General features: G+C 60.3%; 55 protein-coding genes and 2 pseudogenes (2 of these 57 running past the window's edge). 20 read left to right on the top strand and 37 right to left on the bottom strand.

Translation table 11 applies throughout. The annotated features are described in order from the left end of the window. Positions 1-8, top strand: a pseudogene (locus tag BT204_RS28155) (outer membrane lipoprotein carrier protein LolA) (its annotated part extends 100 nt beyond the left edge of the window); the annotation flags it as partial. Positions 9-15: 7 nt separating this feature from the next. On the opposite strand, the gene queC reads toward BT204_RS28155, so the two are convergent. The 8 genes from queC to hmpA all read right to left on the bottom strand — a co-directional run bounded on the left by queC (position 16) and on the right by hmpA (position 8,412). After that, positions 16-714, bottom strand: coding sequence for a 7-cyano-7-deazaguanine synthase QueC (gene queC, locus BT204_RS14600; RefSeq protein ID WP_072447243.1), 699 nt, complete (start codon positions 712-714; stop codon positions 16-18). A 152-nt stretch (positions 715-866) separates the two neighbouring features. After that, positions 867-1,754: a heme o synthase gene (gene cyoE / locus BT204_RS14605; protein WP_003194050.1), complete on the bottom strand. Its 888-nt coding sequence runs from the start codon at positions 1,752-1,754 to the stop codon at positions 867-869. An 11-nt stretch (positions 1,755-1,765) separates the two neighbouring features. Continuing rightward, complete coding sequence (gene cyoD / locus BT204_RS14610) at positions 1,766-2,101, bottom strand: cytochrome o ubiquinol oxidase subunit IV (protein ID WP_003194051.1); 336 nt, start codon at positions 2,099-2,101, stop codon at positions 1,766-1,768. Continuing rightward, positions 2,101-2,727: a cytochrome o ubiquinol oxidase subunit III gene (locus BT204_RS14615; protein WP_003194052.1), complete on the bottom strand. Its 627-nt coding sequence runs from the start codon at positions 2,725-2,727 to the stop codon at positions 2,101-2,103. The genes cyoD and BT204_RS14615 overlap by 1 nt, the downstream gene beginning before the upstream one ends. A 3-nt stretch (positions 2,728-2,730) precedes the next feature. Further along, positions 2,731-4,749: a cytochrome o ubiquinol oxidase subunit I gene (cyoB, locus tag BT204_RS14620; RefSeq protein ID WP_003194053.1), complete on the bottom strand. Its 2,019-nt coding sequence runs from the start codon at positions 4,747-4,749 to the stop codon at positions 2,731-2,733. Between the two features lie 3 nt (positions 4,750-4,752). After that, entirely contained in the window at positions 4,753-5,694 is a 942-nt protein-coding gene (gene cyoA, locus BT204_RS14625; RefSeq protein WP_054896962.1) for a ubiquinol oxidase subunit II, read from the bottom strand. 793 nt (positions 5,695-6,487) lie between these two features. Further along, positions 6,488-6,994: a disulfide bond formation protein B gene (locus BT204_RS14640; protein WP_047711744.1), complete on the bottom strand. Its 507-nt coding sequence runs from the start codon at positions 6,992-6,994 to the stop codon at positions 6,488-6,490. A gap of 236 nt (positions 6,995-7,230) precedes the next feature. Then, the gene (gene hmpA / locus BT204_RS14645; RefSeq protein WP_054896963.1) at positions 7,231-8,412 is read right to left on the bottom strand and encodes an NO-inducible flavohemoprotein; all 1,182 of its coding nucleotides are present in this window, start codon (positions 8,410-8,412) and stop codon (positions 7,231-7,233) included. Between the two features lie 147 nt (positions 8,413-8,559). Between hmpA and norR the strand changes: the two genes are divergently transcribed. Then, positions 8,560-10,107: a nitric oxide reductase transcriptional regulator NorR gene (gene norR / locus BT204_RS14650; RefSeq protein ID WP_072447245.1), complete on the top strand. Its 1,548-nt coding sequence runs from the start codon at positions 8,560-8,562 to the stop codon at positions 10,105-10,107. A gap of 52 nt (positions 10,108-10,159) precedes the next feature. On the opposite strand, the gene BT204_RS14655 is transcribed toward norR, so the two are convergent. Then, on the bottom strand, positions 10,160-11,098 hold the full coding sequence (locus BT204_RS14655) for a DMT family transporter (protein ID WP_072447247.1): 939 nt from the start codon (positions 11,096-11,098) through the stop codon (positions 10,160-10,162). 136 nt (positions 11,099-11,234) lie between these two features. On the opposite strand from BT204_RS14655, the gene BT204_RS14660 reads away from it, so the two are divergent. Then, complete coding sequence (locus BT204_RS14660; protein ID WP_057975162.1) at positions 11,235-12,110, top strand: helix-turn-helix domain-containing protein; 876 nt, start codon at positions 11,235-11,237, stop codon at positions 12,108-12,110. Here BT204_RS14660 and BT204_RS14665 read toward each other — a convergent pair. The 3 genes and pseudogenes from BT204_RS14665 to BT204_RS14675 form a co-directional block, all read right to left on the bottom strand. Continuing rightward, positions 12,107-14,601, bottom strand: a pseudogene (locus BT204_RS14665) (LuxR C-terminal-related transcriptional regulator). The gene BT204_RS14660 and the pseudogene BT204_RS14665 overlap by 4 nt on opposite strands. A gap of 687 nt (positions 14,602-15,288) precedes the next feature. Further along, complete coding sequence (locus BT204_RS14670; protein WP_054896968.1) at positions 15,289-16,647, bottom strand: DUF1329 domain-containing protein; 1,359 nt, start codon at positions 16,645-16,647, stop codon at positions 15,289-15,291. 27 nt (positions 16,648-16,674) lie between these two features. After that, positions 16,675-18,465, bottom strand: a complete 1,791-nt coding sequence (locus BT204_RS14675) for a DUF1302 domain-containing protein (protein WP_014719872.1) — start codon at positions 18,463-18,465, stop codon at positions 16,675-16,677. 79 nt (positions 18,466-18,544) lie between these two features. Here BT204_RS14675 and BT204_RS27455 point away from each other — a divergent pair, with 79 nt between their 5' ends. Beyond that, entirely contained in the window at positions 18,545-18,769 is a 225-nt protein-coding gene (locus tag BT204_RS27455) for a hypothetical protein (RefSeq protein ID WP_125919831.1), read from the top strand. A gap of 176 nt (positions 18,770-18,945) precedes the next feature. Here BT204_RS27455 and BT204_RS14680 read toward each other — a convergent pair whose 3' ends face one another. The 4 genes from BT204_RS14680 to BT204_RS14695 all read right to left on the bottom strand — a co-directional run bounded on the left by BT204_RS14680 (position 18,946) and on the right by BT204_RS14695 (position 22,291). Then, positions 18,946-19,857 carry an SDR family oxidoreductase gene (locus BT204_RS14680; RefSeq protein WP_034128734.1) on the bottom strand — a complete coding sequence of 304 codons (912 nt, stop codon included), beginning with the start codon at positions 19,855-19,857 and terminating at the stop codon, positions 18,946-18,948. A 118-nt stretch (positions 19,858-19,975) separates the two neighbouring features. Further along, on the bottom strand, positions 19,976-20,878 hold the full coding sequence (locus tag BT204_RS14685) for an alpha/beta fold hydrolase (RefSeq protein WP_054921550.1): 903 nt from the start codon (positions 20,876-20,878) through the stop codon (positions 19,976-19,978). After that, positions 20,878-21,660, bottom strand: coding sequence for a class II aldolase/adducin family protein (locus tag BT204_RS14690; RefSeq protein WP_054896970.1), 783 nt, complete (start codon positions 21,658-21,660; stop codon positions 20,878-20,880). Before BT204_RS14690 ends, BT204_RS14685 begins: the two co-directional genes overlap by 1 nt. 175 nt (positions 21,661-21,835) lie before the next feature. Then, positions 21,836-22,291, bottom strand: a complete 456-nt coding sequence (locus tag BT204_RS14695; protein ID WP_014719876.1) for a flavodoxin — start codon at positions 22,289-22,291, stop codon at positions 21,836-21,838. A gap of 129 nt (positions 22,292-22,420) precedes the next feature. Here BT204_RS14695 and BT204_RS14700 point away from each other — a divergent pair, with 129 nt between their 5' ends. Together BT204_RS14700 and BT204_RS14705 are read left to right on the top strand one after the other, a co-directional pair. Beyond that, the gene (locus BT204_RS14700) at positions 22,421-22,888 is read left to right on the top strand and encodes a PAS domain-containing protein (RefSeq protein WP_057975048.1); all 468 of its coding nucleotides are present in this window, start codon (positions 22,421-22,423) and stop codon (positions 22,886-22,888) included. A 58-nt stretch (positions 22,889-22,946) separates the two neighbouring features. Continuing rightward, positions 22,947-23,552: a hypothetical protein gene (locus BT204_RS14705; protein ID WP_034128738.1), complete on the top strand. Its 606-nt coding sequence runs from the start codon at positions 22,947-22,949 to the stop codon at positions 23,550-23,552. Here the strand turns inward: BT204_RS14705 and BT204_RS14710 are convergent. Continuing rightward, complete coding sequence (locus tag BT204_RS14710; protein ID WP_054896972.1) at positions 23,543-24,505, bottom strand: MerR family transcriptional regulator; 963 nt, start codon at positions 24,503-24,505, stop codon at positions 23,543-23,545. The genes BT204_RS14705 and BT204_RS14710 overlap by 10 nt on opposite strands. Positions 24,506-24,718: 213 nt before the next feature. On the opposite strand from BT204_RS14710, the gene BT204_RS14715 reads away from it, so the two are divergent. Genes BT204_RS14715 through BT204_RS14740 form a run of 6 tightly spaced genes read left to right on the top strand, consistent with a single transcriptional unit; the run spans position 24,719 to position 27,642 of the window. Next, positions 24,719-25,276, top strand: coding sequence for a putative antibiotic biosynthesis monooxygenase (locus tag BT204_RS14715; protein WP_054896973.1), 558 nt, complete (start codon positions 24,719-24,721; stop codon positions 25,274-25,276). A 57-nt stretch (positions 25,277-25,333) separates the two neighbouring features. Then, positions 25,334-26,044 carry a dihydromonapterin reductase gene (gene folM, locus BT204_RS14720; protein ID WP_054921547.1) on the top strand — a complete coding sequence of 237 codons (711 nt, stop codon included), beginning with the start codon at positions 25,334-25,336 and terminating at the stop codon, positions 26,042-26,044. Between the two features lie 20 nt (positions 26,045-26,064). Beyond that, the gene (gene folE / locus BT204_RS14725) at positions 26,065-26,625 is read left to right on the top strand and encodes a GTP cyclohydrolase I FolE (RefSeq protein WP_003194072.1); all 561 of its coding nucleotides are present in this window, start codon (positions 26,065-26,067) and stop codon (positions 26,623-26,625) included. Positions 26,626-26,627: 2 nt separating this feature from the next. Further along, positions 26,628-26,999 (top strand): dihydroneopterin triphosphate 2'-epimerase, encoded by a 372-nt coding sequence (gene folX / locus BT204_RS14730; RefSeq protein WP_003194073.1) that lies wholly within the window; start codon positions 26,628-26,630, stop codon positions 26,997-26,999. Positions 27,000-27,014: 15 nt separating this feature from the next. Beyond that, positions 27,015-27,311 carry a DUF1244 domain-containing protein gene (locus BT204_RS14735; RefSeq protein WP_032879544.1) on the top strand — a complete coding sequence of 99 codons (297 nt, stop codon included), beginning with the start codon at positions 27,015-27,017 and terminating at the stop codon, positions 27,309-27,311. Then, positions 27,304-27,642 carry a HopJ type III effector protein gene (locus tag BT204_RS14740; protein ID WP_054921544.1) on the top strand — a complete coding sequence of 113 codons (339 nt, stop codon included), beginning with the start codon at positions 27,304-27,306 and terminating at the stop codon, positions 27,640-27,642. The genes BT204_RS14735 and BT204_RS14740 overlap by 8 nt, the downstream gene beginning before the upstream one ends. A 168-nt stretch (positions 27,643-27,810) precedes the next feature. Here BT204_RS14740 and trxB read toward each other — a convergent pair whose 3' ends face one another. Further along, positions 27,811-28,773, bottom strand: a complete 963-nt coding sequence (trxB, locus tag BT204_RS14745) for a thioredoxin-disulfide reductase (protein ID WP_010206474.1) — start codon at positions 28,771-28,773, stop codon at positions 27,811-27,813. A 293-nt stretch (positions 28,774-29,066) separates the two neighbouring features. Here trxB and cysZ point away from each other — a divergent pair, with 293 nt between their 5' ends. Both cysZ and BT204_RS14755 read left to right on the top strand, forming a co-directional pair. Continuing rightward, positions 29,067-29,831 carry a sulfate transporter CysZ gene (gene cysZ, locus BT204_RS14750; RefSeq protein WP_054896976.1) on the top strand — a complete coding sequence of 255 codons (765 nt, stop codon included), beginning with the start codon at positions 29,067-29,069 and terminating at the stop codon, positions 29,829-29,831. A 54-nt stretch (positions 29,832-29,885) separates the two neighbouring features. Continuing rightward, positions 29,886-31,088, top strand: coding sequence for a glycosyltransferase family 4 protein (locus BT204_RS14755; RefSeq protein WP_034128746.1), 1,203 nt, complete (start codon positions 29,886-29,888; stop codon positions 31,086-31,088). Here BT204_RS14755 and BT204_RS14760 read toward each other — a convergent pair. The 7 genes from BT204_RS14760 to rplU form a co-directional block, all read right to left on the bottom strand. Next, positions 31,057-32,160, bottom strand: coding sequence for an NADH:flavin oxidoreductase (locus BT204_RS14760; protein WP_072447249.1), 1,104 nt, complete (start codon positions 32,158-32,160; stop codon positions 31,057-31,059). The genes BT204_RS14755 and BT204_RS14760 overlap by 32 nt on opposite strands. Before the next feature lie 193 nt (positions 32,161-32,353). Next, positions 32,354-32,836 carry a glutathione peroxidase gene (locus BT204_RS14765; protein WP_054896977.1) on the bottom strand — a complete coding sequence of 161 codons (483 nt, stop codon included), beginning with the start codon at positions 32,834-32,836 and terminating at the stop codon, positions 32,354-32,356. Between the two features lie 102 nt (positions 32,837-32,938). Further along, the gene (locus BT204_RS14770) at positions 32,939-33,403 is read right to left on the bottom strand and encodes a CreA family protein (protein ID WP_003194082.1); all 465 of its coding nucleotides are present in this window, start codon (positions 33,401-33,403) and stop codon (positions 32,939-32,941) included. Positions 33,404-33,419: 16 nt separating this feature from the next. Continuing rightward, the gene (gene proB, locus BT204_RS14775; RefSeq protein WP_019817476.1) at positions 33,420-34,538 is read right to left on the bottom strand and encodes a glutamate 5-kinase; all 1,119 of its coding nucleotides are present in this window, start codon (positions 34,536-34,538) and stop codon (positions 33,420-33,422) included. Between the two features lie 109 nt (positions 34,539-34,647). Continuing rightward, positions 34,648-35,871: an Obg family GTPase CgtA gene (gene cgtA, locus BT204_RS14780; RefSeq protein ID WP_003194084.1), complete on the bottom strand. Its 1,224-nt coding sequence runs from the start codon at positions 35,869-35,871 to the stop codon at positions 34,648-34,650. 192 nt (positions 35,872-36,063) lie between these two features. Beyond that, the gene (gene rpmA / locus BT204_RS14785; RefSeq protein WP_003176049.1) at positions 36,064-36,321 is read right to left on the bottom strand and encodes a 50S ribosomal protein L27; all 258 of its coding nucleotides are present in this window, start codon (positions 36,319-36,321) and stop codon (positions 36,064-36,066) included. Between the two features lie 34 nt (positions 36,322-36,355). Beyond that, positions 36,356-36,670 carry a 50S ribosomal protein L21 gene (gene rplU, locus BT204_RS14790; RefSeq protein WP_007950961.1) on the bottom strand — a complete coding sequence of 105 codons (315 nt, stop codon included), beginning with the start codon at positions 36,668-36,670 and terminating at the stop codon, positions 36,356-36,358. 239 nt (positions 36,671-36,909) lie between these two features. Between rplU and BT204_RS14795 the strand changes: the two genes are divergently transcribed. The 3 genes from BT204_RS14795 to BT204_RS14805 all read left to right on the top strand — a co-directional run bounded on the left by BT204_RS14795 (position 36,910) and on the right by BT204_RS14805 (position 38,808). Next, on the top strand, positions 36,910-37,878 hold the full coding sequence (locus tag BT204_RS14795) for a polyprenyl synthetase family protein (protein ID WP_003194086.1): 969 nt from the start codon (positions 36,910-36,912) through the stop codon (positions 37,876-37,878). A gap of 170 nt (positions 37,879-38,048) precedes the next feature. Then, positions 38,049-38,390 (top strand): zinc ribbon domain-containing protein YjdM, encoded by a 342-nt coding sequence (locus BT204_RS14800; RefSeq protein ID WP_034128750.1) that lies wholly within the window; start codon positions 38,049-38,051, stop codon positions 38,388-38,390. Positions 38,391-38,550: 160 nt separating this feature from the next. Further along, positions 38,551-38,808: a PA4570 family protein gene (locus BT204_RS14805; protein WP_005791321.1), complete on the top strand. Its 258-nt coding sequence runs from the start codon at positions 38,551-38,553 to the stop codon at positions 38,806-38,808. Between the two features lie 60 nt (positions 38,809-38,868). On the opposite strand, the gene BT204_RS14810 is transcribed toward BT204_RS14805, so the two are convergent. Next, on the bottom strand, positions 38,869-39,486 hold the full coding sequence (locus BT204_RS14810; protein ID WP_034128752.1) for a BamJ family beta-barrel-assembly machinery protein: 618 nt from the start codon (positions 39,484-39,486) through the stop codon (positions 38,869-38,871). Positions 39,487-39,741: 255 nt separating this feature from the next. On the opposite strand from BT204_RS14810, the gene BT204_RS14820 reads away from it, so the two are divergent. After that, positions 39,742-41,661, top strand: coding sequence for a HAMP domain-containing methyl-accepting chemotaxis protein (locus BT204_RS14820; RefSeq protein WP_072447251.1), 1,920 nt, complete (start codon positions 39,742-39,744; stop codon positions 41,659-41,661). 74 nt (positions 41,662-41,735) lie between these two features. Here the strand turns inward: BT204_RS14820 and BT204_RS14825 are convergent, their stop codons facing one another. The 5 genes from BT204_RS14825 to BT204_RS14845 all read right to left on the bottom strand — a co-directional run bounded on the left by BT204_RS14825 (position 41,736) and on the right by BT204_RS14845 (position 48,506). Continuing rightward, the gene (locus BT204_RS14825) at positions 41,736-42,104 is read right to left on the bottom strand and encodes a glyoxalase superfamily protein (protein ID WP_054896979.1); all 369 of its coding nucleotides are present in this window, start codon (positions 42,102-42,104) and stop codon (positions 41,736-41,738) included. A gap of 76 nt (positions 42,105-42,180) precedes the next feature. Next, entirely contained in the window at positions 42,181-44,628 is a 2,448-nt protein-coding gene (locus tag BT204_RS14830; RefSeq protein ID WP_072447253.1) for a dermonecrotic toxin domain-containing protein, read from the bottom strand. Positions 44,629-44,741: 113 nt separating this feature from the next. Next, positions 44,742-46,220, bottom strand: a complete 1,479-nt coding sequence (locus BT204_RS14835) for an N-acyl-D-amino-acid deacylase family protein (protein ID WP_054921533.1) — start codon at positions 46,218-46,220, stop codon at positions 44,742-44,744. A 1-nt stretch (position 46,221) separates the two neighbouring features. Next, a complete protein-coding gene (locus BT204_RS14840) occupies positions 46,222-47,082 on the bottom strand; it encodes a MurR/RpiR family transcriptional regulator (RefSeq protein ID WP_034128758.1) in 861 nt (286 codons plus the stop codon). Positions 47,083-47,102: 20 nt separating this feature from the next. After that, positions 47,103-48,506 carry a GntT/GntP/DsdX family permease gene (locus tag BT204_RS14845; protein ID WP_057975041.1) on the bottom strand — a complete coding sequence of 468 codons (1,404 nt, stop codon included), beginning with the start codon at positions 48,504-48,506 and terminating at the stop codon, positions 47,103-47,105. A gap of 189 nt (positions 48,507-48,695) precedes the next feature. On the opposite strand from BT204_RS14845, the gene BT204_RS14850 reads away from it, so the two are divergent. Beyond that, on the top strand, positions 48,696-49,070 hold the full coding sequence (locus BT204_RS14850; protein WP_054896984.1) for a lysozyme inhibitor LprI family protein: 375 nt from the start codon (positions 48,696-48,698) through the stop codon (positions 49,068-49,070). Between the two features lie 121 nt (positions 49,071-49,191). Here BT204_RS14850 and BT204_RS14855 read toward each other — a convergent pair whose 3' ends face one another. The 4 genes from BT204_RS14855 to BT204_RS14870 all read right to left on the bottom strand — a co-directional run bounded on the left by BT204_RS14855 (position 49,192) and on the right by BT204_RS14870 (position 53,535). After that, positions 49,192-50,637, bottom strand: coding sequence for a SulP family inorganic anion transporter (locus tag BT204_RS14855; protein ID WP_072447255.1), 1,446 nt, complete (start codon positions 50,635-50,637; stop codon positions 49,192-49,194). Positions 50,638-50,834: 197 nt separating this feature from the next. Further along, positions 50,835-51,728: an NAD-dependent epimerase/dehydratase family protein gene (locus BT204_RS14860; RefSeq protein ID WP_072447257.1), complete on the bottom strand. Its 894-nt coding sequence runs from the start codon at positions 51,726-51,728 to the stop codon at positions 50,835-50,837. Between the two features lie 103 nt (positions 51,729-51,831). Next, positions 51,832-52,728, bottom strand: coding sequence for a LysR family transcriptional regulator (locus BT204_RS14865; protein WP_072447259.1), 897 nt, complete (start codon positions 52,726-52,728; stop codon positions 51,832-51,834). Positions 52,729-52,770: 42 nt separating this feature from the next. Further along, positions 52,771-53,535, bottom strand: coding sequence for a sulfite exporter TauE/SafE family protein (locus tag BT204_RS14870; RefSeq protein ID WP_054896987.1), 765 nt, complete (start codon positions 53,533-53,535; stop codon positions 52,771-52,773). Positions 53,536-53,720: 185 nt separating this feature from the next. On the opposite strand from BT204_RS14870, the gene BT204_RS14875 reads away from it, so the two are divergent. Next, positions 53,721-54,635, top strand: coding sequence for a LysR substrate-binding domain-containing protein (locus BT204_RS14875; protein ID WP_072447261.1), 915 nt, complete (start codon positions 53,721-53,723; stop codon positions 54,633-54,635). A gap of 15 nt (positions 54,636-54,650) precedes the next feature. Here BT204_RS14875 and BT204_RS14880 read toward each other — a convergent pair whose 3' ends face one another. Further along, positions 54,651-56,078 (bottom strand): amino acid permease, encoded by a 1,428-nt coding sequence (locus BT204_RS14880; RefSeq protein ID WP_034128766.1) that lies wholly within the window; start codon positions 56,076-56,078, stop codon positions 54,651-54,653. A gap of 161 nt (positions 56,079-56,239) precedes the next feature. Continuing rightward, a protein-coding gene (kynU, locus tag BT204_RS14885) for a kynureninase (protein WP_072447263.1) crosses the window boundary here: on the bottom strand, positions 56,240-56,414 show its final stretch. The gene runs 1,076 nt beyond the window's last position; the window shows 175 of its 1,251 coding nt (coding positions 1,077-1,251); its start codon lies off the right edge, out of view; the stop codon is at positions 56,240-56,242.

A 56,414-nucleotide genomic window follows, 5' to 3' on the forward strand; every position in this document is an offset into this window, starting at 1 on the left:
TCGCTCCTGCAAGGGTTATTTCAGTTTCAACTTGTGCTTGAGGCTCTGCATGACAGGTGTGTTGTTCTGCAGGTAGTCATTCAAGCCCCGAGCGCGCAGGTTGCACGCGTCACACTCGCCACAGCCGGTACCGATGATGCCGTTGTAGCAAGTCAGCGTCTGCTCGCGCACCAGCTCCAGTTGCCCGTGGTAATCGGCCAGGGCCCAGGTCTCGGCCTTGTTCAGCCACATCAACGGCGTGTCCAGGCGCACGTCGTATTCCATGCCCAGCTTGAGGGCCTGGTTGAGTGCTTTGACAAACTCATCCCGGCAATCGGGGTAGCCTGAGAAGTCGGTTTCGCACACACCGGTGATGACGGTCTCGGCCTTCACTTGATAGGCGTAGATCGCAGCCAGGGTCAGAAACAGGATGTTGCGCCCCGGCACAAAGGTGCTCGGCAGGCTTTCACCCGAGCTGTTCACGGTCGGCACCGGGATGTTGTCGCGCGTCAGGCTACTGATCGCCAGCTCATTGAGCAGGGACACATCCATCACTTTGTGCACAGTGGCACCCAACTGCTTGGCCAATTTCTGGGCCACTTCGATTTCTGCCACATGGCGCTGGCCGTAATCAAAGGTAATGCAGTGCACTTCGTCATACAGCGGCAGGGCCTGGATCAGACAGGTGGTCGAATCCTGCCCGCCACTGAAGACCATCACGGCTTTTTTACTCATTGCATTGCTTCCTGCATTTGTAGAATGGGGGGTAGGAGCGAGCTCGCTCGCGAAAAACGTCAACGATAACGCAGCGTATCCGGTTTAGCGCAGCGCTCAATAAAAAACCCCGCGCGACTTTCGAAGGCGGGGCTTTTTTACTGCAAGACCACTCAGTGGGCGTAGGTCAGCAACAGCTCTTTCGGCACTTGGAAATCCAGGGACATCATCACGCTGAGCGCGGTGATGGTGAAAATCGAGAACACGAACAGCTTGCGCGCCCAGACGGTGTCATCCACCGCCTTGTAGCCGGTCCAGGCCATGTACAACCAGTACATACCCATCGCGGCGGCGACGGCGAGGTAGCTCATGCCGGCGTAGCCACTGAAGGTCAACATCAAGGTCGCCACGAGGAAGGCCAGGATGTAGAGCAGGATGTGTTTCTTGGCCACCTGGATGCCACGCTTGACCGGCAATACCGGAATCGACGCAGCCAGGTAGTCATTGAAGCGGAAAATCGCGATGGCGTAGGAATGCGGCATCTGCCACAGGCTGAACATCACCAGCAGCGTCAGCGCGGCCATGTCGAAGCTATTGGTCACAGCTACATAACCAATCACCGGCGGCATTGCCCCCGACAGACTGCCCACTAGCGTGCCGTGAACCGACTTGCGCTTGAGGTACAGGCTGTAGAGGCCGACGTAGATGACAAAACCGATCACGGCAAACAGCGCCGCCAACGGGTTGGCCACCTTGTACAACAGGGCCACACCGGCAACACCCAGGACGGTCGCATAGATCAGTGCCAGCTTCAGGGAGATGAGGCCCTGGACCAGCACGCGATTCTTGGTGCGCTCCATCTTGATGTCGATGTCACGGTCGATGCAGTTGTTGAATACGCAACCGGAAGCAACCACCAGGGACGTACCGATCATTGCAGCCAGGAAGATGGCCAGATCGACATGTCCCTTGGAGGCCAGGAAGAAACCGCCCGCCACAGAAAGCACGTTACCGAAAATGATCCCCGGTTTGGTGATTTGGATAAAGTGCTTAAGCGACATCGGGTCTTACCTCACTTCGCCATCATGTAGGTGTGGATGCTGAACATGATCCACAGCGACAGACCAACCAGCAGAACGATCACCAGGCCTGCGAACACAAACGCGATCACGTTCTCGCGCTGCTCTTTGGAGCGGTCCAGATGCAGGAAGTACACCAGGTGAACCAGAACCTGAATCACCGCGAACGCCAGGACGATCATCAAGGTGATCGACTTCGGCAAGGTTGGGTACATCACCAGGCCGAACGGGATCAGGGTCAGGATGACCGACAGGATGAAGCCGATGGCGTAAGACTTTACGCTGCCGTGGCTTGAATCGTGGCTGTCATGGGAGTGTGCATTAGCCATTACAGAGTCCCCATCAAGTAAACGACGGTGAATACGCAGATCCAGACCACGTCCAGGAAGTGCCAGAACAGGCTCAGGCAGCTAAGGCGGGTCTTGTTGGTGTTGGTCAGGCCGTGCTTATTGACCTGATACATCATCACTGCCATCCACAGCAGGCCAGCGGATACGTGCAGACCGTGGGTGCCGACCAGCGTGAAGAACGCCGACAGGAAACCGGAACGGTGCGGGCCGTAGCCTTCGGAGATCAGCAGGTGGAACTCGTTGATCTCCATGCCGATGAAGCCCAGGCCGAACAGGAAGGTCAGGCCCAGCCAGCTCAGTACGCCCTTCTTGTTGCCCTTGTAGAAGGCCAACATGGCGAAGCCGTAGGTGATCGAACTGAACAACAGCAAGGCGGTTTCGCCGAGCACGTAAGGCAGTTCGAAGATGTCGTGGCCCGACGGGCCACCCGCTACGTTGTTTACCAGTACCGCGTACACCGCGAAGATCGACGCAAACAAGATGCAGTCGGTCATCAGGTAGAGCCAGAAACCGTAGACGGTTATCGGCCCCGAGTCGTGGTGGTGGTCATCGTGCCCATGGTCATCGACATGGGCGTGTCCAGCATTGGTCACTAAGTTCGACATGGTTTAAGCCTGTTCCAACGAGGTTTCTACACGGTTGGCCGGGATCTTCTTCTCGGCTACCAGGCGAGCGTGCTGCTCGGCTTCGATGCGTTCGATCGTTTCGACCGGCACCATGTAGCCTTGATCATCACGGGCAGCGTGAATGATGAAGTAACCGATAGTGCCCACCAGGCTCGCGATTGCCAGCCACCAGATGTGCCAGATCATCGCGAAACCGAACACGGTCAACAGCGCACCCATCACCACGCCAGTGGCGGTGTTGTTTGGCATGTGGATCGGCTCGTAGTGCTTGGGCTTCTGGTACGCAGTACCGTCTTCCTTGGCTTCGGTGAACGCATCAATGGTGTTCGCAGTAGGGATCACGGCGAAGTTGTAGAACGGTGGTGGCGACGAGGTCGACCATTCCAGGGTGTGGCCGTTCCATGGGTCGCCGGATTCGCACATGTTCTGCTTGCGATCACGCACGCTGACGTACAGCTGGATCAGCTGGCAGGCGATACCCACAGCGATCATCACCGCACCGAACATGGCAACGTACAGGTACGGTACCCACTCAGGGTTGGTTGTGGCGTTCAGACGACGGGTCATGCCCATGAAGCCCAGTGCATAGAGCGGCATGAACGCGACGAAGAAGCCCGAGATCCAGAACCAGAACGCAGCCTTGCCCCAGCCTTCGTGCAGCTTGAAGCCGAACGCTTTCGGGAAGTAGAAGCTGAAACCAGCGATGTAGCCGAATACCGCACCACCGATGATCACGTTGTGGAAGTGGGCGATCACGAACAGGCTGTTGTGCAGCACGAAGTCAGCACCCGGGATGGCCAACAGTACGCCGGTCATGCCGCCGATGGCGAAGGTCACCATGAAGCCCAGGGTCCACAGGACCTGGCTGGTCATGCGCAGACGACCGTGGTAGATGGTGAACAGCCAGTTGAATAGCTTCACCCCCGTCGGGATGGAAATCAGCATCGTCGCCAGGCCGAAGAAGGCGTTGACGCTGGCCCCCGAACCCATGGTGAAGAAGTGGTGCAGCCACACCATGAAGCCCAGTACGGAGATCGCGCCAGAGGCGTAGACCATCGAGTGGTGACCGAACAGGCGCTTGCCGGTAAAGGTCGAGATCACTTCGGAGAAAATACCGAACGCTGGCAGGATCAGGATGTACACCTCAGGGTGACCCCATGCCCAGAACAGGTTCACGTACATCATTGGATTGCCACCAAGTTCATTGGTGAAAATGTGGAAATCCAGGTAACGGTCAAGCGACAGCAGCGCCATGGTAGCGGCCAGGATCGGGAACGAAGCCACGATCAGCACGTTTGCCCAGGTGCAGGTCCAGGTGAAGATCGGCATGTCCATCAGTTTCATGCCAGGGGCGCGCATTTTCAGGACGGTGGCCAGGAAGTTGACCCCCGTCAATGTCGTCCCGAGCCCTGATAACTGTAGCGCCCAGATGTAGTAGTCCACACCCACGCCCGGACTGTATTGCAGCCCCGACAATGGCGGATACGCAACCCAACCGGTCTTGGCGAATTCGCCGACGCCCAGGGAAACGTTGATCAGCACCACGCCGGACACCAGCAGCCAGAAGCTCAGGGAGTTCAGGAACGGGTAGGCAACGTCACGCGCACCAATCTGCAGCGGCAAGGCAAGGTTCATCAAGCCGGTGAAGAAAGGCATCGCCATGAAGATGATCATGATCACACCGTGGGCGGTGAAGATCTGGTCATAGTGTTCAGGTGGCAGGTAGCCAGGCGAACCCTCGGTGGCCATGGCCAACTGGGTACGCATCATGATGGCGTCGGCAAAACCACGCAGCAGCATGACCATGGCAACGATGACGTACATGACGCCGATTTTCTTGTGGTCGACCGAGGTCAACCACTCGGTCCACAGGTAGGACCACTTCTTGAAATAGGTGATACCCGCAACCAGCGCCAAACCACCCAGCGCGATCATGGCGATAGTCACCATTACGATCGGCTCGTGGAATGGGACCGCGTCCCAACTTAATTTACCAAACATCGTTTACTCCTCTGCCCCAGCAGTTGAATGCGCGCCCGTATCAGAACCTTCAACCACGGCCACTTCTTTCTTCTCGTGCTTGACCGGCTTGCCTGGCTTCATACCTTCGTACTTGTCGACGATTTTCTGAAACAGGTCCGGCTCATACGCGGAGTACAAGGCGACAGGGTTGTTCTGGCTCGGTTTGGTCAGAGCGTCGTATTCAGCTTGATCAAGCTGTTTAGGTGCGGCCTTGACTGCAGCTACCCAGGCGTCGAAATCTTCCTGGCTTGTCGAGATCGCTTTGAATTTCATGCCGGTGAAGCCAGCGCCGCTGTAGTTGGCGGAGATGCCTTCCATTTCAGCTTTCTGGTTGGCGATCAGGTGCAGGCGGGTCTGCATGCCTGCCATCGCGTAGATCTGGCCACCCAGTGCAGGGATGAAGAACGAGTTCATCACGGCGTCGGAAGTGATCCGGAAATTAAGCGGGGTGTGCTCCGGGAAGCGGATCTCGTTGACAGTGGCGATACCCAGGTCCGGGTAGATGAACAGCCACTTCCAATCCAGCGCGACCACCTGGATGTTCACAGGCTTGACGTCGGACTCCAGCGGACGATACGGGTCCAGCGCGTGGGTCGACTTATAGGTGACGTAACCCAGGGCGATGATGATGAGGATCGGAACCAACCACACCGCGATCTCGATCTTGGTGGAGTGCGACCACTTCGGCGCATAGGTGGCGCTGGTGTTGGACGCGCGGTATTTCCAGGCGAAGGCGAAGGTCATCACGATCACAGGCACCACAACCAGCAGCATCAGCAGGGTAGCGGTGATGATCAGGTTTCGTTCATCCAGACCGACCTGTCCTTTTGGGTCGAGCAAGGTCCACTTGCAGCCTCCCAGCATTAACATCATGCCAAGCAGCGGCAAAAAGCCTAGTAATCGGGGGTACCTGTTTTTACTCATCTCACGACCTCTAAAGCAGCTTGCGCAATGCAGTTGGGTTTTGATCGCCAACACTTCACCCTGCCAAGGGTTGGCATTTCTCTTCGATTGAATAAGAGCCTGCCCGACACGTCATGACTGTACGTTTCACGGACCTGCAGTGAGTTCTTATTCGATTTCGTGGCTAAAGGCCTTGTTACAGACCAATTCCATTTGGTGCGGATAGTTGAAAGGCTGCCGGAACCTGGGGTCGCATTGAGCCTTCCATCTGCTCCTCGACCGCTCCAATGCTCAAATATTGAACAGCACCGGACATTCAGTGCGGGCGATTGTAGTTAGCTAGCGATGTATAAACCATGTCTTATAGAGAAATAATTTTTATCGATTCCAGCAACAATCCTTCACCAAAGTTGCAAAGATTCGCGATCTTATCGCGTTCGATTCTCAACAAAAACCACAAAAATTGCCGTGTTATTGGGCACAGTGCCACTTCCCTTACGGCCTGTAAGGGCATGCCGAGGGTATCCAAGTGCCCATAAAACAAGGCATTCATAGATGCTTCAGGGATTGGGGCCGCATACGAATCGGGCCGCCGTGGGAACCACGAACTGACAGCACAATTTGTACGTGGGGTGCAAATCCAAGGGCCGATTTGGCGGGTCAGAAACGTCCTGCGACAACGTTCATGTGACAACATGTCGCACGCTGCGCGCACCTTCCGTTGCCCCTCGTCACGGTGCTTTCACAAATCCCTACAAACAAAAACGCTCCGCCTTCATTCAGAAGCAACGGAGCGTTCGACAGGCGCGGCGGTTCAGGCTTTGGGATGACGGTTGCGATAGATGCACAGGGGCACCAGGATCGCCGTCAGCACGAATGCAACCAGCGCCCATTGGGCCAGGGACAGGCCGAGGACCGGTGGGTAGGGGGTGCTGCAAAAGCCGTCGACCTGGAAGCCCAGGGGAAACACCTTGGCCAGGGGCAGGTCGTCAACGATCGGCTGCAACACATCGATGCCGCAACTGACCTGGGGAAAGAACTGGGTGTACACATGGTGGCCGGCCGCAGCCACGCCACCCAAGGCACTGAGCACCACCAACCCTTCGAAGAACGTCAGCGCGCCCTTGGTGCGCATGGCCGCGCCGATGAACGCGAAGAGCGCAATCAGCAGCAAGGCGTAGCGTTGCAGAATGCACAGCGGGCACGGTGCTTCGCCCAGTACCACTTGCATGTACAGCGCCCCGCCAATCAGCGCCAGGCAGATGATGCCCAGCAACACCAGAAAGCGCCGCTCCCTGCCTAAACGCATGTCGTCAATCATCCCCGTCTTTCCCTTTCTCTGATTATGGTTGTGCCTGATGGCAACAAGTTTACACACAGGCAGTGGTTAAAACAGAGGGGGGTTAACAGCGGATTAATCAGGCGCAATAGAGTGCCAAATGTGGGAGCGGGCTTGCTCGCGAAGGCGGAGTATCAGAGACACATGTATTGACTGACACACCGCTTTCGCGAGCAAGCCCGCTCCCACATTTTGGACAGTGTTGTTGCTAGGGAGGATTATTCCAGCGCCGCCGCCGGGCCAAAGAACTCATAGCGCGCCTGCTTCTCCGGCACACCCAGCGCCTTGAGATGCCGCTTGATCGCCGCCATGAAGCCCTTGGGGCCCAAGAAGTAAGCATCAATATCACGCTGCTCAGGCAACCAGGCCGCCAGTTGCTCCTGGTTGAGCATCCCGACCTTGTCTGCCGCCGGGCTGATGCCGTCATCCTCGGCGTAGCAGTAGAAACGCTTGAGCTGCGGATGCTTGGCCGCCAGGGTGTCCACCCAGTCACGGAACGCATGCACCCCGCCGTTACGGGCACAATGGATGAAATGCACCGGGCGCTCGGTTGCCAGGGCGGCTTCGAGCATTGGCAGCGTGGGCGTAATGCCTACCCCGCCGCTGATCAGCACCAGCGGTTTATCACTGGCGGCCAGGGTGAACTCGCCCGACGGCGGGAACAGGTCAATGGTCGCGCCGACATGCATCTGGTCGTGCAGGTAATTGGAGACCCGCCCGCCCGCTTCGCGCTTGACGCTGATGCGGTACAGCCCGGTGTCGGTGAGGGCCGACAGGGAATAGTTGCGACGCACTTCCTCGCCATCGAGCACCAGTTTCAGGCCGATGTACTGGCCGGGCGCTGCGGCCAGGATCGGGCCGTTGTCCACCGGCGCGAAGTAGAAGGAGATGATCTCGTCGCTCTCCTCCACGCGCTTGACCAACAGGAACGCCCGCGCCCCCCGCCAGCCGCCGGGCGCCTGGGCTTTTTCGTCGTAGATGGCCGCTTCGGCGCCGATCAGAATGTCCGCCAACTGGCCGTAGGCCGCGCCCCAGGCGCTCATGACCTCGGGGGTGGCAATCTCGCTGCCCAGCACTTCGGAAATAGCCCGCAGCAGGCAGGCGCCAACAATGGGGTAATGCTCCGGCAGAATCTGCAACGCCACGTGTTTGTTGATGATCTTGGCCACCAGGTCGCCCAGTTGGTCCAACTGGTCGATATGCCGCGCGTACATCAGCACGCCATTGGCCAGGGCGCGAGGCTGGTCACCACTGGCCTGGTGGGCCTGGTTGAACAGCGGGCGGACTTCGGGATACTCGGACAGCATCATGCGATAGAAATGGGTGATCAGCGCTTCGCCGCCGCTTTCCAGCAGGGGCACAGTGGATTTGATGATGGCACGGTCTTGGGCACTAAGCATGGGAGACTCCTGGGTCTTCTTACTGATTGCTTTTAGGCAGTCAGTAATCGTGCCAACTTAAAAATCATTTATTTTCAATAACTTAAATATTGTGTAGTCAGTATGACTTCCTACACTTTATAGTCATAAGGACTACAGGGAGTCATTATGACTGCACAACCACTGCTCACCACCTTACTGCCGCTGGTCGCTGACCTGTCCCGGGACTTGCCCGAAGGCGAGCGCTACCGGCGCCTGCTGCAAGCCATGCGTGCACTGCTGCCCTGCGACGCCGCCGCGTTGTTACGCCTGGACGGCGAGTGGTTGGTGCCGCTGGCCGTGGACGGCTTGAGCGCCGATACCTTGGGGCGACGCTTCAAGGTCAGCGAACATCCGCGCTTCGAGATCCTGCTGAGCAGCCCCGGCCCTACCCGCTTCGACAGTGACAGCCAATTGCCCGACCCCTATGACGGCTTGGTCGCCGGTTTGCACGGCCAGTTGGAAGTCCACGACTGCATGGGCTGCCCGCTGTTTATCGACGACCAGCCCTGGGGGCTGCTGACCCTGGACGCCCTCGATACCGAGCGCTTTGAACGGGTCGAGCTGGACGCCCTGCAAGCCTTCGCCAGCCTCGCCGCGGCCACCGTCAACGTGGCTGAACGCATCGAGCGCCTGGCGCTGCGGGCCGAAGACGAGCACCAGCGCGCCGAGATCTATCGCCAGGCCAGTGGCCAGCAGCCCAAGGAAATGATCGGCCAGAGCAAAGCGCACAAGCGCCTGGTCGAGGAAATCAACCTGGTCGGCGGCAGTGACTTGACCGTGCTGATTACCGGCGAAACCGGGGTCGGCAAGGAATTGGTGGCCCAGGCGATCCACGCCGCCTCCTCCCGCGCCGACAAACCGCTGATCAGCCTCAACTGTGCAGCCCTGCCCGAGACCTTGGTAGAGAGCGAACTGTTCGGTCATGTGCGCGGCGCCTTTACTGGCGCGTCGAACGAGCGCCGGGGCAAGTTCGAACTGGCCAATGGCGGTACCTTGTTCCTGGATGAAGTGGGTGAGTTGTCGTTGACCGTGCAGGCCAAGTTGCTGCGCGTGCTGCAAAGCGGCCAGTTGCAGCGCCTGGGGTCGGACAAGGAGCACCAGGTGGATGTGCGCCTGATTGCCGCCACCAACCGCGACCTTGCCGAAGAGGTGCGCAATGGCCGCTACCGTGCCGACTTCTACCACCGTTTGAGCGTCTACCCACTGCAAGTGCCAGCGCTGCGCGAGCGCGGACGTGATGTGCTGCTATTGGCGGGGTTCTTCCTCGAACAGAACCGCTCACGCATGGGCCTGGGCAGCCTGCGCCTGACCGGAGATGCCCAGGCGGCCCTAACGGCCTACAACTGGCCCGGCAATGTGCGCGAGCTGGAGCACTTGATCGGACGCAGCGCGTTGAAAGCCCTGGGCAACTGCCGTGAGCGCCCGAAGATTCTCAGCCTGAGCGCCCTGGACCTGGACTTGCCCGACGTGACTGCGGCTGCGGCCGAAGAGGCACCGGCCCCTGCCCTCCCGGTGGTCAGCGGCGACCTGCGCCAGGCCACCGAGCATTACCAGCGCCAACTCATCAGCGCCTGCCTGGAACGCCATCAGCACAACTGGGCCAGCGCCGCCCGCGAACTGGGCCTGGACCGCGCCAACCTGGGGCGCATGGCCAAGCGGCTAGGCCTCAAGTGATCGGTGATCGTTCCCACGCTCCGCGTGGGAATGCCTCACCCGACGCTCCGCATCATGGCCTCGAGAGCGGACGCGGAGCGTCCCGAGCGGTATTCCCACGCAGAGCGTGGGAACAATCGAGTGCACGGGCCTTACGAAACACCAGCACATTCCCCAGCATCACCAGCACTAGCCCCATCAACGCCGGCGTCGTCCACTGGTAACCCTCGGCCACGGCCGACACATTCAGCGCCACCACCGGAAACAGCACCGTGCAATACGCCGCTTTCTCCGGCCCCATGCGGCCCACCAGGGTGAGGTACGCGGTAAAACCAATCACCGAGCCTGGGATTACCAGGTACCACAGCGCGCCGATATACCGCGCACTCCAGTCCATCTCGAAGGGAATACCACGTAGTGCGCAATAGGTCGCCAGCATCGCCGCCCCATAGGCCATGCCCCAGGCGTTGGTGGTCAGCGGCTTGAGCCCGGCCTTCTGTTGCAGGCTCGATAACAGGTTGCCCGCCGAGAAGCACAGGGTGCCCAGCAGGGCCAAGCCCAGGCCCAACAAGGTTTGCGGGCTGGCGGTATGCCCAACCAGCTCCGGCCAGAATAAAAAGCCCAGCCCCAACAACCCAAGCGCCCCGCCCATCAGCACGTTACGCGCCACCCGCTGGCCGAAAAACACCCGGGCATTGAGCGCGTTCCACAAGGTCGCCGTGGAGAACACCACCGCCACCAGGCCGCTGGGAATCCATTGGCTGGCGGTGAGAAAGCACATGAAGTTGACGCAGAACAGGCACAGCCCCTGCGCCAGGCAGATCATGTGCCCGCGCCGGTTCATCACCTGCAACTTGCGGCTGAGCAGCAACAGCACGAACAGCACCAGAGCGGCCAGGCCGAAGCGATAGACAATCGACACAGGAATCGCGACCACGCCCAACTGCCATTTGAGGGCGATCCAAGTGGTGCCCCAGATGAGCACCGTGAGTAGATACAGGAAAAGATTCATAGCCGGCTCCGTCGATTGAGCCACAGTGTGGCCTTCAACCCCGTGCAGGCTCTTGCACATTCTTGCGCTTTTGTCGGGCGATGGGCTCACAGCGCCAGCCGTGGAGCGTAGGATGCAGGGTGTCGGAGAACACACCATGCCAGAGCTGCAAACGCTGCACGTCTTCCAAGCCCTCAACCGCTCGCCCCACGCACGCCTGCAAGCCTGCGCCGAGCTCGGTGACGGGTTGGCTGCGGCTGTGTGGAGCAACCACCATGACGCCCAGGATTACCAGGCTCCCAGCCATCACACCTTGTCCTGCTACATCGGCGGTGGCACAGGCACCTTTCGGCGTGATCAGCCTGGCCTCAAGGGCGGCCCCGACAAACTGTGCATCCTGCCGGCCGAGCATCAGTCGGCCTGGGTAATCAATGGCGATATTCGCCTGGCCCACCTGTATTTCAGCCCGGAACAATTTGCCCTCGGCTGCGTCACCCTGCTGGACCGTGAGCCACGGGAGCTGCACTTGCGTGAGGGCACCTTCCTTGAAGACCCGTTCCAGGCCAGGCGTTTTCACCAGTTGGTCAGCCTCAACTGGCACGAGCCCGGCGAGCGCCTGCTGACCAGCAGCCTGGCCCACGAACTGCTCAGCCATACCTTGCTCAACCAGGTCGGCGCCCGCGAAGGCTTGCGCTTGAAAGGCGGGTTGGCCGCGCACCAACGGCGGCGGTTGGTGGAGTACATCGATCAACATATGGAAGACGCCATCAGCCTCGGCCAGTTGGCCGCCATGTGCGCGCTGTCCGAATACCATTTCGCCCGAATGTTCCGCCAAAGCTTCGGCGTGCCGCCCCATCAATACCTGCTGGCACGGCGTCTGGCGCGAGCGAAAAACCTGCTGCGCAGCAGCGTTTTGCCGATCAGTGAGCTGGCCTTGCTGTGCGGTTTTTCCAGCGCCAGTCATTTCAACCAGCGCTTTCGCCACGCCATGGGCGCCACGCCGGGCCAATACCGCCAAGCATTCTGCGCCTAGACCATCAAGCCCAACGTCTTCGCCTTGGCCACCGCCTGGGTGCGTCGCTCTACCCCGAGTTTGCTGTGGATACGCCGCGCATGCGTCTTGACGGTATGCAGGGAGATATACAGGCGATCAGCGATTTCCAGGTTGGAGTTGCCCAGGCGATCAGTTGCAGCACCTCCAGCTCACGCTGGCTCAGCGGGTTCTGCGCCGCCCCGGCAGGCGCGGCCTGGGGCTCCAGGCCCAGCTCACTCAAAAGTCCCGGGGCGCGTAAACGCAACTCGCGGACCGCCTGCTGCACCTGGCAACGCTCTGCCAGCGCCAAGCCAGCTTGCAGCGACCGACGCGCCAACGCCGGGTCGCCAAGCTGCCAGGTCACTTCACCCAGCACCAGGTGCAATTCGGTTTCCAGGCAAAGCATGCCGCGTTGCCGTGAGGTGTCGAGCAAGGCATTGAGCCGTGCGATAGGTTGCTCGGCACAGCCCAGCTTGACCTCGGCCAGTACCAGCAAATATTCCAGGCGCGGGATCAGCTCCAAGGTGGCCGGCGGTGCCTGCTTGGCGCAAGGCCCGCGAAAGTGGCGCAACACCCGGCGCACGGCTTGCACCGTCAATTCGGCGCGGCCTTGCTGCAACCAGAAGTGCCCACTGACCAACAGCAGTACCGCACGGTACACCGTGTCGGGCACATGGCGCTGCTGCATCAGGCGTTCGGCGTCGCGTAATTGAATGAAGGCCTGCGCGTAGTCGCCACGATTGGCCGCCAATAGCGCCAGGCCCAGAAAGCCGTACAGAACGCGCTTGTCCTGGCTCTGCAGGCACATGCTCAAGCCGGCCTCGAAACATTCGGCGGCCAGGCCGTCCTGGCCCTGACGCAAGGCCAGATGCCCGCGGCGCAGAACAATACGCCCCACCAACGGCCCGGCGTTGAGCCGTTGCCCGGCCAACATCGCTTGCACCGTTTCCAACAGGCTTTGCGCCCGGTACGGCGCGCCACGCTGCTCCAGCAATTGGGCGTGGTCCAACTCCAGCAGGGCCTCCAATACCAGCGAACCGTGGACCCGGGCCAGGCACAGCGCTTCACGGTTCAAGCGTTGGGCGGCCTCCAACTCACCGCGCAGCAAGGCTTGCTGGGTCAGGCCCGAGAGGCACATCAGGCGCGATGTCCAGGCGCTGTCGGGCAACGCTTGCAGGGCTTCGAGAAAGTGCTCGCGGGAGCGTTCGGCGTCGCCGCTCAAATGCAGCAACCAGCCCCACTGCGCCTGCCAGCGCGCCAGCAGATAGCGCTGCGCGGCGGGCGTCGGTTGCGGGGCGAACCGGGCCAGTTGGTCGATGCACAAGGCCGCCTGTTCGAAGCGCCCGGCAAACAACAACGCGGCCGTGAGCAGCCCCACCAGTTGCGCCGACCCCAACATCAATTCATCGCCCTGCTGTTCATGCAGGCGCAACAGCAGCACGGCGTTCTGCTGGCGAAACAAATCCTCGAAACTGAAGTGCTGCAACAGGCTCACCGCCACTTCATATTCCTGCGCCAGCAACGCCTGCTCGAACGCGGCCTGCCAGTCACCCTCGGCGCTGAACCATTGGCACGCGCGTCGGTGCCAGGAGCGTTTGGCCGGCCAGGGTTCGTCGCGCAGCAATCGCGCCAACGGTGGGAAAATGTGGAGCCAGTCGCTGGTGTCTTCCCAGGGCTGGATAAACGCACCCAGTGCCTGCAATTCGCGCAAATGCTCAGCGCCGTCACCACCACCGAACAAGTACTCACACAGGTTCAGGTTGAAACGCGGCAGATGGGCCAGCACGCGCCAAGCCTCAGCCAATGGCGCCGACAAGGTGTTGAACAGCTCATGCTGCAGGTAATCGAGCAGGGTCTTGTCGGGGTGGCCGTCGCCCAGCAAGGCGATACGCACACCGGCGCACCAACCGGCGCTGAACTGCATCACGCTGTCGACGCTATGCCCCGGGGCGAGCAGTTGCTCGACTTCCTCAGCGCTGAAAAACAACTCGCTGCACTCCAGCAACTCATCGTCGAGCAACAGGCGTGGCCAATTGCACAACGGGCGCCGTCGCGCGCCCAGCCACCAGGTCAACTGCGGGCTGCCAGCGGCGAGCAAACGGTCCAGCAGCGCATCCAGCTCAGGCGCAGGCGAGCGACAGAAATCATCCAGAAACAACCACGTGGTGTGTGGCCAACGGCCCAAGTCGAGCAATAACGTGGCTTCATCCACAAACGGCAAGCCAAGCTGCTGCGCCAGCCGTGCGCAGAACTCCAAGGGGCTGAGCGCGGCACCGTTGAGTGGCATCCACACCACCTGACAGCCCTTCGGCGCCTGCAGCGCACACTCGGCGAGCAACGCGCTCTTGCCACTGCCTCCCGGTGCGCACAGCAACCTTACCCGCGCCTGCGCCGTCAGCAGAGGCACAGTCAGCCGCGCACGCAACGCATGGTGGGCGGACAGCCGTGGCATAAATCCAGGACGGTCCAGGCAGCGGGTCATGGCGGTTATTGCTGCATCCTGCTGTTTTTATTGTTGCGTCACCCTAGACCTGTGGTTGGCGGTTGTTGAAGAAGTATTCAGCGGGTTGATTGAAGACCATAAAAACCAAGGTATACGCCCTTCAGTGTGGGAGCTGGCTTGCCTGCGATGGCCATAGGTATCTACACAACTTTGGTGCGACGCTGGACCTGTGGCGAGGGAGCTTGCTCCCGTGACGGACTGACAGCCGACGCTTATCTACCTGACGCGCCGCAGTCAAAATGTGGGAGCTGGCTTGCCTGCGAAGACGGCCTGACAGTCAACACAGTTGGACCGTGTACATATCCATTCCTGCTGTAACGGCCACTTAGGGTTCCGCTTTTACAGCGGGTCACTTTTGGAAAAGAGCCCGGAATGCCGGCCCAGCCAAAAGTAACCAAAAGGGCTCTTGCCCCCACCACTCGGCACCTCGCTTTGGCTCGGTGTGCCCGTAATCCGCCAGTGATTTGGGGGGGGCGCCTAAGATCAAGATCAAAAACAGATCAAGATCAAGGGCGACTCGCTTCGCATCGTAGTTACCGTCTGCCGCTACAGCCTACAAAGTTGTGTAGATATCTATGCTGCGATGGCGGTGCAACAGCAATCGATGAGCGGCCTGGCCCACCGCTATCGCAGGCAAGCCAGCTCCCACATTTTCAACCTCATTTCAGTGTGGAATCAGCGAACGCCCTCCGATCTCAGTGCAGCCGGGGTGTAGTCCGCCGCCTTGGCCGCGAAGCCGAACACGAAGCTGCTCTTCTCCTCGTTCTTCATGCCCAGCGCGATGTAGCGCCCTGCAATCAGGTCGTACAGGGTTTCCACGGTGTAGGCCGGCACCTGGTGGTCGTAATAGAACTGCGCATGGCCTTCGGCAACACGCCACAGTTGGCCGCGGCCGTCGTAGTGGTCCACCAGGGCGACTTGCCAGCTGTCTTCGTCGATGAACATATGGCGTTTGGCATAGATGTGCCGCTCGCTGGGCTTGACGGTGCCGACCACTTCCCACACGCGGTGCAACTCGTAACGGGTCAGGTCCTGGTTGATATGGCCGGCCTTGATGATGTCGTCGTACTTGAGGCTCGGCGAATCGAGCTTGTAGCTGTTGTAAGGGATGTACATCTCCTTCTTGCCCACCAGTTTCCAGTCATAACGGTCGGGTGCGCCGGAGAACATGTCGAAGTTGTCGGTAGTGCGCAGGCCGTCGGAGGCGGTACCCGGGCCGTCGTAAGACACCTGCGGTGCACGCCGCACACGGCGCTGGCCGGCGTTGTAGATCCAGGCCAGGCGCGGTTCCTTCACCTGGTCGAGGGTTTCATGCACCAGCAGCACGTTGCCCGCCAGCCGCGCCGGCGCGGTGACCGACTGCTTGAAATAGCTGAGCACGTTGGCGGCCTTGGCCGGGTCGATATCCGGGATGGCTTGCGGCACCGCTACTTCTTCTTCGAAACGGATCGGCGTGTAGCTGCCATTGGTCTGGGGCGTGGCCTGGGTGATGATGCGCCGCAGGTTGCCGCCGTGGTAACGGGTGATGTGATTCCACAGCACCTCGACGCCATTCTTGGGGATAGGGAACGCGTAGTAACGGTTGCCGGTGAAGTTCTCCAGGCCGTTGCCATCGTTGATCGCCTTCACATTCAGGGCGCTTCGCTTGATCGACTCGTAAATGTCCGCCGGCAAGTTGACCGTGCGGTGGCTGGGGTACACCGGGATCTTGTAGGTCTCGGGGTAGCGCTTGAACATCGCCACCTGGCCGTCGGAGAGTTTGTCCTTGTACTTGTCCACCGTGGCGGCGGTGATCACGAACAGCGGTTTTTCGTTAGCGAAGGGGTCGGAGAGGAAGCCCTTGCTGTCCACCGTGCCGGCGTTTTTGGGGATGCCACCGGTCCAGGCGGGGATCGAGCCATCGGCATTGCCGGCTTTTTCGGCGCCGACCGGGGTCAGGGAAGTGCCGAGCTTGGCTGCTTCTTCGGGCGATACCGCCGCCATTACGTTGGCGGCCAATACGCTCAGGGCCAACACTGCAATCATCTTACGCATAGGGTCTTGTCCTTCTTTTAAGCCAGATCAGAAGTTCACGCCGAAGCTGAGGGCGAGGAAGTCGCGGTCGGTCAGGGTGTTGTAGTCACCGCCAAAAAAGTCGGTGTAGCTCAGGCTTGCGGTGTAGGTGCTGCGATAGTCCGCATCCACGCCGACGCTGATGGCCTTGGCGCCTTTGTTGAACAGGCCGTTGGGGCCGTAGCCCGCGACGTCATGGGACCAGGACAGGTTGGGCTTGAGGTTCACACCGGCAATGGCGTTGTTGTAGTCAAGGATCGCCCGCGCCCGGTAGCCCCAGGAGGTGGAGGTGACAAAACCGTCGGTGTCACCTTGAAAACCGTAGGCGCCGTACACCGAGTCTCGGCCGTAACGCAGTTTGGTTTTGTCTTCCAGGCCGGCGACGTGCACCACCGCGGCTTCGCCCACCAGGGTCAGGCGCTCGGCGCCCAGTACCTGGTCGAAGAACTGGGTCATGGTGCTCTGAATCTGGGTGATTTCCTTGCGGCGATAGCCTTTGTTGTCATCGCCGAAATTGCTGCGGATGGGTGAGGCGAGTTGGCCCGCAATGGGGTTGACCAGGGCCAGGGTCAGGTCGGTGGTGTTGAGCTGCACCGGCGCATTGGGCCGATAGCTGATTTCGCCGGTCCACGCCGTGCCCGTGGGCAAGGTGGTGGAGAAACTGGCGCCGAACAGGCGGATGTCTTCCGGGTAATCCAGGTAGTACTGGCCGCGGCCGAGCATGGTGCTTTGCGCCAAACCGCCCCCGGAACCGGGCGCCAGGGCGTTGGCGGTGTTGATGATGCGCCCGATGGTGGCCAGGTTGGTATTGGCGGTCAGGGTGCCGACGGTCGGTGTGCGACTGTGGTAGTTCATGAAGTACAGGCCGTATTCAGTGTCATCACCCAGCCAACGCAGGGCCGCGCCGAACTGGCCGGAGTCACGCGCATCGCGGTCACCGGCACGCCGCACGATCACGCCTTCATTGGTCACGCCAAACCCTTGGCCAAAGGCAGCCGCCACCGGTTGTAGCGGTCGGATCGCCGGGCTGCCCACGGTGTAGTTATTGGTGCAGCCATCCGCCGCCACGTCCCCGCCGAAGAAGGTGCCGCAGTTGTCGAGCACCGTCTGGTCCCATTCCAGTTGATAGAAACCTTCCACGGTCAGTTGATTGGTCAGGCTCTGGGAGGCAAACAGCATGTTCACCGGGATCAAGCCTTCCTTGATCTCGGCACCGGGCCTGCGGAACGCCGACACGTCGATCGGGTTGATGCTGTTGATGGAGTTACCGATGAAGGTACTTTCGCCCCAACTGACCACCTGCTTGCCGGCGCGCACGGTGCCGGGCAGGTCGCCCAGGGAGTAGTTGTGGTAGACGAAGGCATCGAGGATCTGCGCACCGCTGGACTTGGCGCCTTCCTTGCGGTTGTGGTCGCTGATGGGCTTGAACTCGCGGTCTTCGTCCTTGAGCTCGAAGTCGTACCAATACTTGCCACGCACGAATACCCCGGTGTCGCCGTACTTCAACTCAAGGTCGTGCAGCCCCTTGAAGATCTTGGAGAAGGTCTCGCCCTTCTTGAAGTTGAGGCGCCCGTCATCACCGGTGGACGCCTGGCCCGTCCCGCCATTGACCGTGCCGACCAGGCTTTTGTCGGCATCGCGCATGCCCCAACTGGCGCCGACCGACAGCGAGGAGTCGAATTGCCCTTCGATCTCGCCGATGTTGAACGAAACAGCCTGCGCCTGGGCACAGCAGCCCAGCGCAACCGCAGTGGCCAGCGCCTGTGGCGTGAAGATGGCGCGCATTATTGTTTTTGTCATGCGTCTTCCCCGGTGAGTGACAGAAGGCTCCACCCTACTGCCGCCCTTGAGGGGCGATAAGCGCACCAAGGAGGTATTCGTGTTGTCGCTCGAAAGGATGACGGGGTTCTCTGGCCGGGCGCTGGACCGGGCCATGCATGCGATGGATGAAGGCTTATCAGAGGCATCGATGGTGCCGGGCAATTATTGTCGATTTGGTAATAGTCCTTGTCCCGAACTGCTATTACTCATTCTGTTACAACCGATTATTCTTACCTGGCTTTCAGGGCAAACGGCCCGCTCCCGCAATGGGGAGAAAAGCTGATTTATAACGGATTGATCCTGTAATCAGTCTGTTCCCGGTGTTCACTGACGTTGATTTGTCGCTCCTTGATCCAACGTCTTACTTCGGCCGCTGCCTATGCAGCGGCCTTTTTTATGTCTGCAATAAAACGGGGCGTCATCGACGCCCCGTGGGATTCATTGATTTACCGGCAATGATCAGAGGCTGAACTTCTGCAAGTTGGCCATCATTTCCTTCAGCGCCTCAATATTGTCCTTGGGGTGCGCAGCCCCTTCGAAATCGCAGATCTGCTGCCAGTGCGCGGCCACATCCTCCGGCGAAAAACCGGCCTCGGGATCAAAACCCACACCCAGGCTGCGCTCCCAACGGGTCTTGCCGATCCAGCCGCCACCCACTTCAAACAAGCCTGCGGTTTCCTCACAGGCGTCACTGCCCAGGTACACCACCAGTGGGCTGACCAGTTCCGGCTTGAGGCGCTCGAACACCTGCGGCGGGATCAGCCCTTCGGTCATGCGTGTGCCACCGGTGGGGGCAATCGCGTTGACCAGGATGTTGTTCTTACGCCCTTCCAGCGCCAGGGTACGCGTCAAGCCATACAGGCCCAACTTGGCCATGCCGTAGTTGGACTGGCCGAAGTTGCCGTAGATACCGGACGTCGACGCCGTGAAGATCACCCGGCCATAACCCTGCTCGCGCAAATGCGGCCAGGCGGCGCGGGTGACTTTGTAGGCGCCTTCGACGTGCACCCGGTAAACCAGGTCCCAGTCGCTGTCATCCATTTTATGGAAGGTCTTGTCGCGCAGGATGCCGGCGTTGTTGACCACCACGTCGACCCGGCCGAAGACATCCAGGGCGTTCTGTACGATCTTGTCGCCGTCGGTGACGGAGTCATGGTTGGCTTCGGCAATGCCGCCCGCCGCGCGGATCTGCGCCACCACCCGGTCGGCCGCCGAGGCGTTGGCGCCCTCGCCTTGGGTTGACCCCCCCAGGTCGTTGACCAGCACTTTGGCCCCGTGCCTGGCGAACAGCAGCGCATGGGCCTGGCCCAAGCCACCACCGGCGCCGGTGACGATCACCACCTTATCCTGGAACTGCACTGACTCACTCATACCGAACTCCGCTGGCGACAATGGGAATAGGCAGAGTGTCACGCAAGCAGCCTTTGGTCACAATAAAGACGGCCAGGGCTGAATGGTGCTTGATAAGGCAGCGGGATGATGCGCAGGCTCAGGAATAGGCCGCGCGCGGTGAAGGCTGGCTGATGCGCTCACGAAACGCCTGGTAATGCTTGAGCACCTGGACCGGCGCCTCGATCTGCGGGTAATGGCCGATATTGGCCAGTCTTATCGTGTCGGGCTGGGGCACCAGTTGGCGATAGCGCTCGACCATATGAGCCCCGGAAATCGGGTCCACCTCGCCGTCGATCACCCGTAAAGGTACTTCGCCTCGCTGCATGGCCGTGAGCCAGCGCTCGCGCAGACGACGGCGCTGGGGGATGTAGGCGATCAGTTTGTGCAGGATACGCGGGCCGTCGTTGCAACTGATCAAACTCCAGAAATCATCCAGCACGCTTTCACTGGGCCGCGTCTGGGGGCCGAAGATCTGGTTGAAACTGCTGGCCAAGGCATTGCGCCCAAAGGCCCGACCGATCATCCAGCCCAACGGGCTGAGCAGCAGCTTTTGCACCAGCGCCGGCCGATGGGTTTCCGGAAACAGCCCGCCGTTGAGAAATACACAACTCGCCATCTGGAACCGCCCCTCGTAATGCCGGGCCAATAATTCCTGGGCGACACTGTCGCCGTAGTCATGAGCCAACACATGCACCGGCTGCTCTACGCGCAGGTGCTCAAGCAACGCCTGTTGCAGATCGGCCTGTTCCAACAGGCAATAGTCGTGGTCCAAAGGTTTGGCCGAGTCGCCAAAGCCGAGCATGTCGCAGGCAATCACCAGGTTGCGCTGGGCCAGGGGTTGCCACAGGTAGTGCCAGTCCCAACTGGCCGTGGGGAAACCATGAATCAGCAGCAACGGCTCGCCCTGCCCGGCCACCCAATACCGCACGGTGTGGCCACGAAAGACGAAGTCCTGGCCGCGCTTGCGCCAGGCTCTGAGCGGTATCTCGGCGAGTGGCATCAGCTTTTATACCCGGGGTCCTGATTATCCAGTTTGCGCAGCAGCGCCGGCCAGGCCAGCGCACCGCCCATACCTTGGGCGCTTTTTGTGACAGCTGCCACCATCGCCTTGGCACCAGCGAGAATCTGCGGCTCGATGGCGATCAACTCGGTGCCGCCGCTTTGGGCCAGTACCTGGATCTCGCAGGCGCGCTGGAAGGTGAACATCATCAGGAAGGTGTCGGCGATGGTGCCGGCGCAGGTCAGCAGGCCGTGGTTGTGCAGCATCAGGAAATTGTTCGGACCCAGATCCGCTTGCAACCGGGCCTTTTCCTCATGATTGAGCGCCACGCCTTCATAGGCGTGATAGCCCAGGCTGGAGAGCACAAACAGCGATTGCTGGCTGATGGGCAATACACCCTGCTTTTGCGCACACACCGCCACGCCGGCAGCGGTGTGGGTGTGCAGCACGCAGGTCACGTCGTGGCGCACTTCGTGGATGGCGCTGTGGATGGTGTAGCCCGCAGGGTTGATCTCGTAGGGGCTGTCCATTTGCTTATTGCCGGCCTGGTCAACCTTGACCAGGCTCGACGCGGTGATCTCATGGAACATCAGCCCATAGGGGTTGATCAGGAAATCTTCAGTGCCCGGCACCTTGGCCGAAATATGCGTGAAGATCAGGTCATCCCAGCCGTGCATGGCCACCAGGCGATAGCAGGCCGCGAGGTCCACGCGGGTTTGCCATTCGGCGGCGCTGACCTGGGCTTTGACGTTTTGTGGCGATGGTGCAGGGGCTAGGCTCATGGCAATGACCTCCTTGGCGCACTTCTTATGGTGTCTAAAGTGAGAGCCAGTCTAGTCAGACGCCGAGGCGCAAGGAGTTTCCTTGGCAGCCAGCTTGATGACTGAGCGAGTCAGTCAAGAGAATAGTACAAATACGTGTCAAACAAGCGCCGTCAATAACGGCGCTCCCTGGGGTTCAACCGCGCAGCGCGGTGATCAAATCGGCCAGCCAAGGCTCGGCGTCAGCTTCCGGGGTGACGCTTTCGCTGGCGTCCAGGCGCAGCATCGGCTGCACTTCGCGGATGCCCAGTTCGGCGAACAATTCGCGCATTTGTTCACCGCCGCCACAGAAGGTATCGCCATAGCTGGCGTCGCCCAGGCCGATGACCGCTCCCGGCAGGCCGCGCCAGGCGGCGGGCAGTTGGTCGCGGATGGTTGAGTACAGAGGCTGCAGATTGTCGGGCAGCTCGCCCATGCCGGTGGTCGAGGTCACTGCCAGGAATGCATCGGGAGCAAAGGCCTGCACGTCTGCCAGCGTGGCACGCGCGTTGTGCCAGGCGTTGAAACCTGCGTCCTTGAGGATTTCTTCCGCGTGGCGAGCGACTTCTTCAGCCGTACCGTAGACCGAGCCGGAGAGGATGGCGACTTTCATCAATCTGATCCTGTAGTTGAGTGAAAGCGTGGGATATTAGCAGCCCGTGCCAATATTTCAGTGCGCACCGTGCAACATTCCAGACTTGCCATAAACTGGCAAGGTCAAAACCAGGCCATGGACCGCTCTATGATTAACGCCAAACTGCTGCAAATGGTCGTCAATGCGTCCAACGACGGAATCGTTGTTGCCGAGCGCGAAGGCCGGGAGAAACCACTGATCTACGTCAACCCGGCCTTCGAAAGGATGACTGGCTACACGCTGGACGAGATCCTCTATCAGGACTGCCGCTTCCTGCAGGCGGGCGACCGCGACCAACCGGCCTTGATCGCCATTCGTGATGCACTCGACAGCGGCGGCACCTGCCGAGAGATCCTGCGTAACTACCGTAAGGACGGCACGCCTTTCTGGAACGAGCTATCGCTTTCGACCGTGTACAACGAGGTCGACAAGCAAACCTATTTCGTCGGTGTGCAGAAAGACGTCACCACTCAAGTCAAGGCACAAAAGCGTGTCGCCCAACTGGAAGCTCAGTTGGCCGAGCTCAAGAGCGAGCTCGCCGCACTCAAGGCGACGAGTGGATTTAACAAACTGTAAAAAATGCGGTCTTTAGAGCGATAATGGCTTTTTAATGCCTCAGCCTTGAGCCAGATCAATGCAACGCGACACGCTATTGACGCAGGACGAGCTGGATTTTATCCAGGACATGACACACAACCCGCAGCTCAACCTGCGGGATGCATGGTCGAGCCTGACGGTTAATGGCGGCGCACAGATTCGCGATCTGCTCACGCGGCTAGCGGCTCACGACCAGGTCACCATCCAGGCGCAGTTCGACAACCAGCAACTCACCTTCCCGTTGCACTTGGTGGAAGATGAGTTTCATGCTGTGCATTTACGCTTGGGCGTACCGAGCATTTTTGAAGATGGGCCGATGATCCGCCCGTGGCGCCTGGCGCTTGAAACGCCGGTGGCGCTGGAAAACATCAAGGGCTACTCCAGCGCGCTGTGGGTGCACGAAGTGTCATTCAAAGGGGTGCTGGTAGAGGTGCGTGGCCGGGTCAAACCGCCAAAGACGTTTTCCCTGTGGTTCAGCCCTTCCGGCTACGAACGCATCGCCCTGCGCGGTACGCTGGAGCGGGTAACCGCCCGCGGCCTGTTCGCCTACCGCCTGAGCCAAAGCGATGCTGATGAGATCGAACGGTTACGCCAGTTCATCCTGCACCAGCATCGCCTGGTCCATCCTCACGTTCATGCCTGAGACTCCAGATGGCCGCTGAGCAGTTGCTGCAAGCGGCGCGGCATCAAGCGCCCGTCATTGCCCAGGCAACCAATCGATGCCCCCTCCAGGCTGAGTTCTGCCAGCTCTGACGCCTCTCCAGCCAGCAACAACGGGCAATCGAGGGTGAAGGCCAGGCGATTGAGCCGTGACGCCAACTCTGCGCCAGGGGCATGGTTGGAAAACAGCACCAGGGCTTGCGGCCGAGTGCGCTCGCAGATCAGCGTCAACTCATCCAGTGGCTGGCCAACGCCCAGGACCTTGACCGCCAGTTTCTCGCTCGACATCAACAAGCCCGCCACCAGCAACTCCAGCTCACGGCACTCTCCGGCAATGGCTGAGAGCAACACCCTGGGCACTGGCGAGGCACAGGCCATTTGCAGGCACCGTGCGACGCGCGAGCGCAGGAAACTGTCGAAGAACAGCCACTCGCTGGCTTGGCCAAAGCGGCCTTGGTGACGTAACAATTGCTGCCACAGCGGTACCAAAATGTCCTGGAACACCACGGTCGTCGAATAGACGCTGAAGATCTGGCCGTACAACCGGTCGAGCTCACGATCATCAAAGGCACTGATGGCCTGCCGCAGTTGCGCCTGCCATTGGCGCCACTCCAGCTCGGTATCGCTGCGTGACGCTGTAGCCGGCTCGTTGGGCTGTGGGTCGCGCGCCAAAAGCTTGCCGACTTTGCTCACCGCTACGCCACGCTCGATCCAGTCGAGGATGCGGTGCACGGTTTCGATATCGGTGCTTGAGTAAAGCCTGTGCCCACTTTCGGTGCGTACAGGCTGGATCAAACCGTAGCGACGCTCCCAGGCACGTAGCGTTACCGGGTTCACGCCTGTGAGTCTTGCCACTTCACGAATCGGAAACAGGCCCTCGCAGTCAGTGTGGCTGTCGGGTGTCGTTTCGCGAAGAGGCGCAGTGATTTCAGGCATCAGCAGTCAAAAAACTTGTATGAATTTGGATCCTATTTAACGCCGATTGAACTGCATGATTCAAGATCTACGGCGATCCATCCGAAGTTTCTGGCGTATTTGGGCAAAACCGGAATAATCCTTGCCTGTTCTTTTGCGTCGCTGCACCACCCCGCAGCTTCGTTCGTGCGCCGCCTACCCGGCTCGGCGCACTTGCTGATTTGGAGATATACGATGTCTACCTCACCCGTCACCCTGATGGTTGCGCGCCGCGTGGCCAAAGGTCGCTACGAAGAACTGATGGCCTGGCTGCGCGAAGGCGAGCAATTGGCGACTGACTTCCCCGGTTACCTGGGCTCCGGCGTGCTGGCGCCACCACCCCATGATGATGAATTCCAGATCATCTTCCGCTTCGCCGATGAAAAAACCCTGCACGCATGGGAGTTCTCCGCTTCGCGCAGCGCGTGGCTGAGCCGTGGCAGCGAGCTATTTGCCAACCCGTCGGAACACCGTGTCAGCGGTATCGATGGCTGGTTCGGCGCAGCGGGTGCCCGCCCGCCACGCTGGAAACAGGCGGTGGCCATCTGGTTGGCTTTTTTCCCGGTATCGTTGCTGTTCAACTTCGGCCTGGGGCCGCTGCTCAGCGAGTTGGACCTGTTCAGCCGCGTACTGGTGAGCACCGCAGCCCTGACCCCGTTGATGGTTTATTTCTTTATACCGCTGTCGACCCATCTGCTGGCGAACTGGCTGCACCCTTCGCCCCCTCGCAAAGTCACTGAAGCCGCCGCTTGAGTACAGGGAGGCCGGCGCGCTGGTATAGTTTGAGCCTGCCAGCGACTTGAGCCTCCCATGAATGCAACCAACGCTCCGATCCTGATCACCGGTGCCGGCCAGCGTGTCGGCCTGCATTGTGCCGAGCGCCTGTTGGATGAAGGCCAAGCGGTGATGTTCAGCTACCGCAGCGAACGCCCCGGCGTGCAGGCGCTGCGTGAGCGCGGTGCCATCGGCGTGTTTGCCGATTTCTCCAGCGAAGCCGGAGTGCTGGCTTTCATTGCCGCAGTCAAAACCCATACTCAAAGCCTGCGAGCAATCATCCACAACGCTTCAGCCTGGGTCGCCGAAACCCCGGGCGACGAAAGCCGTGCCTTTATCGACATGTTCAGCGTGCACATGCTTGCGCCGTATCTGATCAACCTGCATTGTTCACCTTTGCTGCAACGCTCGACACCCGCCGATATCGTGCATATCAGCGATGACGTGGTGCGCAAGGGCAGCCAGCAGCACATCGCCTATTGCGCCACCAAGGCCGGGCTCGACAGCCTCACGTTATCGTTTGCCGCACAGTTCGCGCCGCTGATCAAGGTCAACGGTATCGCACCGGCGATGGTGATGTTCAACGAAGGCGATGACGCGGCCTATCGCGCCAAGGTCCTGGCCAAGTCGGCCCTGGGCATCGAACCCGGGCCCGAGGTGATCTACCAGAGCGTGCGTTACCTGCTGGACAATCCCTATGTCACCGGTACCACCCTGACCGTCAACGGTGGGCGGCATATCAAGTAAGCCGTTTACGAGGATGTTGTATGACCTTATCCCTGCCCCACCACTACCGCGAGATCCTCAAGGGCCTGGGCGAAGACCCGCAGCGCGAGGGCCTGCTCGATACGCCCAAGCGTGCCGCCAAGGCCATGCAGTACCTGTGTCATGGCTATGAGCAGAATCTGGAGGAAATCGTCAACGGCGCGCTGTTCGCGTCCGACAATGACGAGATGGTGATCCTCAAGGACATCGAGTTGTACTCGTTGTGCGAGCATCACCTGCTGCCCTTCATCGGCAAGGCCCATGTGGCCTATATTCCGACCGGCAAGGTGCTGGGCCTGTCAAAACTGGCGCGCATTGTCGACATGTTCGCCCGGCGCCTGCAGATCCAGGAGAACCTCACGCGGCAAATCGCCGACGCCATCCAGGACGTGACCCAGGCCGCCGGCGTGGCGGTGGTGATCGAAGCCAAGCACATGTGCATGATGATGCGCGGCGTGGAGAAACAGAATTCAACCATGAACACCTCGGTGATGCTCGGCGCCTTTCGCGAGTCGAACACCACCCGCATGGAGTTCCTGCAACTGATTGGACGGAGCAAGTAGCAATGCCACAACTTCAACCAGGCATGGCGCGTATCCGGGTCAAGGACCTGTGCCTGCGCACCTTTATCGGCATCAACGAGGACGAAATCCTCAACAAGCAGGATGTGCTGATCAACCTGACCATCCTGTATGCCGCCCAGGAAGCCGTGCGTGACAACGACATCGACCACGCCCTGAACTACCGCACCATCACCAAGGCCATCATCGCTCACGTCGAAGGCAATCGCTTTGCCCTGCTGGAGCGCCTGACCCAGGAATTGCTGGACCTGGTGATGAGCAACGAATCGGTGCTGTACGCCGAAGTCGAAGTGGACAAGCCCCACGCGCTGCGCTTTGCCGAGTCGGTTTCGATCACTCTGGCCGCCAGCCGCTGATACTAAGTGAGCCCTATGAACGACCAACAACGCCTCGAACTCGAAGCCGCCGCCTTTCGCCGATTGGTGGCCCACCTGGACAGCCGCAAGGATGTGCAGAATATCGACCTGATGAACCTCGCCGGCTTCTGCCGTAACTGCCTGTCCAAGTGGTACAAGGCCGAGGCCGACGAACGCCAGATCGAGGTCAGCCTCGATGACGCCCGTGAAGTGGTGTACGGCATGCCGTACGCAGAGTGGAAAGCCCAATACCAGCAAGAAGCCAACGCAGACCAACAGGCCGCGTTCGCCAAAGGAAAGCCTCATGACTGATTTGAACACCCTGCGCGCCAGCCTCAACAGCGGCGAACACGCCTTTGCCGATACCTTGGCGTTCGTCGCGGCGGGTTACGACTACCAGCCGCAAGCTTTCATCAACGGCGGTGTGGAAAATGCCGCTGGGCAGAATGAAGGGTCGTGCAAGACCCTGGGTTTGGCGCTTTTGGAAGGCTTGAGCGATCAGGAGGCGTTGCTAGCGTTTGGGGAGCATTACCGTTCGGTGCTGGCTACACCTGAGGGCAGTGACCATGGCAATATCCGGGCGTTGATTGCCCATGGACTGGCCGCAGTGAAGTTTGCTGAACAGCCTCTGACTCGCCGCTGATTTAATAACCAACCCCGCTCAATGTGGGAGCCGGGCTTGCCCGCGATGGCGGTGGTGACTATCACACCGCTATCGCAGGCAAGCCAGCTCCCACATTTGTTTAGCGGAGCAGGTTGGATCGCAGGCATAAAAAAACCGGCTTTCGCCGGTTTTTTTGAGTCAACGGGTTTAGAACGAAGCGTCCTTCAAACCGTCGAGGTAACGCTCGGCATCCAGGGCCGCCATGCAACCGGCGCCGGCCGAGGTGATGGCCTGGCGGTAAACGTGGTCTGCCACGTCGCCGGCAGCGAAGATACCTTCGATGTTGGTCGCAGTTGCATTGCCTTCGCGGCCGCCCTGCACCACCAGGTACCCGTCTTTGGCTTCCAGCACGCCTTCGAACAGTGAGGTGTTCGGAGTGTGGCCGATAGCGATGAACACGCCGTCCACTTTCAGCTCGTCGAAACTGCCGTCGTTGTTTTTCAGACGGGCACCGGTCACACCCATGTTGTCGCCCAGGACTTCATCCAGGGTGGCGTTGAGCTTGAGGATGATCTTGCCTTCAGCGACACGGGCGTGCAGCTTGTCGATCAGGATCTTCTCGGCGCGGAAGGTCTCGCGGCGGTGAACCAGGGTCACGGTGCTGGCGATGTTGGCCAGGTACAGCGCCTCTTCCACGGCAGTGTTGCCACCGCCGACCACGGCAACGGGCTTGTTGCGGTAGAAGAAACCATCGCAAGTGGCGCAGGCGGAAACACCCTTGCCCATGAACGCTTCTTCCGACGGCAGGCCCAGGTAACGCGCACTGGCACCAGTGGCAATGATCAGTGCATCGCAGGTGTACACACCGCTGTCACCGGTCAGGCTGTAAGGCTTTTTCGAGAAGTCGACCTGGTTGATATGGTCGAAGACGATCTCGGTTTCAAAGCGCTCGGCGTGCTCTTTCATGCGTTCCATGAGCACCGGGCCAGTCAAGCCATGGACATCGCCCGGCCAGTTGTCGACTTCAGTAGTGGTGGTCAACTGACCGCCCGCCTGCATGCCGGTGATCAGCAACGGCTTGAGATTGGCCCGGGCAGCGTAGACAGCGGCGCTGTAACCGGCAGGGCCGGAACCGAGAATAATCACTCGGGAATGACGGGTATCAGACATGACTCACTCCTACCGACCGCCCGGACCACAGGGCGGCGGGAATAAAAAAGGACGGCGAAGCACTTGGGGAAGGCTTTGACTCGCCAGGTCCTGAAAATAATGGGTGCAGCGTATCGAGGGGGGCAAGATTAAGGAAATACGCAATAACAATCCAGCTCATAGGTGTTCTCTATGCGTGCAATCAAGCTAATCGACACCTTTGTAACCCTGGATGTCGCCTACCTGCCCGCGCTTTCACATCAGGTGCAAAGCCGGTAAGGTCGGCGCGTTCGCCATTTTGCTCGGAGTACCCCATGCCCGCCCCTGCTCTTTCCGGCCCGCAATACCTGCGTGAAGGCCTCAAACTGGTGTTGAGCCCAGGCCTGCGCCTGTTTGTGCTGTTGCCGTTGGCGATCAACCTGGTGCTGTTCGTCGGATTGATCTATTTCGCCGGCCATCAGTTCAGCCTGTGGGTCGACAGCTTGATGCCGACGCTGCCCCACTGGCTAGGCTTTTTGAATTACCTGTTGTGGCCGCTGTTTGTCGTGCTGGTGGTGCTGATGGTGTTTTTCACCTTCACCATGCTCGCCAATATTATCGCCGCGCCGTTCAACGGGTTTCTCGCCGAGAAGGTCGAGGTCGTGGTACGTGGCACCGACGACTTCCCGCCGTTCAGTTGGGGTGAGCTGGCTGCCATGGTCCCGCGCACCCTGGCGCGGGAGATGCGCAAGCTGGGTTACTTCCTGCCGCGCGCCATCGGCCTGTTCATCCTGTCGTTCATCCCGGTGGTCAACCTGATCGCAGCGCCGTTGTGGCTGCTGTTTGGCGTGTGGATGATGGCGATCCAGTACATCGACTACCCGGCCGACAACCACAAGCTGGGCTGGAACGAAATGCTCGCGTGGCTGCGCCAGAAACGCTGGCAGAGCATGAGTTTTGGCGGCATTGTCTACCTGGTACTGCTGGTGCCGGTGGTCAACCTGTTGATGATGCCAGCGGCGGTGGCCGGGGCGACGCTGTTCTGGGTGCGGGAGCAAGGCGCCGAAGCGATGGCGCAGCCGGCGGTGGCCAAGTCATAAATCCATCATCGCCCTGACACAATGACGACATGGCCCACGCAGACACTGTGAGTCATGACGACAGCCTCGCTTCACATCACCCTCATTACCGAAACCTTCCCGCCGGAAATCAACGGGGTGGCCAATACCCTTGGCCGCCTGTGCGAGGGTTTGCGTTCACGCGGTCATCAGGTCGAGCTGGTACGCCCACGCCAGAGTGCCGACCAAAACCGCTCCAGCGACGATGAACTGCTGCTGTGCCGCGGCTGGCCACTGCCGGGCTATCCAGGCTTGCAATGGGGCCAATCGTCAATGCGCAAGTTGCTGCGCCGCTGGACGCGGCAACGCCCGGATGTGCTGTATATCGCCACGGAAGGGCCGCTGGGGCTCTCGGCGCTGCGCGCTGCGAGGCGCCTGGGGATCGGCGTAGTCAGCGGCTTTCATACCAACTTTCAGCAGTATTCGAACCAGTATGGCTTGAGCCTGTTGAGCCGCGTGGTCACCCATTACCTGCGCTGGTTTCATAACCGCTCGAGCCTGACCCTGGTACCGAGCGCCAGCCAGCGCCTGGAGCTGGAGCGCCGGCATTTTGAGCGTCTGGATATGTTATCCCGGGGTGTCGACAGCCAATTGTTCCACCCGGCCAAACGCGATAACGCCATGCGTGAAAATTGGGGGTTGGAGAACCACGATATTGCTGTGCTGCATGTGGGACGCCTGGCCCAAGAGAAGAACCTGAGGCTGCTCAAGCGCTGCTTTGATGCCTTGCAGGCTGCCTATCCAATGCGGCGCATGAAGCTGATTGTGGTCGGTGATGGCCCCCAGCGCTCGTCGATGGAACACGATTTGCCCGATGCAGTGTTCTGCGGAACGCAGCGCGGCGAAGAGCTGGCAAGGCATTACGCCTCAGGGGATTTGTTCCTGTTCCCCAGCCTGACCGAAACCTTCGGCAATGTGGTGCTTGAAGCGATGGCGTCTGGCCTGGGCGTGGTGGCTTACGACCAGGCCGCCGCGAGCCAGCATCTGCGCCATGGCTATAGCGGCGCACTGTCGATGCCTGGGGATGAAGACGCATTTTGCGACGCGGCCATCTGGCTGCTGGAGGAGCGCGAAACGTTGCGCAGAGTGCGCTTGAATGCCCGACAACATGCCAGCCGTCAGGGCTGGCCGGCGATTATCGAGCAGTTCGAGCGCCAGTTGCGCGGGGTATGCGAGGACGGCCAACCGGTGCCCGCCCTCTTACCGCTCACACCAGAGTCATCAACGCCTCACGACTGAAGGGCAAGATGTCACTCTCGCGCCCTTCGCGCACCTTCACCGCCCAATCCGGGTCCACTAGCAAGGCACGGCCCACTGCCACGAGGTCGAACTCATCGTTGTTCAGGCGCTCCAGCAGTTTCTCCAGGCTGGCAGGCTGGGCAACTTTGTCGGTGTTGACCATGAACTGCAGGAACTCGCCATCCAGGCCCACGCTGCCTACTGTGATGGTTGGCTTACCGGTTAGCTGACGCGTCCAACCGGCGAGGTTAAGGTCGGAGCCTTCAAATTCCGGCTCCCAGAAACGACGGGTGGAGCAGTGGAAAATATCCACGCCAGCGTCAGACAGTGGCTTGAGAAACTCACCCAACGCCTCAGGGGTTTGCACCAGGCGCGCGGTGTAGTCCTGCTGCTTCCACTGGGAGAAACGCAAGATGATCGGAAAGTCCGGGCCGACAGCGGCGCGGGTGGCCTGGATCAGCTCAATGGCGAAGCGCGAACGGTTGGCCAGGCTGCCACCGTATTCGTCGGTGCGCTGGTTGCTGCCTTCCCAGAAGAACTGGTCCACGAGGTAGCCGTGGGCACCGTGGATTTCCACGCCGTCCATGCCGATGGCCTGGGCATCCTTGGCGGCCTGGGCGAAGGCGTTGATCACGTCCTTGATGTCCTGTTTGGTCATGCCGTGCACAACGACATTGCCGTCCTTGAGCTTTTCCATCGGGCCATAAGCCGGCACGCTGGCATCAGGCTCAGTGCCCATACGGCGCACACTGCCCACATGCCACAGCTGCGGAACAATCTTGCCGCCTTCGGCGTGGACTGCATCGACCACTTTCTTCCAGCCAGCCAAGGCGGCTTCACCGTAGAAATGCGGCACGTTGGGGTAGCCATTGGAGGCTGGGTGCCCGACCACGGTGCCTTCAGTGATGATCAAGCCCACACCGGCAGCGGCACGGCGGCGGTAGTACTCAACGACTTTGGAATTGGGTACGCCGCCAGGGGAGAACGAGCGAGTCATGGGCGCCATGACCACGCGGGTCGACAGTTGCAATGCACCGAGCTGGAAGGGTTTGAACAAGGCTTGGACGGGCATGGAACGCTCCACGGGAGAGTGAATTTATGATGCAGATAATATGGAGAGCTTGCAGCGCTGAGTAGCACTATTGATCTAAATGATTAAGGAGTAAAAGCGGGACGCGGAGCGCCCAGGGTGGCATTCCCACGCAGAGCGTGGGAACGATCAACGATCAACGCAGAGCGTAGGAACGATCAGGCCTTCACTGACGTCAGCTCAAGGCTTTTTCGATGGCCTGGATGATGGAGGGGTCTTCCGGGGGCGTGCGTGGTGAGAAGCGCGCAAGTACACGGCCATCCTTACCCAACAGGAATTTCTCGAAGTTCCAGGTGATATCCCCGGGGAATTCAGCGCCCTCGCCCGCCAGCAAACGGTACAACTGGTGCCGATCAGGCCCGTTGACCTCGATCTTGCTGCCCAGTGGAAAGGTCACGCCGTAGTTCAGGCTGCAGAACTGCTGAATCTGCTCCTCGGTGCCCGGCTCCTGGCCTGCAAACTGGTTGCATGGCAAGCCGAGCACTGTGAACCCTTGGTCCTTGTACTGCTGATAGAGGTTTTCCAACGCCGCGTATTGCGGGGTCAAACCACATTTGGACGCAACATTGACCACCAGCACAACTTGGCCCTTGAAAGGCGCCAGCGGTAGCGCTTGTCCGTCCAGGGCTTTGAGTTTCAGATCGTGGAAAGCACTCATGACGAACTCCAGATATCCCATGTTCTTTGCATTGCAGCCCTTCGGAGCTTACAACCGGCAAAGCTGCAATCATAGACGCCGGTGACAAAACTCGCCTGCAGGTTACTGAGCGGTCGGCCATGGCAGAATCGGAATTGCCGTCACCGCATTCTGCGGGCTGCCTTCGATCAAACGGTCGCTATAGACCAGATACACCAGGGTGTTGCGCTTCTTGTCGAGGAAACGCACCACCTGCATGGTCTTGAATACCAGCGAGGTGCGCTCCTTGAACACTTCGTCGCCGTCCTTGAGCTCACCCTTGAAGTGGATCGGGCCCACCTGGCGGCAAGCGATCGAGGCTTCGGCACGGTCTTCAGCCAGACCCAGGCCGCCCTTTACCCCGCCGGTCTTGGCACGCGACAAGTAGCAGGTCACGCCATCGACCTTGGGGTCGTCAAACGCTTCAACCACAATCCGGTCGTTGGGGCCGACGAACTTGAACACCGTCGACACCTGGCCGACTTCTTCGGCCGAAGCCAGCAGCGGCATGGCCAACAGCAGGCCGAGCAATCCCTTCATCACGCGCATCGTGTATTTCCTATGGTTAAACCAGGATCAGGTTGTCGCGGTGAACCAGTTCCGGTTCCGCCATATAGCCCAAGAGTCCGACAATGGCGTCGGAAGATTGTCCAATAATCTTCTGTGCTTCCAGGGCGCTGTAATTGGCCAGGCCGCGCGCAATCTCGCGACCGTCTGGCGCAACGCACACCACCATCTCGCCACGGCGGAAGCTGCCCTGCACCAACTTCACACCCACCGGCAGCAAGCTCTTGTTGCCTTGGGACAAGGCCGATACGGCCCCCGCATCCAGCACCAGCGTGCCACGGGTTTGCAGGTGCCCGGCCAACCATTGCTTGCGCGCCGCCAGCATGCCGCGTTCCGGCGACAGCAGCGTACCGATGCGCTCACCGGCCTTGAGGCGATCAAGCACGCGCTCCAGGCGCCCGCCGACGATGATGGTGTGGGCACCGGAACGCGCGGCCAGGCGAGCGGCGCGCAGTTTGGTCTGCATGCCGCCACGGCCCAGGGCACCACCGACACTGCCGGCGACCGCATCCAGCGCCGGGTCGTCGGCGCGGGCTTCATAGATAAGCTGGGCATCGGGGTTGTTGCGCGGGTCGGCGTCGAACATGCCATCGCGGTCGGTGAGGATCACCAACAGGTCAGCCTCTACCAGGTTGGCTACCAGGGCGGCCAGGGTGTCGTTGTCACCGAAGCGGATTTCGTCGGTGACCACAGTGTCGTTCTCGTTGATGACCGGGATGACCTTGAGCTCCACCAGCGCGCGCAAGGTGCTGCGGGCGTTGAGGTAACGCTTGCGGTCGGACAGGTCGTCGTGGGTCAGCAACACCTGCGCCGTGTGGCGGCCGTGCTCGGCAAAGCTGGACTCCCAGGCTTGCACCAGGCCCATCTGGCCGATGGCGGCAGCGGCTTGCAGTTCATGCATCGCGCTGGGTCGCGCGGTCCAGCCGAGGCGGCTCATCCCGGCGGCAACCGCTCCGGACGACACCAGCACCAACTCAACGCCTGCTTCATGCAAGGCCACCATCTGCTCGACCCAGACGCTCATGGCTGCGCGATCCAGACCTTTGCCATCCGCCGTCAACAGCGCACTGCCGATTTTCACGACCCAGCGCTGCGCACCTGTCACTTTGCTCCGCATCATCTTCAACCTTAGAGTGAGGGCCGCGCGACCCAGCGCTGCCCATAACGTTATACCCGGATACCAAAACGCCGCTCCAGAGAGCGGCGTTCAAGTTTATCGCAACGGATCAGTCACGCACGTAAATGATTTCCGGACCGTCTTCATCATCCACGTCTTCTTCGTCCCAATCATCGTCGCCGATGTCGTGGACCGACTTCACGCCGCTGCGGCGCAGAGCACGCTGGTCGTCCAGGGCCTGCAACTGGGCGCGGGCTTCGTCTTCGATCTGCTGGTCGAGCTCGGCGAGTTCGGCCTTGTACACCGGGTCGGCCGCCAGGCGGTCGGCACGGTCTTCCAGGTAACGCATGATGTCGCGGGTCAGGCGCTCGGTGCCTTCTTTGGCGATGGCCGAGATGACGTAGACCGGACCTTCCCACTCCAGGCGATCAACGATCTCCTTGACGCGCTCTTCGTGCTCTTCTTCAAGAATCTGGTCGCACTTGTTCAGTACCAACCAGCGATCGCGCTCGGCCAGGGCCGGGCTGAACTTGGTCAGTTCGCTGACGATGACTTCGGCAGCATCGGCGGCACTGGTGTCATCCAGCGGCGCCATGTCGACGAGGTGCAGCAGCAAACGGGTGCGGGACAAGTGCTTGAGGAAGCGGATGCCCAGGCCAGCACCGTCGGAAGCGCCTTCGATCAAGCCAGGAATGTCGGCGACTACGAAGCTTTTCCAGCGGTCGACGCTGACCACGCCCAGGTTTGGCACCAGGGTGGTGAACGGGTAGTCGGCGACTTTCGGCTTGGCAGCCGACACCGAGCGAATGAAGGTACTTTTACCCGCGTTCGGCAGACCCAGCAGGCCCACGTCCGCCAGTACTTTCATTTCCAGCTTCAGGTCGCGCTGCTCGCCCGGCTTGCCCGGCGTGGTCTGGCGCGGTGCACGGTTGGTACTGGACTTGAATCGGGTGTTACCCAGACCGTGCCAACCGCCCTGCACAACCATCAGCTTCTGGCCGGCCTTGGTCAGGTCGCCAATCACTTCCTGGGTCGCAGAGTCGATGATCGTGGTGCCGACCGGTACGCGCAGTACCAGATCTTCACCTTTTTTACCGGTGCAGTCGGTGCTGCCGCCGTTGGAGCCACGCTCGGCATCGAAGTGCCGGGTGTAACGGTAGTCGACCAGGGTGTTGAGGTTTTCGTCGGCCATCATGTAGATGGAACCGCCGTCACCGCCGTCACCGCCGTTCGGGCCACCGTTTTCGATGAATTTTTCGCGACGGAAACTCATGCAACCGTTACCGCCGTCGCCTGCTTTTACTCGGATGGAAACTTCATCAACGAACTTCATAACAAAACGCCTCTCGCCGCATGGACGAGCTTAAGAAACCAAGACATAAGACTCTTGCAAAAATGAGCGCAGCGACCTCAATCAGCGACCGCAAACCTGCGCCTGAGCTCATCACAAACAGCTTTGCAAGAGACTCACTCCACAAACGAAAAAGCCCCGTCGCAAGACAGGGCTTTTCCAGCGATCTCGCAATTAAGCTGCGACAACGCTCACGTAACGGCGGTTGAACGCGCCCTTTACTTCGAACTTGATCACGCCTTCGATTTTAGCGAAGAGGGTGTGATCTTTACCCATGCCAACACCGTAACCGGCGTGGAATTGGGTGCCGCGCTGACGCACGATGATGTTGCCCGGAATGATTTTCTGGCCGCCATACATCTTCACGCCAAGGCGTTTGGCTTCTGAGTCGCGACCGTTACGGGTACTACCACCAGCTTTTTTGTGTGCCATGAGTCAATTCTCCTAGTGAGGAATTAGGCTGAAATTAAGCCTGAATACCGGTGATTTTGATCTCGGTGTACCACTGGCGGTGGCCCATACGCTTCATGTGGTGCTTACGACGACGGAACTTGATGATGCGGACTTTATCGTGACGACCTTGGGAGATCACTTCAGCCACAACGGTAGCGCCAGCAACAACTGGAGCGCCGATGTTCACGTCATCGCCATTGGCGACCAACAGAACGCGATCAAAAGTAACGGATTCGCCAGTAGCGACTTCCAGTTTCTCGATCTTCAGGTATTCACCTGGGGCGACTTTGTATTGCTTGCCACCAGTAACAATTACTGCGTACGACATGGTATTTCTCCGATAATCCTGCTCACCCAGCGCTTTATAAGAAGAGGTATTGGCTGGCATGGCTGCATGGGATGGACGTCCCGAATGCAATTGCGTAAGGCAGGTGCTGCCCAGGAAGTTCAGGGTGCGCGATTGTACGCAAGCTATGGGAGGCTTGCAAGGGGCCGTCTATCGCGCCTTGACACCCGGGGGTCAGGGTCCTAGCATGCCGCGCAACCCTTCTGGAGCGACTGTCGCTGATGCAACCCCAAGCTTTCTACCGCGCGGTCGCGGACGATTTTAGCGCCGTCGACGGCATCATCAAGCAGCAGCTGACGTCTAAAGTGCCGCTGGTCTCCAAAATTGGCGACTACATTACGTCGGCGGGCGGCAAACGCCTGCGTCCTTTATTAGTGTTGCTGTGCGGCAAGGCCCTGGGCCGTCAAGGCGATGACCTGCGCCTACTGGCCGCCACGATCGAATTCCTGCACACCGCCACCCTGCTGCATGACGACGTGGTCGACATGTCCGGTATGCGCCGTGGTCGCGAGACCGCAAACGCGATGTGGGGCAATGCGCCCAGCGTGTTGGTGGGCGACTTCCTGTATTCGCGCTCGTTCGAAATGATGGTGGAACTGGGCTCGATGCCCGTGATGAAGATTCTTTCACAGGCCACACGCATCATCGCCGAAGGCGAAGTGTTGCAACTGTCCAAAGTCCGCGATGCCAGCACCACTGAAGAAACCTATATGGAAGTGATTCGCGGCAAAACCGCGATGCTCTTCGAAGCCTCTACCCACAGTGCAGCCGCGCTGTGTGGCGCCACCGCCGAACAGGCCGAGGCCCTGCGCACGTTCGGTGATCACCTGGGCGTGGCGTTCCAACTGGTGGATGACCTGCTCGACTACAAGGGCGACGCTGAAACCCTGGGCAAGAACGTCGGTGACGACCTGGCCGAGGGCAAGCCGACCTTGCCGCTGATCTACACCATGCGCGAAGGCACGCCGGAACAGGCTGCCCTGGTGCGCAAGGCGATCCAGAAAGGCGGGATCGAAGACCTGGAAGCCATCCGTGCCGCCGTAGAAGCCTCGGGCTCCCTGGAGTACACCGCGCAACTGGCGCGTGACTACGTGGCGCGGGCGATCACATGCCTGGAAGCGCTGCCGGCCAGTGAATACCGGGATGCCCTGGTCGAGCTGAGTGAGTTTGCGGTCGCCCGTACTCACTGATTCCGCGCTGTTTAATGTGGGAGCTGGCTTGCCTGCGATGACGGGAGTGAATTCACTGCCGCTATCGCAGGCAAGCCAGCTCCCACATTAGGACGAGTCCAACCCCACCCGCGTTTAAAACCCTATATAATGTGCGACTTTTAGCCATCCCTGACTTTCTAGGAGCTTTAGTGAGCACGTTGCCACCCTGCCCAAAATGCAATTCCGAATACACCTACGAAGACGGCGCCCAACTGGTCTGCCCGGAATGCGCCCATGAGTGGTCCGCCAACGGCGAGGCCGAAGTGGTCGGCGATGAGACCGTGAAGAAAGACTCTGTGGGCAACGTCCTGCAGGATGGCGACACCATCACCGTGATCAAGGACCTCAAGGTCAAGGGCACTTCCCTGGTGGTCAAGGTCGGCACCAAGGTCAAGAACATCCGCCTGTGCGACGGCGACCACGATATCGACTGCAAGATCGACGGGATCGGCCCGATGAAACTCAAGTCCGAGTTCGTGCGCAAAGTCTGAACCTGCTGCATTCCATCCCGCGCCCGCCGCGGGATGGCGTTTCGCCCTCTGCGTTGATCGAACGCAATACCCACACAGAAAAACCCAGAAATTGCCAATAGACGCTTGCTATTCTACGAATAAGAATTATTCTCATTGAAACCCATCAAGGAGAACGACCATGACTTATTTGATAGATGCCTGGCTGGATCGCCCCCACCCTTACCTGCGAATCCTGCATCGGGAAACCGGTGAAGTCTGTGCGGTGCTTGAGGAAGAAGCGCTGAACGAGCTGCAGGACCAGGGCGATCTGGACGTGAACGGCCTGAGTTCCAGTGAGCCTGGGGTGCTGAAGGAAGTGGTGAGGAATCTGTTTCTGTTCTGCTATGCACGAGCGTTGCGCCCGGCGACCGACTTGAATGGCAAGTTCCATCCATGAAGAAACTGGCAAATACCTGTTGGGGCGAACGCGTTCGTCCCAACAGGTAACCAGCAGGCCTTACAGAACGTCGAGCAGCTCGACGTCGAATACCAGAACGCTGTGCGGCGGGATGCTGCCAACGCCTTGAGCGCCGTAAGCCAGTTCGCTCGGCACGTACAGGCGCCATTTGCTGCCGGCATTCATCAGTTGCAGGGCTTCGGTCCAGCCGGCGATCACGCCACCCACCGGGAATTCTGCAGGCTGGCCGCGCTCGTAGGAGCTGTCGAACACAGTGCCGTCGATCAGGGTGCCGTGGTAGTGAGTACGCACTTGGTCTTCACGGGTCGGCTTGGCGCCGGTACCGGCCGTCAGCACTTCAAATTGCAGGCCGGAAGCCAGGGTGGTGATGCCATCACGCTTGGCGTTTTCTGCCAGGAAAGCCAGGCCAGCGCCCGCTGCAGCTTCGGCCTTGGCAGCGGCTTCGGCTTGCATGATTTCGCGGATCACCTTGAAGCTGGCCGCCATTTGTTCTTGGTCAACACGGCTTGGCGAGCCTGCGAATGCGTCGGTCAGGCCGGCCAGGATCGCGTCCAGGCTGACGCCCGGTGGCGGGTTGTCGCGCAGTTGGTCGCCCAACTGACGGCCGATACCGTAGCTGACGCGGGTTTCGTCGGTGGACAGATTAACTTCGGACATGAAGAGGCTCCGCTGTAGGACGCCACGGTTTCCCGCGCCGCCCAGAACTAAAAGGGCCCGCAGACTAGCACACATGAGCGGGCCGTGATCAGCCCCACCCCGGCATCGCCGTTGCGCGCCGGCGACCCTTCGTCGACGAACAATAAAAGTATTTCAGAATCATCCTTTCCCGCCGATACAGCCCTACACATCTTGGCTGGCTCAAACAAAAACACACCGTCCAGCAGACAGACATCACTCTTCAAGGAGCTTTCGATGAACAGCTGGTTCGGTAACATCAGCGTCAATCTCAAACTCGGCCTGGGCTTCGGCCTGGTGCTGGTCCTCACCTCGATCCTGGCACTCACTGGCTGGACCAGCCTGGGCGGCTTGATCGACCGTAGCAATTGGATGAGCGACATCACCCAGCTCAATGCCTCGCTGACCAAGCTGCGTATCGTGCGCTTGCAATACATGCTGGCCAATGGCGACGAAGCTGTGGCGCAGAACGTGCAGACCAGCCTCGATGCCTTCGCCGCCCAGCAACAGAAGCTGCTCGACAGCTTCAAGAGCCCGGAAAACCTCAAGCTGCTCAATGAGCAGAAAGCCGTCATTACCGCTTACCGCCAGTCCCTGAACAAAATGCGCGAGGCCTACCGCAATGGCAACGCTGCGCGCGATGTCATGGGCGCCAAGGCCGACATTGCGAACGCGCAAATCAATGCGCTGGAAGCCAGTGTGCAGCAGTCACCCGACAGCCCGGAACGCTTCACGCAGTTCCTGGCCGTGACCCAGGCCAAGAACGAATTCCTGCAGGCTCGCTACGAAGTGCGCGGCTATACCAATAGCCCCAACGCAGAAACCGAAGCCCGCGCGGCTACACAGCTGGAAAAAGCTGTCGCCGGTTTGAAAGGCCTCAGCGTTGCCTTCGGTACTGGCCAGCAAAGCGCATTGTCCGCACTGGAAACCGCGCTAGGCGCCTACCGCAGCGCCGTGCAGAGCTACAAGGCGGCCAATGCCAATATCGTCACCGCCCGTGCCGAAATGACCACCCAGGGCGCCGACATCGTGACGATCAGCGACAAGCTGTACGACATCCAACTGGAACGTCGCGACGCCGAAAGCACCCAGGCCCGCAGCCTGCAACTGATCAGCACCTTGCTGGCCCTGTTGGTCGGCGTGATTGCCGCGTGGGTGATCACCCGCCAGATCACCCGCCCGATCCAGGACACCCTGGCCGTGGTGGAGCGCATCGCTTCGGGCGACTTGAGCCACAATATCCAGGTGACCCGTCGCGACGAACTGGGCGTGTTGCAGCAAGGCATCCAGCGCATGGGCACCACCCTGCGCGAGCTGATCAGCGGCATTCGCGACGGCGTCACTCAGATCGCCAGCGCCGCCGAAGAGTTGTCAGCCGTGACCGAGCAAACCAGCGCCGGCGTGAACAGCCAGAAGATCGAGACCGATCAGGTCGCCACCGCCATGCATGAAATGACCGCCACCGTGCAGGAAGTTGCGCGCAATGCCGAACAGGCTTCCCAAGCCGCTTCCGACGCTGACGGCCAGGCCCGCGAAGGCGATAAAGTGGTGGCTGAAGCCATCGCCCAGATCGAACGCCTGGCGGCCGAAGTGGCGCGCTCCACCGACGCCATGACGCACCTGCAACAAGAGAGCAACAAGATCGGCAGCGTGATGGACGTGATCAAGGCCGTGGCCGAACAGACCAACCTGCTGGCACTTAACGCCGCCATTGAAGCTGCGCGTGCCGGAGAAGCCGGCCGTGGGTTTGCTGTGGTCGCCGACGAAGTGCGTGGCCTGGCGCAGCGTACACAGAAGTCCACCGAGGAAATCGAAGGCCTGGTGGCCGGCTTACAGAACGGCACCCAACAAGTCGCCAGCGTGATGAACAACAGCCGCAGCCTCACCGACAGCAGCGTCGAACTGACGCGCAAGGCCGGGGTATCCTTGGAAAACATCACCCGCACCGTGTCGAATATCCAGTCGATGAACCAGCAGATTGCCGCAGCCGCCGAACAACAGAGCGCCGTGGCGGAAGAGATCAGCCGCAGTATCGTGAACGTGCGTGACGTGTCTGAGCAGACCGCTACGGCCAGTGATGAGACAGCCAAATCGAGTGTTGAACTGGCACGCCTGGGTAGCCAGTTGCAGCAGATGGTCAGTCATTTCCGGGTGTAGCCCCACAACTATTGTGGCGAGGGAGCTTGCTCCCTCGCCACAAGGGCCTTACCTGCGAACAGCCCATGGGATAATCAGCCCTCGCTCTCCTCAACAAACACCAATCGATTCCCAAACGGGTCTCTGATGCTCATCTCCCGTGTCCCCCACGGCGTGTCTTCCACCCCAGGCTTGGCATACCGGTATTCCTTGCCCAGCAATTGCTGCTGATACGCATCGACCCCTTGGGCCTGGACCCGCACAGCCGCCCCTGGCGAAGCATCGCCATGATGCTCGGACAAGTGCAGCACACACTCCCCCAGCGACACTTGCACGTACAACGGAAAATTCGCCTCGAAGCGATGCTGCCAATCGACCTTGAACCCCAGGAAATCGACGTAGAACTCCAACGCCTTGGCCTCGTCGAAAATCCGCAGGATGGGGGTGACTTTTCCTAAGTGCATATAACTCTCCAAGTGCCGGTCGCTCGTTGCTGGCGAGCGACCACCCTAGCTCAGCAAACGCTCAAAGTGAACACGCTCAATGATGGTGAATTTCCCTGATCCTTGCGCTCGACAGTTGATCATTGTCCACATGCACTTCATCGAACTCATAGGAACTTTCTTCAAACTGATTCAAGTGGCCCGACTTGCGCATCCGCTCGATGGTGCCAGGCGCCACACACTGGCGAGCCTCGACGAACTGCGGGTTTACCTCGATATTTTCGTTGAAAGAGACGACGGGAACACCGCGACTGTCGATTTCGTAAAGGTGGTACTTGCCGCCGAGTGCAGCATCACCAAAATGTATCGCCGCCGCCTTTGAGCGAGACGCCATCACGACATTGCCGTCCATCATTTTTGCAGGCCCGGAAAAGAAGTTTGAGTCCCGAAAACCATAATTTGCCGGATCACCGCGACGCTCTACGCGATCCGCCTTTTCGACGCGGTACAACTTGGGTATATCGGTACGTTCAATCATGCCTCGACTGTTGAAATACCCACCATCAGGCACCTGGACGCCGGCCTTGAACGGATTGACCTTGAGCACGTTGCTATCGTCGTACGGCTCGTAATCCCCGGAGGACGTGGCATCGGAAACCACCGAAGACGGCGACTCCTCATTCTCCGACAGTTCGTTTTCCGAGTCCTCGAGTTTGGGCTTCTTCGCCGTAGACGGGCCCTCCTCGACGATCTCATAACGGGGCTGCACTGAGGGACGCTTGGCCCCCCCTTGCAGGTAAATCTCCATGGATGGGTCCCACGCAGGATTCAACCCGTTTGCTGGTTTTTCGGGTAGCCGCGCAGGTTCGGTCGGACTCATCAGCACACCGATCTGCCCGTTCACGCGGCGATAGTTGAAAAACGGCTTTTGCGCCGTCGTCGGTTGAGCGCCGGACTCGACAGCGGGATCGGCCGTGGAAGGGCCGGCCTTGCCGAGGGCGTGAAAAAAAGCCATCGTCGCGACGTCCATCACAGCCGAATGCAGCCCATTCTTGCGCTCGGCCTGAGTGTCACCCTCCACGGCCTGGTCGATTTCCATTCCTACCTGTGCCGTGTAAGAGACGGCGCCAAGCGCCAGACCAATAGGCCCGAGCAAGGCCATGGGGATGGAGAATATTGCGTTGCCGGCTTGCAACAGAGCCAGTGCGTCGTCCTTGCGCACTTCGGCGTTGGATTTCATTTCGGTGTCTGCATCATTGTCGATGCGTTGGCGTGTCTGGCTGGCCATGAAGGAAAACACGTCCCCGCCGATTGGATAATTCAAAGTATCGATAACACTGTCATTCGCTGCCTGGGTGCCTGCACCCAGCTTGGCCAGGGTGACGTCCACGCCGTTGGCACTCAGGGCGCCAAACACGCCCTGCTGACGATCACGCAGCGAGAAATGTTCCTCCAGCACCTTGGCTTTGGCGGGGTCCTTGCTTTGTTCGAGCACCCACTGGTCCACGGCGGCTCGGTCCTTGAAAGTCTGGATCGCGGGTTTTGCGCCGGGGACATAGAGGGTTTCGGTACCACTCTTGGAGATGAAGCGCAGGATGTCATTGGACTTATAACCATTGATATCGAAGCAAAACACCCTGGTGTCCGGACCCGGCGTCGTCTGCGCCTGTAACTGGGCCTTGGACATCGGCCCCTCGAGCGGTACACCTGACGCCGCCGCTTTCATCACCTCGGCATAAGCCTGCGGGCTAAGGCCCTGGCTGGAGTCTTGTTGGTTGAGGGCGCGCGCGGCCCGGGCCTCCATCACGAACTGTTGCTTGGCCAGCATCCGCCACTCGTCGCCGTGCTGCATCCAAAAATTGTCCAGCCTGGTCATCACCTTTTTCTGCAGGTCCCCCTCACGCACCAGGTTCAACAGCTCGCTGGGCTTCATGCGCAGTTGGTTGCCGGCGTCGTAGGTGCCCCTTCCCGGCCCATCCAGGTACAGGCCATAGGCGGCGTCCAGATCACGCCAGGTCTCCACGGCGTTGGGCACGTCATCGTGAATTTTCGAGTAGAGGTATCCCGGCCCCGTCCGGTCGAAAATGAACTTGCCCAGCCGGCTGAAAAAATCCGGCACACTTTCGCTGTCCAGCAACGAAAACGGGCTGGTATTCGAAGACACGAAATGCGCCAGCGCCTGAGCCTTGCCGGCCGTGCCGTAGCGTTCCGCCGAGAAAAAATCACTGGCCACGGCATCGGTCAGCGTCATGGACGACTCGGGAACTCCGCGATGTTCCCACCCGGTCACGGCGCTGCCTGTGTGGGTACTGTTGGCAGGAGAAAACTGATGCAGGTATACCTTGTCGGGGTCGATCCATTGATTGGTCAGGTTCCAGACTTTTTCCTGGATCCAGCCTTTGATCGTGTCACGCGGAAAAGGGAACGCCGACATCGCATCGACGCCCTCATTCACCGCGGCGTCAGGCGACGTGACGGTAGATGAAATGACGGCGTTGCCGGCCCGGTTAGCGAGTTGGCTGGGGCTTACAGGCTGAGTGTTCATACAGGCTCTCCGTAATAAGACCTGCACATGCTAGAGAGCCGTCCTTTGCAATCAATTAGCTTTTTGTAAGCGCTGATTGGCCATATTCAGACACGCTATCGGGCCGAGCACTGTCAGATCGCATCCCGCGCACCAAGCTGAAAACCTCGGCGCAAATCACCGCTGCGCGCCAGAAAACGACCCGCACGCCGTGTGTTCGACTGCCCTTCGCTGTAGCTCAAGACGCCGTTTACCCACACACGCTCAATCCCTTCGGCCGCACGCTGAGGCGTCTTGAAATCCGCCATGTCACGCACCCGCGCAGGGTCGAAGAGCACCAGGTCAGCCCAGTGCCCCTCGCGAATTTCTCCTCTTTGGGCCAAGCCGAAACGCGCCGCCGACAGCCCGGTCATTTTGTGTATCGCCGTGTACAACGGGAACAATCCGACATCCCGGCTGAAATGCCCTAGCACCCGTGGGAAAGCGCCCCACAAGCGCGGATGAGGAAACGGATCTTCAGGCAACCCATCCGACCCCACCATCGACAATGGGTGCGCAAGAATGCGCCGTACATCCGCCTCATCCATGCCGTAGTACACCGCCCCCGCAGGTTGCAAACGGCGGGCGGCATCCATCAGCGAAACGCCCCACTCGGCGGCAATCTCCTGCAAATCACGCCCGCCCATTTGCGGGTGCGGTGTGGACCAAGTGATGGTGATGCGAAACGCGTCAGTCACCTGCTTGAGGTCCAGGGTCGAGGAGCTGGCGGCATAGGGGTAGCAATCACAACCCACCGGATGATCTTTTGCCGCTGCTTCCAGGGCCGCCAACAGCTGCGGGCTGCGCCCCCAGTTACCGGCACCGGCGCATTTAAGGTGGGAAATGATCACCGGCACCCTGGCGTGTCGACCGATCAGAAACGCCTCATCCATTGCTTCCAGCACTGGCTCGAACTCACTGCGCAAATGCGTGGTGTACACCGCGCCGTAGGCCGTCAGCTCCTCAACGAGCTGCAGCACTTCATCGGTCTTGGCGTTGAAGGCGCTGGCATAGGCCAGGCCTGTGGATAACCCCAGGGCACCGGCCTCCAGGCTCTCTTGCAACTGCACGCGCATGGCCGCGATTTCATACGGTGTGGCGGTGCGATGCAGGTCGTCCATATGGTTGCTGCGCAGCGCCGTGTGACCGATCAATGCCGCGACGTTCACTGCCGGATGGGCGCCCTGCACCGCGTTGCGATAATCGCTGAACCGCGGATAACAGAACTGCTCACGGTTGCCCAATAAGTTCATCGGGTCCGGCGGGTCGCTGCGCAAACTCACCGGCGAAGCGCTGATACCACAGTTGCCGACAATCACCGTGGTCACGCCCTGGCTGAGCTTGGGCAGCATCTGCGGCTGGCGAATCACTACCGTGTCGTCGTGGGTGTGCACGTCGATAAAACCCGGTGCCAATACCCGGCCATGGCCGTCGATGATCTGCTCGGCCTGGGCTGTGGACAAGTCGCCAATCGTACGGATGCGCCCTGCCTGCACGCCCACATCGGCGACATACCCTGGGGTGTTACTGCCATCGATGATCAGCGCCTGGCGAATCAGCGTGTCGTACTTCATATCAATCTCCAAGCGGCAGGCTACCAGGGCCGCCGCGGTAATCGTCCAGCGCCAGTTTGATCCGGCGCAGGCGTTCCTGGTTGTCGTCCGGCAGGGCCAGCGCCAACTCGGTGGCGAGCAGGTCGATAGCCAGCAGCATGCCGTAGCGGGCCGCAGTGGGCTTGTAGATAAAACTGGTTTCCGCCGATTGCAGCGGCAGCACGACATCCGCCAACTGCGCCAGCGGCGAATCGGCAAGGGTGATGGCAATGATCCGCGCGTCGTAGTTGCGCGCCAGCGTCACTACCTCCAGTAACTCCGGGGTCAGGCCCGTGAGTGAGCAGGCGATCACGGCATGTTCGGGCCCCAGGGTCGCCGCCGTGACACGCATCATCACAGGGTCGTGGCTGGCGGCAATCGGATAGCCCAGACGCACCAGGCGCACCTGCAACTCATCGCTGCACAGGCTCGACGGCCCGCCCATGCCGAACGCATGGATCATCCGAGCCTTGCCCAACAGCTTGACCGCATCGCCAAAGCTGCGCTGATTGAAGCCCGAAAGGTGCTGACGCAACGTCGCCTCGATATCCCCCAGAATCTGCCGATGAAACGCTGACTGTTCTGGCTTGCCCGCCGGGTCCAGGAAGCGGCTGCCCACGCCGCTGGCCTGGGCCAACTGCAGGCGCAAATCGCGCAAGTCACGGCAGCCCACGCTGCGGGCGAAGCGTGACAAGGTGGCGGTACTCACCTCAGCCCGTTGCGACAGTTCCTCCAGGCTGGCGGACGCGGCAAAGCCCACATCCTCAAGCATCAGCTTGGCAATACGCCCTTCGCCGGCACTGAAAGTGTCCTGGCGGGCGCGGATCTGATAGAGGATGTCCATGGGGGCTCCGGGTTACAGGCTCATAACACAAGGGACAGACCGTAGGTCAGGCCGAAGGCGACCAGCGAAATCAGGGTCTCGAGTACGGTCCAGGTCTTGAAGGTCTGGATGACCGTCATATTGAAGTATTCCTTGATCAGCCAGAAGCCGCCGTCGTTCACGTGGGAAAAGATCACCGAGCCTGCACCGGTCGCCAACACCAGCAATTCAGGGTGTGGATAACCCAGGCCCAAGGCGACCGGCGCGACCACCCCGGACGCGGTGGTCATGGCCACCGTGGCCGAGCCGGTGGCGACACGCATCAACGCGGCGAACAGCCAGCCCATCACCAGCGGCGACAACTGGAACGCATGGGCCAGGCCAAGGATTTCATGAGTAACACCAGCGTCCACCAGGATGCGATTCAAACCACCGCCCGCGCCCACCAGCAAGGTAATGCTGGCGGTCGGCGCCAGACATTCGTTGGTGAACTTGAGAATCGACTCGCGGTTGAAGCCCTGGGCCAGGCCCAAGGTCCAGAAACTCACCAGGGTCGCCACCAACAGGGCGATCACCGAGTTGCCGATAAACAACAGGAACTGGTTGAAACCGCTGCCCGGCGTAGAAATCACGTTGGCCCAGCCGCCGATCATCATCAGCACCACCGGCAACAGGATGGTGCCCATGGTCAGCGTAAAGCTGGGCAGGCGTGTACGCGGTTCACGCTCGATGAACTGGCGCTCCAGCGGGTTTTGCGCCGGCAAATGGATGTGCGGCACGATGAACTTGGCGTAGACGGGACCCGCGATGATCGCCGTGGGGATACCAATCAAAATCGCATACAGCACCGTCTGCCCGACCGAGGCGTTATAGGCCAGCACCGCCATCATTGCCGCCGGGTGCGGCGGCACCAACGCATGCACCACCGACAGGCCGGCGACCATCGGCAGCCCGACCATCAGGATCGACACGCCCACGCGCCGCGCCACGGTAAAGGCAATCGGCACCAGCAACACAAAGCCGACCTCGAAAAACAGCGGCAGCCCCACCAGAAACGCAATACACACCATCGCCCAGTGGGCATTGCGCTCACCGAAGCGGTTGATCAGCGTGCGCGCCACCTGTTCGGCGCCGCCCGACTCGGCCATCATCTTGCCGAGCATGGTGCCCAGCGCCACCACCAGGGCGATATGCCCCAGGGTCTTGCCGACACCCGCCTCGTACGAGCCCATGATGGTGTCCGCCGGCATCCCGGCCATCAGCGCCAGGCCGATGGACACCAGGGTAATCACGATAAAGGGGTTGAGTCGGTAGCGTGCGATCAGCACGATCAATGCAATGATGGCGATGGCAGCGTATGCCAACAGCCCGAAGCCCGGTGATGCGGCCATGCGGTACTCCTCGGAAAGGGTCACGTCGAATTGGTTGTGAAACTCATAAATCATTCCCGAGGAGCATTTTCAATTTTCATGAAAGTAATTTTCGCCCACGGATAAGCGCTGTCGCTTGGGGATATGCCCGACATGGGTGGATGAAAATTCGGGGGGTGTTCTTACATGAAGATCAGAGAAGGCGGAAACTCAGTCGCTGCCCTTGAGTCATAGAATGCGCATCCATTGCCCAGGAACCCGCTCATGATTCGCACCACAATTGCCGCCAGCGTCCTGCTCTTGTGCAGCAGCGCTTATGCCGCCGACAACCCTGCCTTGAAAAAATGCATGGACAGCGCCAATACCACCGCCGACATGGTCAATTGCAACGCCCGGCAAACCAAGGTGCAGGACGACCGCCTGAACCGCGCCTACAAAACCGCCCTCGCCGCCCAGGAAGGGCCGCGCAAACAGCAACTGCAAGACGTGCAGCGCCTGTGGATCAAATACCGCGACGCCAACTGCGCCTTCGCAGGCAGCGCCACCGGCGGCACGATTGATCAGGTAAACGGCTCAGGCTGCGTGCTGGACATGACCCAGACCCGCGCCCAGGAGCTGGAAGACCTGGTCGGCCCGTAACTGCTACAGCTCCACCCCTGTGGCGAGGGAGCTTGCTCCCGCTGGGCTGCGCAGCGGCCCCAAAATCCTGGGCGCGCTTCGCACGCCAGCGGGAGCAAGCTCCCTCGCCACAGGGGCTCAATCAGTCGTGATGAACCTTGGCGCGCTTGAGCAGTTTTTTGCAGCGCTCGGATAAATGCAGCACCCGCAGGTGCTTGCCAGCCTTGGTGTAGCGCTCGCGCAGGGTCATCAGGGCGGCAATCGCCGAATAGTCGACAAAGCTCAGGTGACGGCAATCCAGTGTGACCTGGGCCGGGTCGTTGGCCGGGTCGAACTGATTCAAAAACGGCGTGGTCGAGGCGAAGAACAACGTGCCATGCAGCCGATAGAGCTTGCTGCCATCGGCCTCAAGGTGTTCATCGGCGTACAGTTCCCGCGCCTGCTGCCAGGCGAAGTTCAGCGCGGCGATGACGATACCGCACAGTACGGCGGTGGCCAGGTCGGTGAACACCGTAATGATCGTAACCGCCATGATCACCAGCACATCATTGAGCGGCACCTTGTTGATCACCCTCAACGATGCCCAGGCGAAGGTCTGTTGCGACACCACGAACATCACGCCCACCAACGCCGCCAGCGGGATCCGCTCGATCAGTGGCGACAGGAACAGAATGAACAACAGAATCATCACCCCGGCAAATACCCCGGAGAAACGCCCACGCCCGCCGGAGCTGAGGTTGATCACGGTTTGCCCGATCATCGCGCAACCACCCATGCCGCCAAACACGCCCGAGACCATATTCGCCGCGCCCAGGGCCACGCTTTCGCGGTCAGGATAACCACGGGTCTCGGTGATTTCGTCGGTGAGGTTGAGGGTCAGCAAGGTTTCCAACAGGCCAACCATCGCCATCAAAAACGCGTAGGGCGCGATGATGCCGAGGGTTTCCAGGGTCCAGGGGATCTGCGGCAGGGCGAAAGTCGGCAAGCCACCGGCGATGTGCGCCATATCGCCCAAGGTGCGCGTCGGCAGGCCAAGCAGGTACACCGCCAGGCCCACACCCAGAATCGCCACCAGCGCTGGCGGTACGGCACGGGTCAGGCGGGGCAACAGATACACAATGGCCATGGTCGCCGCCACCAGCCCGGCCATCACGTACAGCGGCGTGCCGCTGAGCCAGGTTTCACCGCTCTTGAAATGCTCCAGTTGCGCCAGCGCAATGATGATCGCCAGGCCGTTGACGAAGCCGAGCATCACCGAATGCGGCACCATGCGCACCAGCTTGCCCAGGCGCAGCAGGCCGAAAGCGACCATGATCAACCCGCCCAGCAGTACCGTCGCCAGCAAATACTCCACGCCGTGTTGCACCACCAGCGCGACGATCACCACCGCCATCGAACCGGCGGCGCCCGAGACCATGCCCGGGCGGCCGCCGAACAACGCGGTGAGGGTACAAATGATGAAAGCACCGTAGAGGCCCATCAGCGGGTTGAGATGAGCCACCAGCGCAAAGGCGATGCATTCGGGCAGCAAGGCGAAAGACGTGGTGAGGCCGGCCAGGGCGTCGGCGCGCAGACGGGTGAGGTTCATGGAGTACCAGGGAATTGCGGGGGATTAGGCGGGGGATGGTACGGAATTGCGGCGGGTGGGGCTAGTGAAGTGTCAGGTCCGATACACCGAGTCTCCCCTTTCGCGAGCAAGCCAGCTCCCACATTTGGATCTGTGAATAGATTCAAATGTGGGAGCTGGCTTGCTCGCGAAGGCCGCACCGCGGTGCTAAGCGAACATCACACCATCTCGTCGCGAATCCACTCCACCACCGAAGTACGCTTGGGCACCCAACCCAACAGCTCACGAGCGTGCTTGCCGCGCACTCGGCTATTGGAGCCCAAGCCATAGTTGGCCATTTCATACCCCCACTCGGCCTCAGCCTCGGCCAATGACCAATCCTGTGGTTTACCCAGGTTCAGCGCTTGGGCAATCGCCGTGGTCATGTCGATGAATGCTGCTTCGCTGCTTTCCACAAAGTAGAACGTACCCGGGACGTTTTTGGTCAGCGCCAGCAGATACAGGGCGACCACATCTTCAATATGCACGTTGGACCAGATGTTCTGCCCGCTGCCCACATGGCGCACTACCCCGCTTTTGCGCGCCTGCTTGAGCAAGCGTGGCAATTGCACGCTGTCACGCTTTACGCCCAGGCTGTGGCCGTAGATCAGGGTGTTGCAGATCACCGCCGAATTCACACCGTCATTGGCCGCCGCAAGGATCAGGTTGTCGATCGCCACGCGTGCGGCCTTGTCGACGGTCGGCTCTGGCAGGTTGTCTTCAAAGTAGATGACTTCACTGGCCTTGCCGCCCGACGCATCGCCGACGATGCTCGAACCGCTGGTGTGCAGGAACGGCTTGTTTGAGCCTTTCAAGGCAGCCAGCAAGGTTTCTACGGCACCGCGATGGTCGCTGCTGGCGGCGTTGATCACCGCATCGGCCTTCTGCGCCTGCTCGGTCAATACCGCTGCGTCGTCGAGGGTGCCGATCACCGGCGTGATGCCCAGGGCAGTCATTTCGGCGGCTTGCTCGGCGCTGCGCACGAGGCCGGTGACGTGATGGCCGGCGTTGACCAGGCCGGTGGCGATCGAACCGCCGATAAACCCTGCTGCACCGGTAACGAATACATTCATGGAGGTTGCTCCTGACTGGGTAAGTGATGCGCCCAGTATCCAGCCCCCACTACTGCCGAATAAGCCCGTGCGGCCCAATTCACTCTTGCGCTCAGGTCACGAATCAGCGCGCATACCGCGCCAGCTTGGCCTGAATAAAGTCCAGGAAGCACTGGATGCGCAGTGCCAATTGCGAGTTGCGATAGAACACCGCGTGGATCGGCTGGCGATAACCGCTGTTGAATACCTCCAATATGGGCACCAGACGGCCGGCGTCGATGTCATCGACGGTCATGAAATTCGACAGGCAACAAATGCCCTGCCCCTGCAGCGCCAAATGACGCAGGGTTTCGCCACTGGACGCGCTGACGCCGGGCTGAATCAGCCAGCGGTCACCTTCGCCGTGACGCAGCGGCCAGTGGTTGAGGGTCTCGGTGTGGGTGAAGCCCAGCAAGGTATGATCAGCCAACTCGGCAACGGTCGTCGGCGTGCCGTATTGCTTGAGGTATCCGGGGCTGGCCAGAACATGGAGCGGCGTGCTGCCCAGGAAACGCGCATGCAGGGTCGAGTCGGCAAGGGCGCCGATGCGAATGGCGATGTCGGTGCTTTGCTCCAGCAGGTCGATGATCAAATCATCGCTGTTGAGCTCCAACTGGATATCCGGGTAAAGGCTGCGAAATTCGGCGATATACGGCACGACCCCATGCAGCATGAACGGCACGGCGGCATTGATACGCAGGCGGCCGGCCGGTTTTTTCTGGCGCGATGACAGGCGCTCTTCCAGCTCATCCATCTGCGCCAGGATCAGCTTGGCCTGCTCGAAGAAGTACTTGCCCTCCTCGGTCAGGTCCATGCGCCGCGTGGTGCGGTTGATCAAGGTGGTGTCGAGTTTGGCTTCCAGGCGCGACAAGGTACGGCTGACTGCCGATGGCGTTTGCCCGACCTTTTCGGCGGCGGCGGAAATCGAGCCGCATTCAATCACGCTGACGAAGATCTGTAGCTCATCGGAACGGGCTTTCACGGGCGGTCCTTGATTTGTCGGCTGACACAGGCACGGCCATTATTAACCAGCCAGCAACAAATGGCCTCCCAGCAACGCCATGCCGGTGAAAAATCCACGTTTGAACCACAGCGCACTGATGCGTCGGCGCACCACCTGACCCAGCCACATCCCCAGCAATGCCGGCACCAACGCCAGCAATGACGCGCCCATTTCACCGCCGCCCAGTGCCCCGCGCCAGGCCAGCCCGGCGGCAAGTGCCAACGTCGACACGGTGAACGACAGCCCCAGCGCCTGCACCAACTGATCACGGCTCAAGCCCAGCGCCTGCAGGTACGGCACCGCCGGGATCACGAAGACACCGGTGGCCGAGGTGATGATGCCGGTGATCACCCCGCACAAGGGGCCCAGCCAACGCTCGGTTCGGGGCGCGACCTTGAAGGTTGGCAGGAATAACCCGCTCAGCGCATACACCAGTAAAGCCGCGCCCAGGGCACGCACCACCCAAGGTCCGCTACCCATGCCCAGCCACAAGGTGCCCAGCCCGGTGCCGAGGAAGATCAGCAACAGCATCGACCACAGGCGTTTGAGCAAGGCACCCAAGTGCCCGCCAAAGGACAGTTGCCAGAGGTTGGTCACCGTCGAAGGAATGATCAGCAATACCGCAGCCTGCGCCGGCAGCATAGCCAGGCCAAGCATACCCATGGCTACAGTGGGCAAGCCCAGGCCGATGACGCCCTTCACCGTACCGGCCAGCAGGAAGGTGGTGATGACCAGCGCTGTCAGGGCGGGGCCGAGGTTTTGGTAGAACGCGAGGAAGGTATTCATGCACCGATTGTGCAGGGCTGGAGAGTGGCTGAAAATTCGCCATATACTGAGGTAGCCTCTTGTTTTGTGTGAGGCTGATGACGCTATCGCAGGCAAGCCAGCTCCCACATTTGGAATTGTGAATACATTCAAGTGTGGGAGCTGGCTTGCCTGCGATGAGGCCCTTCCAGTCCCTGGGAAACTTCATGCACTTTGACCTCATCGACCTGCGCCTCTACCTGCACATCCTGGACACCGGCAATATCACCGCCGGCGCGGCCCGCAGCCACCTGTCCCTGGCTGCCGCCAGCGCACGCATCCGAGCCATGGAGTCTTCACTGGGCATCGCGTTTCTCGAGCGCGGCCGCCGTGGCGTGACCCCGACACCCGCGGGCAAAGCCCTGGCGCGGCATGCCCGCCTGCTGTTGCAGCAGGCCGACCATCTGCAGCAAGACCTGGCCGAATACGCCAATGGCGTCAAAGGCCAGGTACGCCTGCTGTGCAATACCACCGCTCTCAGCGAGTACCTGCCTGAACTGCTTGCGCAGTTTTTGCGCGAGCACCCCAACCTCGATATCGACCTGCAAGAATTGCCCAGCCTGCGCATCACACACGCCTTGCGCCAGGGTACGGCGGACCTGGGGATTATTTCCGATGCGGTAGACACCCACGGCTTGCAGACCCTGGCGTTTCGCGACGACCCGCTGGTGCTGATCATGCCCCTGGACCACCCGTTGACCAGCGCGAGTTTTATCGAGAGCTTGCAATACGACTACGTGGGCCTGGCGGCCAACAGCGCGTTGGCGGTTTACCTGGAAGAACAGGCACTGCACGCGGGCTTTCGCTTGCAGACGCGCATTCGCGCCGACGGTTTTGATGGGGTGATTCGCATGGTCGCCGGCGGCGCGGGCCTGGGCATCGTGCCTCAGGCCGCCTTGGACCGTTGGCCACCTGCACGGCGCTTCAAAGCCCACCCCCTGCAAGAAGAATGGGCCTGCCGCAAACTGTTGTTATGCGCACGCTCGTTCGAGCAACTGCCCGGTTACGTCAGCACATTACTCGCTGCGCTCACCGCCCCCCCTTGTAGGAGCGAGCTCGCTCGCGAAGATCGCCAACGATAACGCGAGCTATCAGGTTTAACGCGGCGCTCTCGGGTTCTTCGCGAGCAAGCTCGCTCCTACAGATGATGCGCGTTTGTGGAAGAAGGTGTAGTAAACCGCCGACAAGATCAGCAGGAACGGCACGCCAAACACCAACGTCATCTTGAAGGCGTCGGTGAAATAGGTAGTGATCATCACCGCCCCCATCAGCACCAACCCCAGCAACGTGCTGTAGGGAAACAGGCGCAACTGGAACGACAACTTCGCCCCGCCATGACGCTTGCGATAGCGGCGGAAAAACAGGTGAGTGAGGAAGATCATGAACCAGGTGAAGATTGCGCCAAACATCGAGATCGCCATCATCAGGGTGAACGAGCTTTCCGGGTACACCACGTTGAGCAACGTCGCCAGGGCAATGCCCGAACTGGACAGCAGCAATGCGTTGAGCGGGATGCCGTTCTTGCTCAGCGCGCCCATGGACTTGGGCGCAAAACCAGCGCGCGACAGGCTGAACATCATGCGCGTGGTGATGTAGAGCTGACTGTTCATGGCCGACAGCGCCGCGATCAGGATCACGAAATTCATCACCCCGGTGGCACCGGGAATGCCGATGGTCTGCATCACTGTGACAAACGGGCTCTGGGCCTGGCCGGCCTGGTTCCACGGTACGATGGCGAGCATCAGCGCCAGGGTCAGCAGATAGAACACCACCAGCCGCACGATGGTAGCGCGGAAGGCTTTCTTCACTGCCTGCTCCGGGTCGGCGGCTTCACCGGCGGCCACGGCGATCATCTCGACACTGAGGTAGCTGAAGATCGACACGATCACCGCGATCCACATGCCACTCAAGCCATGGGGGAAAAAGCCGTCGTGGGCCGTGTAGTTCTGCACCCCGTAGTCAGGGTTACCGGAGCCGAACACCACATACACCGCCAGGATGATGAAACCGACAATGGCGCTGATCTTGATCGTCGAGAACCAGTATTCGAAGTTGCCGAAGGTCTTCACGCTGATCGCATTGAGCAGGATCAGCACACTGGAAAACGACACGATCCACACCCACTCCGGCACGTTGGCGAACCAGTACTTCATGTACATAGCCACCGCCGTGACCTCGGCCCCCACCGCCAGCACAATCGCCGCCCAGTAGGCATAGCGCACCAGGAACCCGGCCAACGGGCTGATGTAGAACTCGGCGTAAGCGCCAAAGGAGCCGGAGGTGGAATGGGCCACCGTCATCTCCGCCAGGCAGCCCATCAGCAGCAAGGTGATCAAAGCGCCGATGGCGTAGCTCACCAGCACGCTCGGCCCGGCATAACCGATGGCGTAGGCGCTGCCCATGAACAGCCCGGTGCCGATGGCGCCACCGATGGCGATCATGCTCATCTGGCCGGAAGTGAGCTGGCGCCTCAGGCCCAGTTCACGGTGGGTAATCTCTGCAAAGCCGTTGTCTGGCGTGGTCACTGGTGTGCCCCTTTATTATTGTGATTGCACAGTAAGCGCTTGTTTTCTGTAGGAGCGAGCTTGCTCGCGAAAAACCTGAGAACGCCGCGTGCATTCAGCATTCGCGCGTTATTGTTGACGATCTTCGCGAGCAAGCTCGCTCCTACAGTGGGTTTGTGTTGTTACGTGACGCTGTTGCGCACTTTGAATTGCGCCTGGTCCCACGTGCGCTTGTCGAGTATTTCACCGAGAATTTCCACGGCGTCCCACACCTCGGTAAAGCTGGTATACAACGGCGTGAAACCAAAGCGCATGATCCGCGGTTCGCGGTAATCGCCGATCACGCCTCGGGCGATC

The sequence above is a fragment of the Pseudomonas sp. NFPP02 genome (genome assembly GCF_900119355.1).
Lineage (GTDB): Bacteria > Pseudomonadota > Gammaproteobacteria > Pseudomonadales > Pseudomonadaceae > Aquipseudomonas > Aquipseudomonas paracarnis.

Coding starts and splice junctions, on each gene's coding strand:
- BT204_RS14615 (WP_003194052.1), bottom strand. CDS start 2,727: ATGTCGAACTTAGTGACCAATGCTGGACACGCCCATGTCGATGACCAT.
- BT204_RS14695 (WP_014719876.1), bottom strand. CDS start 22,291: ATGAAAGTCGCCATCCTCTCCGGCTCGGTCTACGGTACGGCTGAAGAA.
- BT204_RS14875 (WP_072447261.1), top strand. CDS start 53,721: ATGCACTTTGACCTCATCGACCTGCGCCTCTACCTGCACATCCTGGAC.
- BT204_RS14755 (WP_034128746.1), top strand. CDS start 29,886: ATGACGACAGCCTCGCTTCACATCACCCTCATTACCGAAACCTTCCCG.
- BT204_RS14810 (WP_034128752.1), bottom strand. CDS start 39,486: ATGTCCGAAGTTAATCTGTCCACCGACGAAACCCGCGTCAGCTACGGT.
- queC (WP_072447243.1), bottom strand. CDS start 714: ATGAGTAAAAAAGCCGTGATGGTCTTCAGTGGCGGGCAGGATTCGACC.
- BT204_RS14840 (WP_034128758.1), bottom strand. CDS start 47,082: ATGGACATCCTCTATCAGATCCGCGCCCGCCAGGACACTTTCAGTGCC.
- BT204_RS14690 (WP_054896970.1), bottom strand. CDS start 21,660: ATGAGCCTAGCCCCTGCACCATCGCCACAAAACGTCAAAGCCCAGGTC.
- BT204_RS14820 (WP_072447251.1), top strand. CDS start 39,742: ATGAACAGCTGGTTCGGTAACATCAGCGTCAATCTCAAACTCGGCCTG.
- BT204_RS14740 (WP_054921544.1), top strand. CDS start 27,304: ATGACTGATTTGAACACCCTGCGCGCCAGCCTCAACAGCGGCGAACAC.
- norR (WP_072447245.1), top strand. CDS start 8,560: ATGACTGCACAACCACTGCTCACCACCTTACTGCCGCTGGTCGCTGAC.
- cyoE (WP_003194050.1), bottom strand. CDS start 1,754: ATGTCGCTTAAGCACTTTATCCAAATCACCAAACCGGGGATCATTTTC.
- BT204_RS14710 (WP_054896972.1), bottom strand. CDS start 24,505: ATGCCTGAAATCACTGCGCCTCTTCGCGAAACGACACCCGACAGCCAC.
- cyoB (WP_003194053.1), bottom strand. CDS start 4,749: ATGTTTGGTAAATTAAGTTGGGACGCGGTCCCATTCCACGAGCCGATC.
- BT204_RS14735 (WP_032879544.1), top strand. CDS start 27,015: ATGAACGACCAACAACGCCTCGAACTCGAAGCCGCCGCCTTTCGCCGA.
- rpmA (WP_003176049.1), bottom strand. CDS start 36,321: ATGGCACACAAAAAAGCTGGTGGTAGTACCCGTAACGGTCGCGACTCA.
- folE (WP_003194072.1), top strand. CDS start 26,065: ATGACCTTATCCCTGCCCCACCACTACCGCGAGATCCTCAAGGGCCTG.
- BT204_RS14765 (WP_054896977.1), bottom strand. CDS start 32,836: ATGAGTGCTTTCCACGATCTGAAACTCAAAGCCCTGGACGGACAAGCG.
- BT204_RS14760 (WP_072447249.1), bottom strand. CDS start 32,160: ATGCCCGTCCAAGCCTTGTTCAAACCCTTCCAGCTCGGTGCATTGCAA.
- BT204_RS14830 (WP_072447253.1), bottom strand. CDS start 44,628: ATGAACACTCAGCCTGTAAGCCCCAGCCAACTCGCTAACCGGGCCGGC.
- hmpA (WP_054896963.1), bottom strand. CDS start 8,412: ATGCTTAGTGCCCAAGACCGTGCCATCATCAAATCCACTGTGCCCCTG.
- trxB (WP_010206474.1), bottom strand. CDS start 28,773: ATGTCTGATACCCGTCATTCCCGAGTGATTATTCTCGGTTCCGGCCCT.
- BT204_RS14715 (WP_054896973.1), top strand. CDS start 24,719: ATGTCTACCTCACCCGTCACCCTGATGGTTGCGCGCCGCGTGGCCAAA.
- BT204_RS14795 (WP_003194086.1), top strand. CDS start 36,910: ATGCAACCCCAAGCTTTCTACCGCGCGGTCGCGGACGATTTTAGCGCC.
- BT204_RS14805 (WP_005791321.1), top strand. CDS start 38,551: ATGACTTATTTGATAGATGCCTGGCTGGATCGCCCCCACCCTTACCTG.
- BT204_RS14770 (WP_003194082.1), bottom strand. CDS start 33,403: ATGCGCGTGATGAAGGGATTGCTCGGCCTGCTGTTGGCCATGCCGCTG.
- BT204_RS14685 (WP_054921550.1), bottom strand. CDS start 20,878: ATGCCACTCGCCGAGATACCGCTCAGAGCCTGGCGCAAGCGCGGCCAG.
- BT204_RS14855 (WP_072447255.1), bottom strand. CDS start 50,637: ATGAACCTCACCCGTCTGCGCGCCGACGCCCTGGCCGGCCTCACCACG.
- BT204_RS14680 (WP_034128734.1), bottom strand. CDS start 19,857: ATGAGTGAGTCAGTGCAGTTCCAGGATAAGGTGGTGATCGTCACCGGC.
- rplU (WP_007950961.1), bottom strand. CDS start 36,670: ATGTCGTACGCAGTAATTGTTACTGGTGGCAAGCAATACAAAGTCGCC.
- cyoD (WP_003194051.1), bottom strand. CDS start 2,101: ATGGCTAATGCACACTCCCATGACAGCCACGATTCAAGCCACGGCAGC.
- folM (WP_054921547.1), top strand. CDS start 25,334: ATGAATGCAACCAACGCTCCGATCCTGATCACCGGTGCCGGCCAGCGT.
- BT204_RS14675 (WP_014719872.1), bottom strand. CDS start 18,465: ATGACAAAAACAATAATGCGCGCCATCTTCACGCCACAGGCGCTGGCC.
- BT204_RS14640 (WP_047711744.1), bottom strand. CDS start 6,994: ATGATTGACGACATGCGTTTAGGCAGGGAGCGGCGCTTTCTGGTGTTG.
- BT204_RS14660 (WP_057975162.1), top strand. CDS start 11,235: ATGCCAGAGCTGCAAACGCTGCACGTCTTCCAAGCCCTCAACCGCTCG.
- BT204_RS14705 (WP_034128738.1), top strand. CDS start 22,947: ATGCAACGCGACACGCTATTGACGCAGGACGAGCTGGATTTTATCCAG.
- cysZ (WP_054896976.1), top strand. CDS start 29,067: ATGCCCGCCCCTGCTCTTTCCGGCCCGCAATACCTGCGTGAAGGCCTC.
- BT204_RS14670 (WP_054896968.1), bottom strand. CDS start 16,647: ATGCGTAAGATGATTGCAGTGTTGGCCCTGAGCGTATTGGCCGCCAAC.
- cgtA (WP_003194084.1), bottom strand. CDS start 35,871: ATGAAGTTCGTTGATGAAGTTTCCATCCGAGTAAAAGCAGGCGACGGC.
- proB (WP_019817476.1), bottom strand. CDS start 34,538: ATGCGGAGCAAAGTGACAGGTGCGCAGCGCTGGGTCGTGAAAATCGGC.
- BT204_RS14850 (WP_054896984.1), top strand. CDS start 48,696: ATGATTCGCACCACAATTGCCGCCAGCGTCCTGCTCTTGTGCAGCAGC.
- BT204_RS14860 (WP_072447257.1), bottom strand. CDS start 51,728: ATGAATGTATTCGTTACCGGTGCAGCAGGGTTTATCGGCGGTTCGATC.
- BT204_RS14845 (WP_057975041.1), bottom strand. CDS start 48,506: ATGATTTATGAGTTTCACAACCAATTCGACGTGACCCTTTCCGAGGAG.
- cyoA (WP_054896962.1), bottom strand. CDS start 5,694: ATGAGTAAAAACAGGTACCCCCGATTACTAGGCTTTTTGCCGCTGCTT.
- BT204_RS14835 (WP_054921533.1), bottom strand. CDS start 46,220: ATGAAGTACGACACGCTGATTCGCCAGGCGCTGATCATCGATGGCAGT.
- BT204_RS14825 (WP_054896979.1), bottom strand. CDS start 42,104: ATGCACTTAGGAAAAGTCACCCCCATCCTGCGGATTTTCGACGAGGCC.
- BT204_RS14655 (WP_072447247.1), bottom strand. CDS start 11,098: ATGAATCTTTTCCTGTATCTACTCACGGTGCTCATCTGGGGCACCACT.
- BT204_RS14870 (WP_054896987.1), bottom strand. CDS start 53,535: ATGAATACCTTCCTCGCGTTCTACCAAAACCTCGGCCCCGCCCTGACA.
- folX (WP_003194073.1), top strand. CDS start 26,628: ATGCCACAACTTCAACCAGGCATGGCGCGTATCCGGGTCAAGGACCTG.
- BT204_RS14700 (WP_057975048.1), top strand. CDS start 22,421: ATGATTAACGCCAAACTGCTGCAAATGGTCGTCAATGCGTCCAACGAC.